Raw genomic sequence first — 56,228 nt, forward strand, 5'->3', positions numbered from 1 at the left:
TTCTCATGAACATCGAACACGAGGCACCGCCGACGCCTCCCAAACTCGTGTACAGGTGCTGTCGGTTCTCGTGAACAAAGCCAATCGCCAGCATCGGCGGATCAAGACGTCCCCCCGCGCGCTCGGCTTGTGCAGTTGCGGCTCGCATCACCGAATCTGCGCACGCGGCGATGAGCGCGCTCGCTCCGCCGCCGCCGTCCTTGCTGAGCAAGAAGAGTGTGTCGGTGGAGGTGACGAACTGCGCCGGCCGGAACTCGGGTACATCCTTGTGCGGTGTCACCCATGCCGCGATCTCTGCGTTGAGCAGGGCGGAGGCGTACTGGCGGGCGGTCTCGTAAATCCCGTCTCTCGTCTCCGGCGGTCCCTCCACGGTCCCCTTGAGCTGGGCGGCGACGGCGGCGAAGTCATGGTCGCGGAGAATGTCGAGCGGGGTGCGGTCGGCCGGAAAGGCGAGCCAGGCCATGATGTCGGTGATCGGCCGCTCGTCGAGCGCCGCGGCCAGGAGCAGTTGGCTCAGGATGTTGCTGCCGGCCTTGGACCAGAAATCGCCCTGCTGGCTCGCGTCGACGCTCGCGGCGAGGAAATGGCCGGCCAGCCTGTTAGCGCCGTCCAGAGTCGTTGCGCTGGCGAGGGGGTTCCACCACATCTCGCACCGCATTCGTACCCAGCGGATCATGGTGAGCTACGGCGAGCCGAGTCACCCGGTCGTCTACACCGTCTCGACCGTGAGGCTCTGACCTGCGCGTATCCCGCTTCAGGCGCGGCCGGTGGCCACGCCCCGGGCGTCCTCGTGCCGGCTCTTCCTGACCCGGGCGTCAGGACCGCGTCGGAGAGTCGGTAGCGTGGTCGGGTGAGCGAGAAGACCCTGCAGCACCGGATCGACGGCCCCGACGACGCCCCCGTACTCGTACTGGGCGCCTCGCTCGGTACCACATGGCATATGTGGGACAGGCAGATCCCCGAGCTGACCCGCCACTGGCGTGTCATCCGTTTCGACCTGCCGGGACACGGCGGCTCGCCCGCCCACGCGGCGACCTCCATCGCCGAGCTGGCCGACCGGCTCGTCGCCACCCTCGACGCCCTGGGCGTGGAGCGCTTCGGCTACGCAGGCTGCAACATCGGCGGGGCCATCGGCACCCAGCTGGCGCTCACCCGCCCGCACCGGGTCACGTCGCTGGCCCTGGTGTCCTCGTCGCCGCGCTACGGCACCGCCGACGCCTGGCGCCAGCGCGGCGTGGTCATCCGCACCAACGGGCTCGACCCGATCGCCCGCACCGCCCCCGAGCACTGGTTCACCCAGGGCTTCGCCGGTGCCCAGCCCGCCATCGTCGAGTGGGCCGTCCAGATGGTGCGGACCACCGACCCCGGCTGCTACATCGCCGCCTGCGAGGCGCTGGCCTCCTACGACGTACGGTCCTCCCTCGGCCGGGTCGGCGTACCCACGCTCGTCGTCGTCGGCTCCGAGGACCAGGTCACCCCGACCACCGACGCCCGTAGCCTGGTCGCCGGCGTACCGGACGCGAGCCTGGCGCTGGTGCCCGGCACCTCCCACCTCGCGCCCGTCGAGCAGCCCTCGGCCGTCACCGAACTCCTCATCCGGCACTTCACCACAGCCTGGCACGACAAGCCGGGCCCCGGCGGCCAGGCCGCGATCGGCGCCGCCGCGCCCAAGCCGCAGATCGCGCCCCCGCCGCCCCCGCAGGCGCCGCCCGCCGCCATAGAGTCCGGCCTCGCCCAGCCCGAGCAGGACCGCGGCGGCACGTACGAAGCGGGCATCAAGATCCGCCGCGAGGTCCTCGGCGACGCCCACGTCGACCGGGTCCAGGCCGCCGCCGACGACTTCACCGGCGACTTCCACGACTTCATCACCCGCTACGCCTGGGGCGAGACCTGGACCCGCCCGGGCCTGGACCGCCGCACCCGCAGCATCATCACGCTCACCGCGCTGGTCGCCCGCGGCCACCACGACGAGTTGGCCCTGCACACCCGCGCGGCCCTCCGCAACGGCCTCACCCCCACGGAGATCAAGGAAGTCCTGCTGCACACCGCCGTCTACTGCGGCGTCCCGGCAGCCAACTCCGCCTTCGCGGTCGCCCAGCGGGTGATACGGGAGGAAACGACACCGGAGGGGTGAGGCGCGCCGGGCGGGCGGGGCGGCTGCGGGCGGGGTGCGTTGCGTGGCCGGTTCTCAGCGCTTGCCGACTCAGGCTTTCGCCGCCCTCGGCGTCTGCGGCTCGGGACGTTTTGCCTCGGCGCCTCCGGGGTTCGCGGTTTCGTCGGCGCGTCCGGGGTTCGCGGTTCCGACGGCGCCTTCGGCTTTTGTCGTTTCCCCTCGCTGCCCTCAGGCTTTCGCCGCACCCCTTTTAGTTTTCCCCGCCGCCCACCCCCCTTCGGGGGGTGGGCGGGTGTAGTGACGCGGGTGCCCACCCCTATCGGGGCGGGGAGGGCCTACCGGGGCGGGTGCCCACCTCTGCCGGGCGGGAGGGCCTACCGAGGCGGGTGCCCACCCCTACCGGGCCGGGAGGGCCTACCGAGGCGGGTGCCCACCCCTACCGGGCCGGGAGGACCTACCGGGGCGGGTGCCCACCTCTGCCGGGCCGGGAGGACCTACCCGGGCAGGTGCCCACCCCTACCGGGGCAGGGAGGACGCACCGGGGCAGGGAGGAAAGGTCGAGGGGGGAAGGGGCAACGGGACGGCCACCGGGACGGCCAAGGCACGTAGCGCCGCCGTCGGCCCACGGCACCCCGAGGTACCCCCACCCACGGCAAGATGGCACGTATGGAACTCACCAAGAAGACCCACGCCTGTGTCCGGCTGGAGAAGGACGGGCAGACGCTCGTCATCGACCCCGGTGTCTTCAGCGAGGAGGACGCGGCCGTCGGTGCGGACGCGATCCTGGTCACCCACGAGCACATGGACCACTTCAACGAGGACCGGCTGCGGGCGGGCATGGAGGCCAATCCGGGCGCCGAGATCTGGACCCTGGCCAGCGTCGCCGAGCAGCTCTCGGCCGCGTTCCCGGGCCGGGTGCACACGGTCGGCGAGGGCGACACCTTCACCGCGGCCGGCTTCGACGTGGAGGTGCACGGTCAGCTGCACGCCGTCATCCACCCCGACATCCCGCGCATCACCAACGTCGGCTATCTGCTCGACGGCGGGGCGGTGTTCCATCCGGGTGACGCGCTCACCGTCCCGGAGGGCCGTACGGTCGACACCCTGCTGCTGCCCGTGCACGCCCCCTGGAACAAGGTGGCCGAGCTCATCGACTATGTCCGGGCGGTCGCGCCCCGGCGGGCCATCGACATCCACGACAGCCTGCTCCAGGACCGCGCCCGTCCGCTCTACGACGCCATGATCGACAAGTTGGGCGGCACGGACCACGGCCGACTCACCCCGGGCACCAGCACCACCGTCGGCTGAGCCCCTGACTGTCAGTGCCTCGCTGTAGGTTTACAGACATGCGCATCGCGACCTGGAACGTCAATTCGATCACCGCCCGCCTCCCGAGGCTGCTGGCCTGGCTGGAGCGCACCGGCACGGACGTGCTGTGCATCCAGGAGACCAAGTGCACGGCCGAGCAGTTCCCGCTCGACGAGCTGCGCGAGCTCGGCTATGAAGCCGCGGTCAACGCCAACGGACGCTGGAACGGCGTGGCTCTGCTGTCCAAGGTGGGGCTGGAGGACGTCGTCATGGGCCTTCCCGGCGGCCCGGACTACGAAGGGGTGCAGGAGCCGCGCGCCGTCTCGGCGACCTGCGGCCCGGCCCGCGTCTGGTCGGTGTACGTCCCCAATGGCCGCGAGGTCGAGCATGCGCACTACACCTACAAGCTGGGCTGGTTCGAGGCGCTGAAGGCGGCGGTCGCCGAGGACGCGGCGGGCGCCCGCCCGTTCGCGGTCCTCGGTGACTACAACGTCGCACCGACGGACGAGGACGTCTGGGACCCGGCCGTCTTCGTGGGCGCCACCCATGTCACGCCCGCCGAGCGTGCCGCCCTGACCGCCCTGCGCGAGGCGGGTCTGACGGACATCGTTCCGCGCCCCCTCAAGTACGACCGTCCGTACACCTACTGGGACTACCGCCAGCTCGCCTTCCCCAAGAACCGCGGGATGCGTATTGATCTGGTCTACGGCAACGAACCGTTCGCCAAGGCCGTCTCGGACGCGTACGTGGACCGCGAGGAGCGCAAGGGCAAGGGCGCCTCGGACCATGCACCGGTCGTGGTGGACCTCGACGTATAGGGATCTCGACGTGCAGGACCTCGGCGTATAGGGATCTCGACGTGCAGGGATCTCGGCGTATAGGGACCTCGGCGTATAGGGATCTCGACGTAGAGGCCGCCACGTCCCGGACCCCTTGGCCCCGGACCTCACCCCAGCCCCCCGGACCTCACCCCAGCCCCCCCGGACCTCACCCCCGCCCCGGCACCAGTGCCCAGAGGTTCACCGACTCGCCGAGCGCGTTCAGGCCCGTGTCGCCGGGGTGGAGATGGTCGCCGCTGTCGTAGGCGGGGAGCATCCGCTGAGGTTGCTGTGGGTCGCGGAGGACGGCGTCGAAGTCCAGGGTGGCGTCGAAGGCGCCGGCGTTGCCGCGTACGAAGGCGTTGACGGCCTGGCGGCGGGCGTCGACGGCCGGGGTGCAGTCGGGGTAGCCCGCACAGGGCCCGACGGTCGCGACCACGACCCGCAGCCCTCGCTCGTGCGCCCGCCGGGCGATGGCCCGCAGACCGGCGATGACCTCCTCGGCCGAGGCGCCCCAGCGCACGTCGTTGATGCCCTCGAAGACCACCACCGTCCGTGCCGACGGCTGCGCCAGCACATCGCGCTCCAGCCGGTGCTGGGCGCTGACCCCGCCGGTGTCCGTGCTGACCCCGTCGCCCTGGTAGCGGTCGGCGACGACGCGGTTCGCCGAGATGCCGTGGTTGAGCACGCCATAGCGGGGCAGCGCGCTCTGCGCCTGGAAGCGGCGGGCCAGCACATCGGGCCAGCGCCGGTTGGCGCCGCGCGTCGACTTCGCCCCGTCGGTGATCGAATCGCCCAGCGCCACGATCGAGCCGGGACCGCCGTCGACATCAACACCCGTCAGGAACGGCCAGATGGCCATCGTCTCCGGGTAGGCTCCGCCCCCGACGTCCCCCGTACGGTCGCCGCTGCCCGCCGCGCTCAGATACGACAGCTGGGTCGCCTCCTGGTGCACCGGCGCTGCCGTCACGGTCCCCGGCAGATGGATGCTCACCAGCAGATCGGTGCCGGCGGGGACGGTGAAGGGCGCCGGATCGCTGAAGGCCTCGGCGCCGGCCGGTATTCGGGTGCCGGTCCGACCCCGCCCGAAGGTCAGCGGGACCGGCCGGCCGTCCGCCGCCGCCCCCGTGCCGCGCACCGCGACGCTGGCCGTCCCTATCTCCACCGGCGCCGCCGCGAAGGTGTTGGCGATCCGTATCCGAGCCCGCGGGCCGCCCGCGCCGCTGTGCACGACCAGCCGCAGCGTACGGTCCGTCCAGGGCCCGACCGCCCGGTAGCCGCCGGTGCTCGCCGCCCAACTCCCGGTCCGGCCGCGCCCGGTGTCCCGCACCGCCACCGCGAACACATGCAGTGCGCCCGCCGTTCCGGACGCCTTGGGCAGCACCACCGCAGCCACTTCCCGGCCGGCCCGCAGCGGTACCGTCACCGCGTACAGCCGTGCCGTCTCCGTCAGCTGTCCGCCCGCGCCGTTGATGTGCGGCAGTGCCACCGCCTTGGTGCTCAGCGGCCCCGACCGCCAGTCGGGCGCGGTGAGTTCGTAGGAGCCGCGCGCTCCGTCCCGGTAGCGCACGGTGCCGTAACCGGAGGCCGTGCCGCCGGTCGCGGCGACCAGAAATGTCATCGCGTCGCCCCGGCCGGGCACCGCCACCGCCTGTCCGTCCGCGACCACATTGTCCGGTGTCCCGGGCGCGGTTTCCGGCCATCGGAGCCGCGCTCCGTCGATCCTGAGGACGCTCCCGGGCGTCCAGCCGGCCGCCGTCAGGTCCTGTGCGGACAGTGAATGGCCCGCGCCGTCGAAGTCGGCCGCGCCGGGTCCGGAGTGGCCACTGACCGCCGTGTTGTCGAAGAGTGTGGCCAAGGGCGACGGCCGGTGCGGGTGTTGCGCCGGGCCGGCCGTCGCGGCCGTCGCCGTGCCGACGGTCGTGGCCGGCAGCGCCGTCGCGGTGAGCAGCAGTGTCAGGGTGGCGCCCCATCGTCGTACGCGCATCGGTCGGTATCCCTCCGGGAGGCGTCAACGGGCAGGTGTGAGCTGCGATCCGGCCGTTCCCGCGAGGGGCGAGGGGCTCCTGCGGATCCAGCGGATCCGATCCGAGCGCCATGAAGGTAGGCAGGCGGACAGGGGGCGTCAAGGGGACGAACGGCGCGCGCTCGCGCCGCGCGCCTGTGGCCCCGACCACAGGTCGGGTGGGACCCTGCACACCATGAACATGTCTTTCCTGGACAAGTGGCGCAAGCGGCAGCATGCGCACCGGTCCGTGCCGCTCGCCGAGTCGGTGCGGGCCGATCCCGAGAGCGTCGTCGAGCTGCTGTCCGAATGCGAGCTGCTACGGGCCCAGGCCGCCACCGCGGGGGTGGAACTGGACGACTCCGTACGCTCGTTGGAGGCGCTGGACCAATTGCAGCCCGTCTGGCGGGACGATCCGGAAGTGCTGCCCTGGCTGGGCAATGACGCGGGCCTCTACCTCGGCACGGTTCTGGTGCGTACGGTACGGGGCGCCGTCTGGCACGTATGGCCGGACGGGCAGCCGGTGGTCCGGCTGGAGTCCGGGCGGGAGATCGATGTGGTCGCGGCGGGCCATGGCTGGGCCGATACCGGTGCGCCCGAACTCTCCCAGGTCTACGCCGAGGTCTCGGAGACCTGACGCCCGCGCAAGGTCAACGAACGGGCCCCGCCCGCCGGGTCCGCGAGACGTTCATCCGTAACCCTTCACCCTGATTTATCTGCCCCTATCTGCGCATACGTGCGTGTCAGTGGAGAAGTGCCCCTTTCGCACCGGTAGGTTGCGGGCTCTCCGCTGTACGGATGAGAGTGGGCAGGTCTGCATATGGCCGGTGATGCGCTGATTGAACTGCGCGGGGTCAACAAGCACTACGGAAAACTGCATGTCCTCCAGGACATCGACCTCACCGTCGGCCGCGGGGAGGTCGTCGTGGTCATCGGGCCCTCCGGGTCCGGCAAGTCCACCCTGTGCCGGGCCATCAACCGCCTGGAGACCGTCGAGTCGGGCATCATCAAGCTGGACGGCAAGCCGCTGCCCGAAGAGGGCCGCGCGCTGGCCCAGTTGCGGGCCGAAGTCGGCATGGTCTTCCAGTCCTTCAACCTCTTCGCCCACAAGACCGTGCTCGCCAACATCATGCTGGCGCCGGTCAAGGTCCGTAAGAAGAAGAAGGACGAGGCAGCACGGCGCGCCCGCGAGCTCCTGGAGCGGGTCGGACTCGCCTCCCAGGCCGACAAATATCCGGCACAGCTCTCCGGCGGCCAGCAGCAGCGCGTCGCCATCGCCCGCGCGCTCGCCATGGACCCCAAGGCACTGCTCTTCGACGAGCCGACCTCCGCCCTCGACCCGGAGATGATCAACGAGGTGCTGGAAGTCATGCGCCAGCTCGCCCGGGACGGGATGACGATGGTCGTGGTCACCCATGAGATGGGCTTCGCCCGCTCGGCGGCCAACCGCGTGGTGTTCATGGCCGACGGCCGGATCGTCGAGGACCGCACCCCCGAGGAGTTCTTCACCGCACCGCGCAGCGAACGGGCGAAGGACTTCCTCTCCAAGATCCTCAAGCACTGAACGGGGGCGCTGCGATGCCGCACAGTCACTCCACGCGCCTGCGCCGCGCCCTCGTGGCCCTCGCGCTCGCCGCGCTCGCGCTGGCCCTCGCGGGCTGCGGCCGGGCCGGCAGCCCGCCCGTCAAGGGCCCCAAGGGCAGTGAACTGCCCCAGTACCCGGTCGCCAAGAACTTCCGGCTGCCCGACTCCCCGACCTGGACGCAGGCCAAGCGCCGCGGCCATCTCGTCATCGGCGTCAAGGAGGACCAGCCCTACCTCGGCGAGAAGGACCCGGCCTCCGGCCTCTACACCGGCTTCGACATCGAGATCGCCAAGATGATGTCGGCCGCCCTCGGCTTCCCGCCCAGCACCATCCAGTTCAAGACGATCGCCTCCGCCAACCGCGAGACCGCCCTGCAGAACGGCCAGATCGACCTCTACGTCGGCACGTACACCATCAACGCCAAACGCAAGAAGCTGGTGGGCTTCGCCGGCCCCTACTACATGGCCGGCCAGTCGCTGCTGGTGCGCACCGACGAGAACGACATCAAGGGGCCGCAGGACCTGGCCGGCAAACGCGTCTGCTCGGCGGCCGGCTCGACCCCGTACCAGCGCATCCAGGCCGAATACCCCAAGGCCGTGCTGGTCGCCTACGACACCTACTCGGTGTGCGTCGACAACCTGCTCACCTACCAGGTCGACGCGGTCACCACCGACGACGCGATCCTGCTCGGCTACGCCGCGAAGGTGCCCGACGAACTGAAGGTGGTCGGCAAGCCGTTCTCCGAGGAGCCGTACGGCATCGGCGTCCCGCGCGGCGACAACGCGCTGCGCCTCGCGCTCGACGACGCCCTCGCCGCGAACGAGAAGAACGGCAACTGGAAGAAGGCGTACGACGCGACCCTCGGCCTGTCCGGAGTGCCCGCACCCGAGCCGCCCCCGATCGACCGCTACCCGGCGACCTGAGTCGCCAAGGAACTGACCGATGAACGTTCTCCTCGACAACCTCTCCCTCTACGGGGAGGGCCTGCTGGGCACCGTCGAACTCACCGTCTACGCCTCGCTGCTCGCGCTCGTCCTCGGCTTCCTCATGGCGGCCTTCCGTGTCGCGCCGGTCGGCTCGCTGCGGGCCCTGGGCACGGCGTGGGTGACGGTGCTGCGCAATACGCCGCTGACCCTGCTGTTCTTCGCGGTGGTGCTGGGCCTGCCGCGCTTCGGTCTCGTACTGCCCTTCAAGCTGTTCGCGATCCTCGCGCTGGGCTGCTACACCTCCGCCTTCATCTGCGAGGCGGTGCGCTCCGGCATCAACACCGTGCCGGTCGGGCAGGGCGAGGCGGCCCGCAGTCTGGGCATGACCTTTCCGCAGACCCTCGGCGACATCGTCCTCCCGCAGGCCTTCCGGTCCGTCATCCCGCCCATCGGCTCCACACTGATCGCGCTCGCCAAGAACTCCGCGATCGCCGGCGCCTTCAGCGTCGTCGAACTGCTCGGCGTCTACAAGCCGCTCAACGAGATGGGCTACAGCATCATCTGGACCTTCGTCTGGATCGCCGTCGGCTATCTGATCGTGACCCTGACCATCAGCGCGATCTTCAACGTGCTGGAGAAGCGCTTCGGAGTCCCCCGATGACCACCGCCCTGTACGACATCCCGGGACCGCGGACCAGGCAGCGGCACCGGCTCTACGGCCTCGGCTCGACGGTCGCGATCCTCGCCCTGGCCGCCTGGATCATCTACCTCCTCTTCGACACCGGCCAGTTCACCGCCGCGAAGTGGACTCCCTTCACCTACAAGGGAATCCAGGAGCTCCTGCTCACCGGGCTGGGCAACACCCTGCGGGCCTTCGGCTTCGCCGCGGTGCTGTCGCTGGCGCTCGGCGGGGCGCTCGCGATCGGCCGGCTCTCCGAACACCGGCCGGTCCGATGGGTGAGCACGCTGATCGTGGAGTTCTTCCGCGCGATGCCCGTGCTGGTCATGATCTTCTTCATCTATGTGGCGTTGCAGGTGGCGCCGCTCCCCGCGCTGGTGGCGGGGCTGACGCTCTACAACGGCTCGGTGCTCGCCGAGGTCTTCCGCAGCGGCATCAACTCCGTCGACCCCGGTCAGCGGGAGGCCGCCTACGCACTGGGTATGAACAAGACCCAGGTCATGACGCATGTTCTGGCGCCGCAGGCGATCCGTGCGATGCTCCCGGCGATCATCAGCCAGCTGGTGGTCACCCTGAAGGACACCTCGCTCGGTTACCTCATCACCTACGAGGAGTTTCTGCACGCCGGCAAGCTGATCGCCTCCAACCTCGACTACGACCTGCCGTTCATCCCCGTCGTCATGATCATCTCGCCGATCTACATCGGGATGTGCATGCTCCTGTCCTGGCTGGCGACCTGGGTCTCCCGGCGCCAGAAGCGCAACATCAAGATCGAGGGCATCGAGGTGGCCGCCCCGGAACCGGGCACGCTGATGCCGGGGGGACCCCGGCCGCAGGCGTGAGAGCCGGGCCCCGCGGCGCCCGGCCCCGGTTCAGCGGATGCGGCGTGCCAGCCAGGGGCTGAGTGCACCGCGGAAGATGAGTTCCTTGTAGGTCTCGTCGCCGGGCAGCGGTACGACCAGCCACCGACCCGGCGGAAAGAACCGCTCCTTGACGTGGGCGAGCCCGCCGTACACCGACCGCAGGAACGCCGGCACCGCATCCCGCGGGACATCGGCGAACTCCACCCCGTCCACGGTGATCCTGGCATCGTCCTCGGGGAACACCTGGACGGTGACCGCGGGCGCCCCGCCCAGCTCCACAAAGGCCTCGTGCGGCAGTGAGCCGTCCGCGTCCCGGACGGTGAACGCTCCGGCCGAGGTGCGGCGGGAGGTTTGATCCGCGCCGATGTCGTCCGTGACGGAGATCTCCAGGTGGTACTCCGCCGCGATCTCACGGATGGCGGTGACGGCCGACTCGGTCGTCGGCAGATGCGAACGCCTCACACCCGCCACTTCCCGTCCCGCATCAACTCCCGGTCCGCCAGCTCGTTCTCCTCGCGCCAGACCAGCACCCGGCGCGGCCGGAACGCGAGGAAGACCCAGGCACCGCGCCCCCGGGGATCCCAGCCGAGCTTCTTGACGAAGGCCTCACCCGCGTCGTCCGGCAGCGCGTCCGACGCGATGACCTCCGCCGTGCTCTCGATGAGCACCACATCCCGGGTGCGCCCCAGCGCGACCCAGCACGCGGCCTGTGCCCTGAGGTTGCGGGCCGTCGGATTGGTCCCCTTGGTGGCCATCACCAGCTGCTCGTCATGCCACACGAACGACAGCGGTACGAGGCAGGGCGGGCCCTCGCCGGATGCCGAGGACACCCATGCATCCTCATCCGTCTCCAGACGCCTGAGCGCATCACGCTTCCGCTGCCCGGCATCGCGTGCCGGTGGATTGCTAACCATGTCCGGAGGCTACCGATCGCGCGCCGCCGCCACCTCGGCCACGAGCTGTACGTCGCAGGTCGTACGACCGGGCGCGGGCCGTTTGGTACCCCGCCGGGTGCACGCCGGTTCCCCCGTCCGGCGGAGAAAGGCAAAGCCGGCTCGCCCGGGGAGATGAGTGATCGTCGGCCCACGGCGCGATGTGCGGGGGCGCCGTCGCGTGGAACCGTTCCCGGTGAGCACGTTGCCCGATGTCCCTGCCAGGAGGCCCCCGCCATGTCAGCCGTCACCGTTCCCCGCGGGCCCGTAGCCGTCGCCGAGACCCCACCGCCGTCCCGCCGGGCCGTCCGGGCCGCCTACGCCTCCGCGTTCTCCGCGACCCTCGGATTCATCCCGCTGCACGCGGTCTGGGCACTGGGCATCCCGCTCTGGGCCGACGAGGACAAGTTCCGGAAGTGGTACGCCGGCGGCGGCGGGCCCTATCTCTTCGTCCTCAGCGCGCTGGCCCTGATGGCCGGCGTCCTGGCGCTGAGCCTGGTCCGGCCGTGGGGGCTGGTGTTCCCGGCGTGGGTGCCGCTCGCACGGGGGCGACGGGTCCCGCGGCGGACACTGACGGCCACGGCTTGCACGGTGTCGGCGTTCCTGCTCCTGTACACCGTCTGGGCCGCTGTGCAGATGGTCGCCCAGTTCGACGACGAGGGCATCTTCAGCTCATGGGTCGTCGTCTACGGGATTCCGCAGTTCCTCGTGTGGGGAATCGGTCTCTTCATCGCCGCGTGGTCCTACCGGGCGCGGACATCCTCGCCGCGCTGACCCGGACCGGGCGGGGCGTCGCCGGACGCCCCGCCCCGCTCGGGTGGGTTACGACGCCTCAGTCGCGCACCGGCACCGACACATACGACGGATCACCGTCCGGCGAGGAGAACGTCAGCCGGGCGCCGGCCGGGTTGTGCTCGATGTAGAGCGGGTCGACGGTGTCCACGACCACCGCGAGCCGGTGCCCGGCCGGCACGTCGTAGGCCGTGGAGAACAGGTCCAGGTCCACGCCGAAGGGCTGACCGGGGGTCTTGCCGTGGAAGGTGAACGGCGCGTGGGTGACCAGCCTGCCGATGCCGAGCGGGCCCACGTCGTAGAGGTAGGCGATGGCGGTGCCGCTCTCGGCGGTGCTGGTCATCGTGGTGTGCAGATGTGTGGTTCCGCGGACCCGCTGCCCGGTCTCGTAGCGCTCGGACTGCCAGACGGCGGCCAGGGAGCGCGGCAGCAGCGGTATCGAGGCCATCGGCGGCAGCCTGAAGAACTGGTCCAGCATGCTGGAGAGGAAGATCAGCCCGCCGTTGGCGCCGGAGTCCCAGTTGGTGTTGATCTGCTTGCTGCCGCCCAGTTCGATCCTGCGGTGCGCCGACGGTACGTCCTTCCAGCTCTTGTAGCCCTCGTAGGCGCCGGTGGAACGGGACTTGAGCAGTACCGGCGACTCGCGGTCGATGCCGTTGTCCGCGCCCTTGAGGTAGTGGTCGAACCACCGCTTGGTGTTGGTCCAGGTGTCGTCGGGCAGCCCGAACAGCCCCAGAGCCTCGGCCGTCGCATGGTCACCGGGCCGGAATTCCAGCCGCTTGGGGCCCTTGAGCTTCTCGTAGAAGTCGGCGTACTGGTTGGGCGGGAACAGCGAATCGCCCCATGCGTTGCCGAGCATGATCGCGGCGCCATTGGCGTTGATCTTGTCGAGATAGGTGGCGGGGGAGCGCTTCTTCCCCCATGCGATCAGGTCGTCTTCCTTGGCGAGGTTCGAGGCGAGGAAGTCCTTGAGGACCGTACGGAGTTCGGGGCTGGGCCGCCCGGTCAGCTCACCCGCGCCACCGAGCATCGCCGCCGCCTGCAGATGCTGGGTACGTCCGCTGTAGATCGAGCCGATGAGGTCGCCCCAACCGCTGAGCGCCGCAACTGCCTTGATCCGCTTGTCGAAAGCGGATGTCAGCAGGCTGATCCCGGCACCGTACGAGACCCCGCCCATGCCGACCTTCTGCGGATCGGCCGGCGTGTTGGCCAGCGCCCAGTCGATGACCTTCGAGGCATCGGCGATGTCCTGCGGACCGGCCGTCTCGATCTGCCCGCCGGACTGCCAGAACCCGCGCGAGTTGTATCCGACGACCACATAGCCCGCTTCGGACAGCTTCTTGGCCTGCGCCATGTACTCGACCTGCGGCATCGCCCAGCTGGTGGGCAGCACGATGACCGGGTACCGCCGGGTGCCGTCCGCACCGGCCGGCGTGAAGACGTTCGCCTTGAGGGTGACTTTGCCGTCGCCCTCGATGTCGACGAACCTGACGGAGGAGGAGGCCGCCGAAGCCGCCGTCGCGGGGGCGGATTCCGGTGCCGCTGCCTCGGCGTGGGCCGGTGCGCCGGTGAGAACCGTGGTGGCGAGCACCGCCGCCGAAACGGTGCCGATCGCGGCGCGCAGAGTCGTGCGGGAGGGCGTCATCTTCTGCTCCAGATCTCGATGCGAGCCGTCGCACGCTGTCCGAGGACAGGAGGGGCGTACGGCGGCCCGATTTGACTGGAGAGTAAGGTCCATCCCTTACCTGAGGTAACCCGTCGGTAGGTTACGGGTGGGTAACGTCGTTGGGTCCAGGGGGAGTCGGCGCGGATGGTGCTGATGGGGTGGGTGTGTATCAAGTTGCCGAACGAGGGAGGGGAAATGGCGCCCGGGACGCCGTTCGACGCGAGTGAGCGCCGGGCGTGGGCGAACAGCGCCGACGCGTACGAGGCGAGTTTCGGCAGGCTCTGCGCCCACCCGATTCCGCGCCTCCTGGATGCCGCCGGGGTGCACGCGGGTACCCGGGTCCTGGACGTCGGAACGGGTACGGGCTCGGTCGCCGTGGCGGCCGGTGCCCGCGGGGCACGGGTGACCGCCGTCGACGCCGACCCCGGAATGGCCCGCCGCGCCGCCCACGCCGCCCCCGACGCCTGTGCCGTCATCGCCGCGCTCCCGCAACTCCCCTTCCCCGACGGGCAGTTCGATGCCGTCGTGGGGAACTTCGTACTCAATCACGTGGGGCGGCCACGAGCGGCCCTCGACGAGCTGCGCCGGGTGACCCGGCGGGGCGGCCGTATCGCGCTGACCCTCTGGGCGGCCCCCGCGGCGCCGGGCCAGGCACTGCTGGGCCGGGCCGTACAGGCGGCCGGTGTGACCCGCCCGCCGGATCTGCCGGCACTGGCCCCCGAGGACGACTTCCCGCGCACCGAAGACGGTCTGCTCGGTCTGCTGCGGGGCGCGGGCCTGGCGGATGCGGCCTGTCTGCCGCTGTCGTGGGACCACCGCACGACACCGCAGGAGTGGTGGCGGGGGCCGGCGGCCGGGGTGGCGACGATCGGCCGGATCGTGATCAGCCAAGGACCGGCCGTGACCGAGCGCATCAGGCGTCAATTCGCCGTACTGGCCGAGGAGTTCACCGACCGGGACGGCTCCTTGGTGCTGCCGCACGCGGCGCTGCTGGCCTCCGGACGGGTGGCCGGGTCCGCGTGATCCGCCATGCCCTTCGGACGTCAGATCGGCGCGGCACCGGGCATGAGCGAGCGGGATCTACGACGCGCACCGAGGCGATGGGCCGGCGGCCGTCAGGAGGGTGAGCGATGCACCTGGAAGGGGGCGAAGCTCTGCGCGACCGGCATGAGTTCCATCGTGTTGATGTTGACATGGGCCGGCTGCGAGGCCGCCCAGTGCACCGAGGCGGCGATATCGTCGGCGCCCAGCGGCCGCATTCCCGCGTAGACGGCCTCGGCCTTCTTCGCGTCGCCCTCGAAACGCACCGTGGAGAATTCCGTTCCTCCGCACATTCCCGGCTCGATGCAGGTCACGCGCACGCCCGTACCGTGCAGATCGCTGCGCAGATTGAGGCTGAACTGATGGACAAAGGCCTTGGTGGCGCCGTAGACATTGCCACCGGGGTACGGATAACTGCCGGCGGTGGAGCCCAGGTTGATCACATGGCCCTGGCCGCGCGCGACCATGCCCGGAAGAATGGCCCTGGTGCAGTGCAGAAGCCCCTTGCAATTGGTGTCGAGCATCTGCTCCCAGTCGTCGAGAGAGGCTGCCTGAGCCGGTTCGAGTCCCAGGGCCAGCCCGGCGTTGTTGATCAGTACGTCGATGGCGGCGAACTCCGGAGGCAGGGTGCGGACGGCCTGTGCCACCGCTTCCCGGTCCCGTACGTCGAGTTCGAGCGCGAGGGCGGCCGGGCCCAGTTCCGCGGCCAGCTCGGCGAGTCTGTCGGCGCGCCGGGCGGCGACGATGACGCGTGCACCGTCCCCGGCGAAGCGCCGCGCGATCGCCGTACCGAATCCGCTGCTCGCACCGGTGATGAACACCGTGTTCCGGCGGGTGGTGGTCGTGGTGGTCGTGGCGTCCTGAGGAGTGGTCATGGTGCTCAGCTTTCCCGTGCGGCCGGCGCCGCCGTTTCTGTCGTTGCTGTGGATTCCGGCACTTCCGGCACTTCCGGAAGTGAATTGAGGAACTTCTCCACTACGGCGTTGAATTCGCTCGCCCGCTCCAGATTCGGCATATGGGCCGCCTGCTCGATGATGGCCAGTTCGGCGTTGGGAATGCGCTCGTAGATGTCACGGGCGTCGCTCACCGGCGTGTATGCGTCCTCCGTGCCGACGACGACCAGTGCCGGTACCGAAATATGCGACAGCAGTTCCGTGTAATCCGGGCGCTCGGCGCGGCCGCGGAGTGCGGCGGCCGCTCCCTCGGGGGCCGTTCCCGTCATCATTCGCAGGACGTGTTCGGCGACATCCGGCTGTGTGGCGATGTTGTGCGGCGAAACCATCTTGGACAGCACCTGGTGCGCATAGCCGTCCATCCCCTCACGGAGGAGACGCTCCGCCATCTCGTATCGCGCGGTCCGGCCCTCCTCGGTCTCCGCCGCGGCGAAGGTGTCGGCGAGCAGAAGTGCGCGAATGCGGTCCGGGAAGAGCCGGTAGAACTCCATGACGATCTGGCCGCCCATGGACAGTCCACCGAGGACGAAACGCTCGATCCCGAGATGGTCGAGCAGGCGGACGATGTCCCGGACGAAGGTCTCCAGCGGGGTCTTGCCCGCAACGACCGTGCTCTGTCCGTAGCCACGGAGATCCGGGGCGATCACCCGTCGCCCGGAGCGGCTGAAGTGCTCGATCTGCGGGCGCCACATCGAGCGATCGAAGGGGTGTCCGTGCACGAGCACCAGCGGCTCGCCGCTGCCCTCGTCCTCGTACCCGACAGTGACGTCCTGGAAAAGCACCGATCCCATGGCAGGCATCCCCTCTGCGGCGACTTGACGCCTCGATGCTATCGAGGGCAATCTCTCGGCACAATGTAAATAATGTACTCGGTGCAATGTGGGAGTGATCGATGGACGACTATCGCGTGATTGCCGATGAACTCGCGGCCGATATCGCTGCCGGCCGGCTCCGCCCCGGTGACCGGCTGCTGCCGCTGCGCCGGTTCGCCCGTAACCGGCGCATCGCAAGTTCGACGGCAGCCCGGGTGTACCGAGAATTGAGCCGACGAGGTCTGACGGTCGGAGAGGTCGGCCGCGGCACCTTCGTCCGCACCGCCGCGCTCTCGGCCGAGCCCGCGCTGGCCGAGCCGGGCGAGGCCCGTATCGACCTGGAGATGAACTTCCCGGTGCTGCCGGAGCACCCCGCTCTCCTCGCCAAGAGCCTTGAGCACCTGCTGCGCCCCGATGCCCTGGCCGCCGCCCTGCGCCCGGTGGGCGCCGTCGGCACCGCCGCTGCCCGGCAGGCCGCGGCCGCGCACCTCGCCCGTGGTGACTGGGCGCCGGACCCCGGGCAACTGCTCTTCGCGGGCAACGGCCGCCAGGCGGTGGCCGCCGCGATCGCCGCACTGGTCCCGGCCGGCGAACGCCTCGGCGTCGAAGCGCTCACCTACCCCGTCGTGAAGGGCATCGCGGCCCGCCTCGGCGTCACCCTGGTCCCGCTGGCCATGGACGAGCACGGTCTGACGGCCGAGGCGCTGCGCACCGCCGCACCGCTGCGCGCCGTCTACCTCCAGCCGGCGCTGCACAATCCGCTGGGCATCACGATGCCCGCCCGACGTCGTGCCGAACTCGCCACAGTGCTACGGGAGTTGGGCATCCCCGCCATCGAGGACGCCATCTACGGATTCCTCCGCAACGACCTGCCGCCGTTCGCGGCTCTCGCGCCGGAGCGCACGGTCGTCGTCGACAGCCTCTCCAAGCGACTCGCGCCCGGCTTGTCCCTGGGCTTTCTCACGGTTCCCGAAGGCACCGCACACGACTTCGCGACGGCCCTGCGATCGGGCACCTGGACGGCCCCCCACTTCGCGCTGGACGCGGCAACCCGCTGGATGGCCGACGGCACCGCGGCGACCATCGAAGCGACGAAGCGCGACGATGCCGCGGCCCGGCAGCGGATCGTCGCCGAAAAGCTCGCCGGCTTCAGCGTCCGGGCCGATCCGCAGGCGTATCACTGCTGGTGGGAACTGCCGGATCCCTGGCGGGCCGACACCTTCGTCGCCGCCGCTGCCCGCCGCGGTATCGCCGTCACTCCGTCGGGAGCGTTCGCCGTCGGACCGGGCCACACGCCCAACGCCGTACGGCTGGCACTCGCGTCCCCGCCCCGTGACGCCCTGGCCGATGCGCTCGGCGTCCTGGCCGAGCTGGCGCAGGGCACACCGGAGGACACCGGGCCGGAGTGAGCGCGGAGTCCCGGCCTTCCGTGCACCGCTCAGGTGCCGCTCATCATCTCCGCGAGTCCGGTACGCAGGTCCTGCACGTTCATCACGGGCTGGAGCGAGACCTTGGCGTTCAGATCCATGAAGAACGATTCGAGGAGGCCCGGCATCTGTGAGGACTGCTGCATGTCGAAGTAGAAGAAGGCGGTGCGGTCGCCGCCTTCGAGCGTGAAGTAGGCCGCCTCGGGCTGCAGGGCGGCGATGGCCGTCTCCATGATCTTCGACAGGGTGCCGTCTTTGATCACTTCATTGCCTGCGTCGGTCGGTATCTGGGCCTTGAGGACCATCCTCATCGGGTTCACCCCTCGCGTGTCCCTGATTGTCCTGTATGAGCCTCTTAGTTCTCAGGGTCTCACGGTACGGGCGCGGGGGTCAGGGGTGCGGGGGACCTCGCCGGGGCTGGTCAGGGGCCGGTCGGGGCCCGGTCAAGAGCCGGTCAAGAGGGCCGTGGGGCGGCCACTGGGAGGGACTTCCTCGCCCGGCGGTACCGGACCCGGCGGAGTGCCGTCACCGAACGGCCGGCCGCCCAACTCCTCGCGGTGGTGCGGCGTCAGCCAGCCGGAGAGGTCCGGTCCGAGGGGGACGATGCCGATCGGGTTGATGCCCGTGTGTACCCGGTAGTAGTGCTGCTTGATGTGGTGGAAGTCGACGGTGTCGCCGAAGCCCGGGGTCTGGTAGAGGTCCTTGGCGTAGGCCCACAGCACGGGGTCCTCGGCCAGCTTGAACTGGTTGCATTTGAAGTGCCCGTGGTAGACGGGATCGAACCGGACCAGCGTCGTGAACAGCCGGATGTCGGCCTCCGTGAGGGTGTCGCCCACGAGGTAGCGCTGGTTCGACAGTCGCTCGGACAGCAGGTCCAGCCGCCGGAACAGATCATGGAAGGCGGCCTCGTACTCGCTCTGCCCGGTGGCGAAACCGGCCCGGTACACACCGTTGTTGACGTCCCGGTAGACGCCGGCCATGACCACATCGATCTCCTCGCGCCAGCGCTCCGGATATAGATCGGGCGCGCCGGGCCGGTGCAGCGCCTTCCATTCCGTCGCGAAGTCCAGGGTGATCTGCTGGAAGTCGTTGGTGACGAGCTTCCCGCTGGGTACGTCGACGACGGCGGGGACGCTGACCCCGCCGGGGTAGCCCTTCTCGCGGGCGTTGTAGGCCTCGCTGAGGTAGCGGATGCCGAGTACGGGGTCGCGGCCGTCCGGATCCAGGGTGAAGCGCCAGCTGCGGTCGTCCTGGAGCGGATCGGGGATGGCGAGCGAGAGCGCGTCTTCCAGGCCGAGCAGCCGTCGTGAGATGACGGCGCGGCTCGCCCAGGGGCAGGCGCGGCTGGCCACCAGCCGGTAGCGGCCGGCCTCGACCGGCCAGCCGTCCCGGCCGTCCGCCGTGATGCGGTCCGCGAAGTGGCTCTTGGAGCGCTTGAAGGGCCGTCTGCCGTACTCGGTGTTGCCTTCCGTCGTACGGGCCGTCGTACCGGCCGTGGTGCCGCCGGTGTCGCTGTCGGTGGGGTGGGGCATCACCGACTCCTTCCGTCTGCGGATGCTCGGAGTCCTCAAGGCGAGCCTTCCCGGACCGGCGCGGGTATCCCCGTGCGTCAGCCGCCCGGCGCACTGCCGGGTGCCGGCATCCGGATCCCTGCCGGGCCCGCATCCGGATCCCGCCGGGCCCGGCATCGGTCCGGTCCCGGCCGCAGCCGGTCCTGCCTCAGCCCAGGTGCGTCAGATCGGGCCGCAGCCGATGCCAGATCGGGTGCCGCAGCCGGCCGGCCGCGGTCCAGCCGGCGAGCGTGATCTCGGCGACGAGCCGGGGTTCGGCCCAGTGGGCGCCCGGTGCGTCCACGGGGTTGATGAAGGGGGAGCGGTCGAGCGGGATCACCCCCAGGTACTGGGCGAGCTCCTGGCGTTCGTGGTCGGACAGGCCCGAGCCGACGGAACCGACGTACCGCAGTCCGGACGGTTCCGCCACGCCCGCCAGGACGGCACCGGGGAGCCCGGTGAGCCCGCCGTGGCCCTCCGTCCAGCCGCCGATGATCACGTCGAGGGTCTGCAGATGCTTCGTCTTGCGCCACTCGGGTGACCGGACGCCCGGCAGATACGCCGAGGTCAGCCGCTTCGCCACCACGCCTTCGAGACCGCCCTGCAACGAGGCCTGCCACGCCTGCTGCCCGTGCCCCTCCACATACGCGGGCGCCGACCAGTTCGGGCCGCGCAGGCCCAGCCCGGACAGGACGGACCGGCGCTCGTAATACGGCGAACCGAGCAGCGATCCGCCCAGGTACATGATGTCGAAGAGGACGAGGTGTGCGGGGTACTCCATGGCCAGACGGGCGGTGCGGCGGGGGTTCAGCACGCCCATCCGGCGCTGCAGCAGCCCGAAATCGGGCCGCCGGCGGGCGTCCAGCACCACCACTTCGCCGTCGAGCACCGCGGGCCGGCCACGAAGTTGCTCGCCGAGGGGTGCCAGCTCCGGGTACGTCGTGGTCGCGTCGTTGCCGGCCCGGGTGATCAGCCGGATCGTGCCGTCACCGGGGGTGTTGACGATGCAGCGCGCGCCGTCCCATTTGGCCTCGAACGCCCAGGCCGCCTCCTCGTGCTCGGCGGGCAGCGGGCCGACCGTGGCCAGCATCGGCCGGATCACGGGGTAGGAGGAGGCCGAGCCGGGCTCGGCGGTCGGGGCCATAGTTCGATGATCGGGCGAGGCGGGGGCCTCCGCAGATCGGAGCCGGGGCCGGATCCGGGGCCGCCGGTCCGGTCATGCGGGCCGGTCCGCGTCCTGACGGACCGTGGTGAGGTCGATGTGCGAGAGGTGCGAGAGGTGACTGTCGCCGTACCCGACACGTCTTACACCTTGCGGAACACCAGCAGATAGCGCCAGAAGAGCAGCCTGCCGATGCGGCAGCCGGGAAGCAGCGCCGCGGCTTCCCGGCGGATCCGGGACAGCGGCACGGTCGGGGGCGCGGTCGGCGCCCGCACCGGGGTGGCACCGGCCGGCCGGAGTTTGTCCGCCAGACCGACCGCGAGTCTGGCCAGCGCATTCACCGGGACGGCGGCCAGGCTCCAGACCAGGTCGAGCGGTGACTTCTCCGGGTAGCAGCCCAGGATGACCAGCACGCCGCCCGGTGCGAGCGCATCGCGCAGCGCGGCGACGGTGTCGAACGGCATGTGGTGGATGCTCGCCAGGCACGAGATGAAGTCGTAGTGCCGAGCGGGTAGTTCGAGCCCGGTGACGTCCGCGTGCTCGAAGCGGGGCGGCCGTCCGCCGCCCGCCGTTTTGGCACGAGCCTCCGCAAGGGCTTCCGCCGACGGATCGACGGCATGCACCTCGATCCCCCGCGCGGCCAGCCGGCGTGCGAACCGGCCGGTCCCGCAGCCGACATCGAGCGCGGCACCGCAGTTCTGTGGCACCTGCCGTAACAGCAGACGGTGATAGTGGTCGTTGTGATCGAACGGCATGGCCCGACTCTCCCACGGGTTCTTTACGATCATTGATGGAGAGATCGTCGAGCGAGGGTATGGGGCTGTTGATGAGTCAGCTGTGGTCGGAGGGTGTCCGGTGAGCCGGGCGGTGTTGGTGACCGGGGCCTCGCGGGGGATCGGCCGGGCGGTGGCCGAGCTGTTCGCCGCGGAGGGGGACCGGGTCGCGCTGCATTACGCGTCGCGGCGGGAGGCGGCCCAGGCCGCGTTCGCGGGGCTGGCGGGGAGCGGGCATGTGCTGGTGCAGGGGGATGTGAGCACCCCGGAGGGCGCGGCGGCGATCGTCGAGGCGGCCGTGGACGGGCTGGGCGGCGTCGATGTGCTCGTCAACAATGCCGCCGCGAATGTGGCGCACCCGTTGGACCGTACGTCGTTCGAGGACTGGCAGAGCGCCTGGCGGCAGGTGGTGGACGTGAATCTGCTGGGGGCGGCGCATATGAGTTACTGCGCGGCGCGGAACATGATCGAGCGGGAGGTCGAGGGGCGGATCATCAATATCGGGTCGCGGGGCGCGTACCGCGGCGAGCCGGATCATCCGGCCTACGGCGCGTCCAAGGCGGCGTTGCACGCGATGGGGCAGTCGCTGGCGGTTCATCTGGCGCCGTACGGGATCGGGGTCGCGTCCGTGGCGCCCGGGTTCGTGGCGACCGAGCGGGTCGCCGGACGCCTCACGGAGGAGGTGCGGGAGCAGAGCCCGTTCGGCCGGGTCGCCTCGCCGCGGGATGTGGCGTCCGCCGTCCGCCATCTCGCCTCGCCGGAGGCGCTCTGGTCCTCCGGGGCGGTGCTGGACGTCAACGGGGCGTCGCATCTGCGGTGAGGACGCGTCGTACCCGTGAGACGCGTGGCACCTGAGAGACGCGTCGTACTTGAGAGATGCGTCGTACCTGTTTGCGGAGACGGGGAAGCCCCGGCCGAACGGGGGAATTCGGCCGGGGCGGCTCGGGGGCGCGGGTGGTGACGGCGGTGGCCGGTGGGGTGGCTGCCGTACGGCGGTGGGGCCGGCTCCCTCGGGGAGGGCCCTCAGGCGCCGTCGTGATGCCGGCACCCGCTTCCAATTGAACGATAAACCATTAGGTGGGGTTTCAGGGCGCCGAGTGACCGGTCTCACCCTTTTGGTACCCGTTTGCCCCGCCGGAGACTTGCGCCACCAAGCAAGCGGTTGCGCCACCAGGCAAGCATCGATGCCGGTCGGGCGGGTGCCGGCCGCCTCGGTCATCGCGGGGCCCTCGTCAGGGCTCGATGCGGATCGGACGGTACCCCTCGTCCAGCAGACGCGGCAGATACCACTCCAGGGCGTCGACGGTCTGCGAGCGCTCGCCGCCCCCGTCGTGCGAGAGCACGATCGCGCCGGGGCGGATCTCGTGCATGACCGTGTCCGCGATGATCTCCGCCCCCGGGCCGGTCCAGTCCTCCGAGTCGATCGCCCAGCCGACGGGGGACATGCCCAGTTCGTTGCAGATGCTCAGCGAGGGGTCGTCCCAGGCGCCGTACGGGGCGCGGGCCAGGTTCGGGGCGGCGCCGAGGACATCCTCGATCAGGCTGCTGGTGCGGCCGAGTTCGCTGCGTACGGCGCCCGGCGGCAGCAGGGGGAGCTGCGGATGGGACCAGGTGTGGTTGGCGACGGCATGGCCCTCGTCGGCGATGTCGCGCAGCAGGCCCGGGAACGCGACGGCGTTCCGGCCGATGACGAAGAAGGTGGCCTGGGCGTCGTGGCGGTGCAGGATCCGCAGGATGTCCGGGGTGTGGTGGGGGTGCGGCCCGTCGTCGAAGGTGAGGAAGATGTCCCGGCTGTCGGTGGACAGCGTGTAGGCGACATCGGGGTGGGGCGGTGAGGCGCCCGGGCCGGAGAGGGCGGTCTCGCCGGCCATCGGGTGCACGCGGTACTCCGGGGCGTTCGCCGTACCGGCGTGATCGGCGGACGGCGGCGGTCCGGCCGCCGCGGGGTGCGGGTCCGTGGGGCGGGCCCGGGCCCGTTGCGCGGGCCGTGTCTCCGGTGCCTCGGTGTCCGCGGCGAACAGGGCGCGGCCGGTGGAGAGCGCGCCCAGCACGACGGCGGCCTGTAGGAACTTCCGCCGGGTATTTGTGCGCTTATCCGATTTCACCTTCCACGTGCTCTCATGCGGTCTTGGGTGAGAGCGGGAGCGACACCGGGGAGGGTGGGTTCCGTACCCGATCGGCTGGCATCGGCGGGGTGCGGCCGGGAGGTTCCCCGGTCCGCGAGCCGCCCCCTCCGTACGCAGCCGGGGCCCGTTCGCCGTTCAGGGGCTGACGGCCAGCACGATGTACGCGGCCAGCAGCGCGAGATGGACGCCGCCCTGCAACGGGGTGGCGCGGCCGGGGATCACCGTCAGGGTGCCGACGATCACGGTCAGCGCGAGCAGCACCATATGGCTGGCGCCGAGGCCCAGGATCAGCGGGCCCGGCAGCCAGACGGTGGCCAGCGCGACCGCCGGGATGGTCAGGCCGATGCTGGCCATCGCCGAGCCGAGGCCGAGGTTCAGGCTCGTCTGCACCCGGTCGCGGCGGGCCGCGCGCAGGGCCGCGATGGTCTCCGGCAGCAGCACCAGCAGCGCGATCACGATGCCGACGACGGACGACGGTAGACCGGCCGCGGCCACACCGGACTCGATGGCCGGCGACACCGCCTTGGCCAGACCGACCACCGCGATCAGCGCCAGGGCCAGCAGCCCCAGGCTGCGCAGCGCGGCCCGCGCCGACGGCGGTTCGGCATGGTCCTCGGTGTCGATCACCTCGCCGGACGAGGTCACCGGCAGGAAGTAGTCCCGGTGCCGGACGGTCTGGGTGGTCACGAACATGCTGTAGAGGATCAGCGCGGCCAGGGCGGCGAAGACCAGCTGCGGGGTGGAGAACTGCGGCCCCGGCGCGGTGGTGGTGAACGTCGGCAGCACCAGGCTCAGCCCGGCCACCGTCGCGACCGTCGCCAGCGCCGCACCCGTGCCCTCGGGGTTGAAGACGGCCACCTTGCGCTTGAGCGAGCCGACCAGCAGACACAGCCCGACAATGCCGTTACAGGTGATCATCACCGCCGCGAAGACGGTGTCCCGGGCCAGCGCGGCGCTCTTGTCGCCGCCGTCGGCCATCAGCGTGACGATCAGCGCCACCTCGATGACGGTCACCGCGACCGCCAGCACCAGCGACCCGAACGGCTCACCCACCCGGTGCGCGATCACCTCCGCGTGATGCACCGCGGCCAGCACCGCCCCGGCCAGAAAACACGACACCAGGGCGACCACGGCGACCGGCAGCGACCGTCCCCACGTCAGGGCCAGCAGCACCACCGCCAGCACCGGCAGCGCACCGGTCCAGTGCGGCGCGGTCGGACGGAGACTGGCGATCATGCCGTCGAGCCTGGCAGATCAGCCGGCCGGCTGCCCGTCGGTACGCCGGTCTCAGGCCGCCGCCCGATGGCCCTTCGGCTCGGCGACGGTCAAGGCGGCCTTGGTGACATCGGCGACCAGTTCGACGACATCGGGCCCGTACGCCTGTGAGTTGACCACCTTCAGCAGCAGACAGAACTGGCCGTCCGCGCCGTGCTTACGGGCCAGCCGGCCCCGGTTGCGGACGAGATGGCGGACCGCGGCCCGGTGGGTGACCGGACGCTGACCGGCCGCCAGGAACACCGGGCGGTCGCCCTCACCGGCCGTCAGCCGGGCCAGCAGGACGTACTCCGCCGCGCCGGGCTCCATCCGGTACGTCGAGCCGCCGATGGTGAAGGTGCCGCGCCCCACGCCGGCGTCGTCGCCCGGGTGCACCGCGACGCCCGGCAGCAGATTGGCCAGATGGGCCGCCAGCCGGCGGTGCGCGGTCGGATCGCCGACGCAGAATTCGGTGCGCGCCCCGAAGCCCTGGAGGCCGGTGTCATGCGGGGCGACCTCGGGGTGCGCACCACAGTTCTCGATCACCGCGGCCAGACCCAGCAGCGCCAGCGCGTCATGGCGCGGGATGCTCCAGTGCGCCGAGGAGCTGTCCCGGTGGGTGACCAGAACGCACTCCGAACCGTCCGGCAGCCCGAAGAAGCTCTGTTCGCGGGTGAGCTTCCGGCGGGCCGCCGCCGATTGCACGGCCCAGCCGGCCGCCAGGCCCACGACGAGGGCCGCGGCCGCCACGGTCAGGAGCAGCAGGGTGTCATCCATGGCCGGGGAGCGTAGCGGCACTCCGGGTGTGTGTTCGAGGGCGGGGCGGGTGGCTGGGACGGCTTGTCCCGGTCCATACGGGCATATCTGATCTCTACGGAAACGGACCCTCCTGGTCCGTATGGAAAGGGACCTGTCTGATCCGTAGGGACACGGCCCCTGCTCGGTGCCGTCATGGGGGCCGGTACCCGAAATGCCCTCTGTCGGCGCGCTGTTCACCCGAGTAGGCTCCGGCCTCTGCCGCCCCTCGCGCACGCCCTTGGAGGAAACACCGGTATGACCAAAGCCCGACGTCTCACCGTCCTGGGAGCGGCCGCCGCGCTGACCGGCTCCCTGGTGGCGGTCCCGGCCGCCGCCCTGTCCGCACCACCGCGGCCGGCCCCCTCGGCCCAGGACAGCGCCGCCACCGCCACCCCGGAGAAGACCCCGGTCGCCGTCGGCTCCGGCGGGGCGGTCTCCAGCGTCGACCCGGATGCCTCGGCCGCCGGTATCTCCGTGCTCAAGAAGGGCGGCAACGCCGTCGACGCGGCGGTCGCCACCGCCGCCGCCCTCGGCGTCACCGAGCCCTACTCCGCCGGCATCGGTGGCGGCGGCTACTTCGTCTACTACGACGCCAAGACCAAGGTCATACGCACCCTCGACGGCCGGGAGACCGCCCCGCGCTCCGCCGGCAAGGACCTCTTCCTGGAGAACGGCAAGCCGATCCCGTTCGACGAAGCCGTCACCAGCGGGCTGGGCGTCGGCACCCCGGGCACCCCCGCCACCTGGGACACCGCCCTGAACAACTGGGGCACCCGGTCCCTGGGCCAGGTCCTGCGCCCCGCCCGGAAGCTGGCCGCGCACGGCTTCACCGTCGATGAGACCTTCCGCCGGCAGACCGCGGACAACGAGGCGCGCTTCCGGGACTTCCCGGCGACCGCCGACCTCTACCTGCCGGGCGGCAAGCTGCCGGTGGTCGGCTCGACGATGAAGAACCCCGATCTGGCCCGTACGTACGGCGAGTTGGCGAAGAAGGGCGTCGGCGCGCTCTACAAGGGCGAGCTGGGCCGGGACATCGTCCGCACGGTCCGCGAGCCGCAAGTGCGCCCCGGATCGACCCGCAAGGTGCGGCCCGGCGATCTGACCGCGGACGACCTGCGGAGCTACCACGCCCTCAGCCAGGCGCCGACCCACACCACCTACCGCGGCCTCGATGTCTACGGCATCGGCCCGTCCTCGTCGGGCGGCACCAGCGTCGCCGAGGCGCTCAACATCCTGGAGAAGAGCGATGTCTCCCGGCTGAGCGAGAAGCAGTATCTGCACCGCTACATCGAGGCCAGCCGGATCGCCTTCGCCGACCGCGGCCGCTGGGTCGGCGACCCGGCGCAGGAGGACGTCCCGACCAAGGGCCTCACCTCGCAGCGGTTCGCCGACGCGCGGGCCTGCCTCATCCACGACAACAAGGCGCTGACCAGCCCGCTCGCGCCCGGCGACCCGCGCCACCCCGAGCGCTGCGCCGCCGCGGACAAGGCCGCCCCGACGACGTACGAGGGGGAGAACACCACCCATCTGACCGTCGCCGACAAGTGGGGCAATGTCGTCGCCTACACCCTGACCATCGAGCAGACCGGCGGCAGCGGCATCGTCGTACCGGGCCGCGGCTTCCTGCTCAACAACGAGCTGACGGACTTCTCCTTCGCCCCGGCCAGCCCGGCAGTGCACGACCCGAACCTGCCGGGCCCCGGCAAGCGGCCGCGCTCGTCCATCTCGCCGACGATCGTGCTGCGCGACGGCCGGCCGGTGGTGGCGCTCGGCTCGCCGGGCGGCGCGACCATCATCACCACCGTGCTGCAGACCCTGCTGAACCATCTCGACCGCGGGATGCCGCTGGTCGACGCCATCGCCGCGCCACGCGCCAGCCAGCGCAACGCGGCGGCCACCGAGCTCGAACCCGGACTGTGGAACAGCCCGGTCCGGGGGCAACTCGAAGCGATCGGACATGCGTTCAAGCAGAATCCGGAGATCGGGGCGGCGACCGGCGTCCAACGGCTGCCGGACGGCCGCTGGCTGGCCGCGGCCGAGAAGGTACGGCGCGGCGGCGGCTCGGCCATGGTGGTCCACCGGTCGTGACGGGCACCCCCTACGGGTGCCGGACGTAACGTCACCGCTACACCGCGGGGCGCTGTGTGCCGTCCGTGTGTCGTCGATGTGCCGCGCCGCGCGGCGTCGTTGATGGTCATGGCCGGGACGATTAGCCTCCTGGGACCGTTCGTTCGAATGGGCGGTCCCAGGGAGGGCACGCAGCGTGAGCGTTGACGAGAGCCAGGACAGTGAGACCGGGGCCCCGGCACGGCACATCGGTGCGGCGGTCGGGGAGTTGGAGGGCCTCGCCGAACAGGCACAGGCACTGGCCGAAGGGCGGGTCACCTCGACCGCGCTGGTACGACGGTCGCTGGAGCGGATCGAGGCCACCCAGGGCACCGTCAACGCCTTTAGGCGGGTCCGGGCCGAGGCGGCGATGGCGGAGGCCGCGAAGGCCGACCGCAGACTGGCCGCCGGGGAGCGGCTGCCGCTGCTCGGGGTGCCGGTCGCGGTGAAGGACGACACCGATGTGGCGGGCGAGCCGACCGCGTTCGGCTGCGCCGGCGAGTTCCCGCCCAAGGAGCGCGACGCCGAGGTCGTCCGGCGGCTGCGCGCGGCCGGCGCGATCATCGTCGGCAAGACCAACGCCTGCGAACTGGGGCAGTGGCCGTTCACCGAAGGACCGGCCTTCGGCAACACCTGCAACCCGTGGAACCTCGCGCACACCCCGGGCGGATCCTCCGGCGGCTCGGCCGCCGCGGTCGCGGCAGGGCTGGTGCCCGCGGCGCTCGGCACCGACGGCGCCGGCTCGGTCCGGATCCCCGCCGCCTGGTCCCATCTCGTCGGCATCAAACCCCAGCGCGGCCGGATCTCCACCTGGCCGGACCCCGAGGCCTTCCAGGGGATCACCGGGATCGGCCCGCTGGCCCGTACGGTCGAGGACGCGGCGCTGCTGCTGGACGTGGCCAGCGGCAACCACGACGGCGATCTGCACCGGCCGCCGGCCATCGCGGCCCGTGAGGCGGCCGGCCGCGACCCGGGGCGGCTGCGGATCGCGCTGTCCTGGAAGCCGGCCCTCACCTTCACCCGCAAGCCGCTGCACCCCGACGTCCGGGCCGCGGTGACCGGGGTGGCCCGCACACTGGTCCGCCTCGGCCACTTCGTCGAAGAGGCGGAGCCGGACTACGGGCTGGTCGGGCTGGCCTTCGTCCCGCGCGCCACGGCCGGGGTGGGGGAGTGGGCGGAGCGGGTCCCCGACCGCTCCCTGCTGGACCGTCGTACGCGGGAGGCCGCGAGGCTGGGGCGGCTGCTCGGCGGGCCCGTACTGCGCCGGGCGCGCGCCGTCGAAAGGCGTCAACAGCGGCGTATCGGCGCGCTGTTCGGCCCCTACGACGTCCTGCTGACGCCGACCACCGCCACCCCGCCGCCGCGCATCGGCACCCTCGCCAAGCTCAGCGGCTGGCGTACGGATCAGGCCATGATCGCCGCCTGCCCGTACGCCTGGCCGTGGAACGTCCTGGGCTGGCCGGGCGTGAGCGTCCCCGCCGGCTTCAGCGCGGACGGCCTGCCGCTGGGCGCCCAGCTGCTCGGCCCGGCCCACGGAGAGCCCCGGCTGATCTCGCTGGCCGCCCAGCTCCAGGACGATCTGCGCTGGCACGAGCGGCGGCCGGCCGGTCATCCGGCGCCGCCCGACATCACCCGCGTCGGTCGAGGAGCTTGAGGATCGCCTCGGTGGTGCCGGTCTCGCCCAGCCGCGGGAAGATCTTCTCCAGGCTGTTGCGGTGCGCCTCCGGGTCGAGGTCGGTCACCGCGTCGGTGGCGATGGTGACGTGATAGCCGTGCTCGTGTGCGGCGCGGGCGCTGGACTCCACGCCGATGCTGGTGGCGATGCCGCCGAGGACGACCTGGGTCACGCCGCGGCGGCGCAGCTCCAGATCCAGGTTCGTCCCGTGGAAGGCGCCCCACTGCTGCTTGGTGACGGTGACGTCGCCGGGCTGCCGGTCGAGCTCGGGCACCAGCTCCGCCCAGTCGGCGGGCGGGGTGGCGCCGCGCATCGCGGACTCCGTACGGCCCGGCGCGCCGCCCGTGACGTTCACCAGGACGACGGGCAGCCCACGCTCGCGGAACGCGGCGGCCAGGTGAGCACCGCGCTCGACGACCTCGGCGGCGGGCAGCGGACTGGTCGGCAGACCGGCGATCCCCTTCTGCAGATCGATCAGGACGAGGGCGGTGTGGGCGTCGAGAGTGGTGACGGGCACGGTGGCCTCCTTGTGAGGTGACAAGAGGTGACAGGGGGACGGCGGCGGGAGAGACGCTCGTACGGTCGGGGTGGTTGATCCGATGGATCGGTGGCCGGTTTCAGCCGTCGGTCCGGGGGGCGCCCGCCCGCAACGTGCGGTCGGCGAGGGTCAGAACGAGCAGCAGCAGGCCGAGCACGACGCCGATCAGGGCGATCTCGTGCAGCCCGGAGTCCGAGGCGCGCTGCCCGTACAGCAGCCCGATGAGGCCGGACGCGGTGATCGCGCCGAGGTACTGGGCGGTGCGCTGGAGCCCGGCGGCCGCACCCACGCCGTCGGCCGGGGCCTGGGCGTAGACGGCGGCCTGATTGCCGGTGGACGCCAGGCCCTGCGGGATGCCGAAGAGCGCCCCGGCACACAGCAGGACGATCAGCGGGCCGGTGCTCTGGAGCAGCAGGAAGACCGCGCTGCCGACGGCGAGACAGGCCGCGGCGACGGTCAGCGGGGCCCGGATGCCCTTGGTCCGGGCGCCGGCGATCGAGCAGAAGGCGGCCGCGCCGGACATCGGCAGCATGATCAGGCCGGCGTGGAAGGACGAGTAGCCGTGCGCCTCCTCCAGCCACTGGCTGAAGCCGTAGAGCACGCAGTAGATGACGAGATACGTCAGTCCGTGCCGGAGATAGGTGAGCACCAGCGCGCGGTTACGGGCGAGCATCCGCAGGTCGATGAAGGGCTCCGGGTGGCGCAGCTGCCACCACACCAGGACGGCGGCGAGCCCGCCGGCCGGCGCGAGCAGCGGCCACCGCGGGTCCGCGAGGCGCAGCAGGAAGAACATCGCGCAGGTCAGCGTCGCGGCGAACAGTGCGATGCCGAGCGGATCGAGGGAGCCGGAGCCGGAGCCCGGCTCGGCGCGCGCGGTGTGCGCAGGCTTCCGGTCGGCCGGGAGCCAGGCGAACGCCCCGATCAGCGCGAGCAGCGCCAGCGGAATGTTGACGGCGAACACCGCGCGCCAGCCCGCGGTCGCGGCGAGCAGCCCGCCGAGCGTGGGGCCGATGGCGGCGCTGCCCAGCGCGGCGAGCGAGAGCCGCCCGAGCACATACCGGGGCGTGGGCCGCCCCACCCGCCGCGACTCGGCGCGCAGCATCGCCATCGCGGCGGGGTACGCGGCCGCGGTGCCGATGCCGAGGACGACCCGGGAGACGATCAGCAGGGTGAAGGTGGGGGCGAGCGCCCCGATGAGGCCGGCGGCGCAGACGGTCAGCGCACCGGCGACGAAGACCCGGCGCGGTCCGGCCCGGTCGGCGAGCCGTCCCATCGACGGCTGGCCCACCGCGCTGGAGAGATACATCGCGGAGATGAGCCAGGCGGTGTCGGCGGCGCCGACGTGGAAGTCCTGGCCGATGGCCACCAGGGCGGTGGCGATCATCGTCGAGTTGATCGGGTTCAGCAGCGATCCGAGCAGCAGCGGCGTCATCAGCCGCCAGCCGAAGGCACGGCCGGCGCCGGTGGCGGCCGGACCGGGAACGGTGGCGGCCGGACCGGGAGCGGAGGCGGTGGGTCCGGCGACGCCCGCCCGGGTTATGGCCGGTTCCGCGGCGGAGGAGTCGCTCATTCCTGCATCAGCTTCCGCATCAGCCCGGCCGCCGTCGCCAGGGTCTGCTGTTCCTCCGGGGTCAGCCGGTCGGCGATGGCCACCGCGAGCCAGTTCTGCTTGGCCCGGCGTGCGGCGGCGAGAATCCGGCGGCCCTCCTCGGTGAGGGAGAAGACGACCTGGCGGCCGTCCGTCGGATGCGGGCTGCGGGCGAGGATGCCGCGCTCCTCCAGCGCGCCGACGGTCAGCCGCATGGACTGCGGACGGACCAGCTCGGCGCGGGCCAGCGCGGCGATGGTGGCCGGCCCGCCGGTGTCGATCCGGGAGATCGCCGAGCGCTGGGTCGGGGTGAGCTCGCCCTCTGACGAGGCGGCGCGCAGATGTCGCATGAGCTGCGAGACGGTCGCGCCGAGATCCGTCGCCAGGCGTTCCTGGTCCTTTTCCGGCATACGCCAAGCGTAAGAGATAGACAGGCAAACTTGCAAGTTTGCCTGTCGTTTCCGTCGCGGGTCCCTGGGCGCGCCACGGGAGAGATGGTCTTGCCACGGTGCGTAGCGAGGCTTACGGTCACCTCCACACGCGTAGATCGCGCCGTTGATCCCGCGTGGGCTGCAGGCAGACGCATCGACAAAGGAGCAGCTCATGGCCGATGTTGTGCGTGCCGCACTGGTTCAGGCGACCTGGACCGGCGACACCGAATCGATGATCGCGAAGCACGAGGAGTACGCCAGAGCGGCGGCCGCGCAGGGCGCGAAGGTGATCGGCTTCCAGGAGGTCTTCAACGCTCCGTACTTCTGCCAGGTCCAGGAGCCGGAGCACTACCGCTGGGCCGAGCCGGTGCCGGACGGGCCGACCGTACGGCGGATGCAGGACCTCGCCCGGGAGACCGGCATGGTGATCGTGGTGCCGGTCTTCGAGATCGAGCAGCCCGGCTTCTACTACAACACCGCGGCCGTCATCGACGCCGACGGCACGGTCCTCGGCACCTACCGCAAGCACCACATTCCACAGGTCAAGGGCTTCTGGGAGAAGTACTACTTCAAGCCGGGGAACGCCGGCTGGCCGGTCTTCGACACCGCCGTCGGCAAGATCGGCGTCTATATCTGCTACGACCGCCACTTCCCGGAGGGCTGGCGGCAGTTGGGCCTCAACGGCGCCCAGCTGGTCTACAACCCCTCCGCCACCTCCCGCGGTCTGTCCGCCCATCTGTGGCAGCTGGAGCAGCCCGCCGCCGCCGTCGCCAACGAGTACTTCATCGCGGCGATCAACAGGGTCGGCGTCGAGGAGTACGGCGACAACGACTTCTACGGCACCAGCTACTTCGTCGACCCCCGCGGCCAGTTCGTCGGGGAGCTCGCCAGCGACTCAAAGGAGGAACTGGTCATCCGCGACCTCGACTTCGGGCTGATCGACGAGGTGCGCCAGCAGTGGGCGTTCTACCGGGACCGCCGCCCCGACGCATACGAGGGGCTGGTGCGGCCGTGACCCAGACCCCCCATGACGCGGCGGACCTGCACGCCCGCCATCAGGCCGTCCTGCCCTCCTGGCTCAGCCTCTATTACGACCGGCCCATCGAACTCACCCACGGTGAGGGCCGCCATGTCTGGGACGCCGAGGGAAACCGCTATCTCGACTTCTTCGGCGGCATCCTCACCACCATGACGGCGCATGCGCTGCCCGAGGTGACCAAGGCCGTCGGCGAACAGGCCGGCCGCATCATCCACACCTCGACGCTCTATCTCTCCCGCCCCATGGTCGACCTGGCGGAGCGGATCGTGGCGCTCTCCGGCATCCCCGACGCCCGGGTCTTCTTCACCACCTCCGGTACGGAGGCCAATGACGCGGCCCTGCTGCTGGCCACCACGCACCGACGCTCCAACCAGATCCTGGCGATGCGCAACAGCTACCACGGCCGGTCCTTCTCCACGGTCGGCATCACCGGCAACCAGAGCTGGTCGCCGACCAGCCTCTCGCCGTTGCAGACGCTCTATGTGCACGGCGGGGTGCGCAGCCGCGGCCCGTACGCCGAGCTGAGCGACCGCGCCTACATCGCGGCCTGTGTCGCCGACCTGGAGGACATGCTCCAGCAGACCGCGGGCGGCGTCGCCGCGCTGATCGCCGAACCGATCCAGGGCGTCGGCGGGTTCACCATGCCGCCGGACGGCCTGTACGCCGCGTTCCGCGAGGTGCTCGCCCGGCACGGCATCCTGTGGATCAGCGACGAGGTGCAGACCGGCTGGGGCCGCACCGGCGACCACTTCTGGGGCTGGCAGGCACACGCCGACAACGGCCCGCCGGACCTGCTCACCTTCGCCAAGGGCATCGGCAACGGGATGTCCATCGGCGGGGTGGTGGCCCGCGCCGAGGTGATGAACTCGCTCTCCGCGAACTCCATCTCCACCTTCGGCGGCAGCCCGGTCACCATGGCCGCCGGCCTGGCCAACCTCAACTATCTCCTCGAACACGACCTCCAGGGCAACTCCCGGCGGGTCGGCGGGCTGCTCATCGAGCGGCTGCGGGCGGTCACGGCCGGCCTCGAAGTCGTACGGGAAGTGCGCGGCCGCGGCCTGATGATCGGCATCGAACTGGTCCGCCCCGGCACCGACGAGCCCTCGCCGGAGGCCGCGTCGCTGGTCGTGGAGGCGGCCCGGGAGCGCGGCCTGCTGCTGGGCAAGGGCGGCCTGGGCGGCGCCTCGCTCCGCATCGCGCCCCCGATGACGCTGACCGTCGCCGAGGCGGAACAGGGCGCCGATCTGCTGGCCGATGCGCTGCACTCGGCGCAGCGGCTCCTGGGCGGGACGTAGCCGGCGGACTCACCACGGGCGGGGCGGCTCCGCGGTGCCCCGTCCGTTCCCCGGCAGTGAGGGCAACTCCCCCTCGTACGAGGAGCGTTGAGGGGCGCTTCAGGGTGGACTCCCGAACGTGGGGGGTGGGAGCGGGAGCGAACGTCGGATGTGCTTCGGGTCTTCGTCAGGGGCTCTCCGCCGCCGACGCGCGCACCGTGTCGGCGACCAGCGTGAAGAACCGGGTGTGGGCGCGCCGGCTGCACGGGGCCTCCGGGTTCCACGGCAGCAGCCGGGCGCGGGCCTCCAGTGCCCGCCAGTGCTCGTCGGCCCGGAGCTCCTCGGGCCGGGCGGCATTGGCCCGTACGTCCATGAGCACGATGTCCGGAGCCATCGCCGCGGCCTCCGCCCAGCCGACCGTCGACCAGTTCGCACCGGATCCGGCCGCCGGCTCCACCAGTCCGACGCCGTGCTCGGCCAGTGCCCGCAGATCCGGCCAGGCGCCGGGCCGGGCCAGATGCACCCGCTCCGGTCCGCCGGGTGACAGCGCCACCACCCGCGGCCGCACCGCCCCGCCGGTCGCCTGCCGCAGGGCGTCCTCCGCCGCGTCCAACTCCCGTGCCGAGCTCAGGGGTTCGCCCCGGCCCAGCGATCCGGCGAGCGCCGCGAACCGTTCGCGCACCTCGGCCAGGCTCCGGCCGGGGCCCACCGCGACGGTGGCGACCGGGACATGCGCCTCCAGCTCCAGGGCGGTCTTCTGCTCCAGCCCGTAGACCTGCTCGCCGTCATAGGTCACGGCCACCACGAGGTCCGGTTCCGCCTCCAGCACGGTGTCCGGGTGCAGCGAGCCACCCGAACCGAGGTACGGGATCTCCGTGAGCGGCAGCTCGCCGCTCTTGGCGGGGTCGGGGGCGGCGCCGTCGTGCTGGGACCCGAAGAGCCCCACGGGACGTATGCCGTGATCCCACAGCGTCGCCCCCGCCTGTATGTACGCGACGATCCGTACCGGCCGGTCCCCGGCCACCGCCAGGCGTCCCCGGTCGTCGGAGAACTCCCACGGTGTGCTGTGTTCCATGACCTGTCGCCTTTCTGCGTCGTCCGTCATGACGTTCTGCCGCTTGCGAGGATTGCCCGCCGGCGTCGGCGGATATCTGCCCATCGCGCCACCCCCGCACCCCTCCGGGGCGGGCCCCGCCGGTGCCGGCCGGCCCGCGCGTTGAACCGGCCGGATGATCGTCGTCGCAACACGAATGCCCCCGCTGATTAACGGTCACGGTATTGCCACGGTGGGTGACATGCTTCTACGGTGTCTCCTTCTCGACCGGAATCTACGGGTGTAGACCAGTGGTGACGTGGCGTCAGGCAGGGAGTTGAGATCGTGAGCCGTACGGTCGTCCGGGGCGGACTGGTCATCACCGCCGCCGATGAGATGCACGCCGATGTCCTGGTCGAGGACGGCCGGGTCGCCGCCCTCGCCGCGCACGGCAGCCCCTCGGCGGACAGCTGGGGCGGGTCCGCCGACCACACCATCGACGCCACCGGCAAATACGTCATCCCGGGCGGTGTCGACGCCCACACCCACCTGGACTTCCCCTTCGGCGGGACGTTCTCCTCCGACAACTTCGAGACCGGCACCCGCGCCGCGGCCTGGGGCGGCACCACCACCCTCGTCGACTTCGCGGTCCAGTCCCGCGGCAAGTCGCTGCGGGCGGGCCTGGACACCTGGCACGCCAAGTCCGACGCCCAGTGCGCCATCGACTACGCGTTCCACATGATCCTCTCGGATGTCAACGAGCACACCCTCAAGGAGATGGACCTCCTGGTCGCGGAGGGTGTCACCTCCTTCAAGCTGTTCACCGCCTACCCCGGGGTCTTCTACAGCGACGACGGACAGATCCTGCGCGCGATGCAACGCTCCGCCGACAACGGCGGGCTGGTGATGATGCACGCCGAGAACGGCATCGCCATCGACGTCCTCGTCGAACAGGCGCTGGCCGAGGGCCGGACCGATCCGCGCTACCACGGCGAGGTCCGCCATGTCCTCCTGGAGGCCGAGGCCACCCATCGCACCATCCAGCTGGCCCGGGTCGCCGGCGCACCGCTCTACGTCGTCCATGTCTCCGCCGAGGAAGCCGTCGCCGAGATCGCCCAGGCCCGCGACAAGGGGCTCAATGTCTTCGGCGAGACCTGTCCGCAGTATCTGTTCCTGTCCACCGACAACCTCGCCGAGCCGGACTTCGAGGGCGCCAAGTACGTCTGCTCCACACCGCTGCGGCCCCGCGAGCACCAGGCGGCGCTCTGGCGCGGACTGCGCACCAACGACCTCCAGGTCGTCTCCACCGACCACTGCCCCTTCTGCTTCCAGGGGCAGAAGGAGCTCGGCCGCGGCGACTTCTCCAAGATCCCCAACGGGATGCCCGGCATCGAGAACCGGATGGACCTCCTCCACCAGGGCGTTGTGGAGGGCCGGATCAGCCGCCGGCGCTGGATCGAGATCGCCTGCGCCTCCCCGGCCCGGATGTTCGGCCTCTACCCGAAGAAGGGCACCATCGCCCCCGGTGCCGACGCCGACCTCGTCGTCTACGACCCCACGGCCGAGCAGACGGTCTCCGCCGAGACCCACCACATGAACGTCGACTACTCGGCGTACGAGGGCAAACGGCTCACCGGGCAGGTCGAAACGGTGCTCTCGCGCGGCGAACTCGTCATCGACCGGCGGAAGTTCACCGGACGTGCGGGCCATGGCCAGTACATCCCGCGTGGCACATGTCAGTACCTCATTTAAGGAGCGCCGCTGTGGACTTCGGAGTTGTCCTGCAGGCCGACCCGCCCGCTTCCGCCGTCGTGTCCCTGATGCGCCGCGCCGAACGCAACGGCTTCCGCTACGGCTGGACCTTCGACTCGGCCGTCCTGTGGCAGGAACCGTTCGTCATCTACAGCCGCATCCTGGAACACACCGACCGGCTGATCGTCGGCCCGATGGTCACCAACCCCTCCACCCGCACCCCCGAAGTCACCGCCTCCACCTTCGCCACCCTCAACGAGATGTACGGCAACCGCACCGTCTGCGGCATCGGCCGCGGCGACTCCGCGATGCGGGTGGCCGGGCGGCCGCCCAACACCCTGGCCCGGCTCGGCGAGGCGATCGGCACCATCCGCGACCTGGCCGAGGGCCGCGAGGCGGACCTCGGCGGCGGCCACCGGGTCCGGATCCCCTGGATCAAGGGCGGCGAACTGCCGGTCTGGATGGCCGCCTACGGGCCCAAGGCCCTCGCCATGGCGGGCCGGCTGGCCGACGGCTTCATCCTCCAGCTCGCCGACCCCTTCCTCACCGAGTGGATGATCAAGGCGGTACGGCAGGCGGCGGTGGACGCCGGACGCGACCCGGCCGAGGTCACGATCTGCGTCGCCGCCCCCGCCTATGTGGGCGACGACCTCGGCCACGCCCGCGAGCAGTGCCGCTGGTTCGGCGGCATGGTCGGCAACCACGTCGCCGATCTCGTCACCCGCTACGGCGAGCACTCCGGCATGGTGCCGGACGAGCTCACCGACTACATCAAGGCCCGCAAGGGCTACGACTACTCCCACCACGGCCGGGCCGACAACCCGGACACCGCCTTCGTACCGGACTCCATCGTCGACCGCTTCTGTCTGCTGGGCCCGGCCGCCGCGCACCTCGACCGGCTGCACCAGCTCAAGGCGCTGGGCGTGGACCAGTTCGCGCTCTACGCCATGCACGACGCCAAGGAATCCACCATCGACGCCTACGGAGCAGAGATCATTCCCGCGTTCGCCGACTGAACGGGCCCTGGTACGGGGCCGGTTGTCGCCCACGCAGCTGTGCGGCAACCGGCGGCCGGCGGCCCGCCCCCGGACGAAAGGTCCCCGCATGCCCGCGACCTCCCCCTCCGTGCCGCCGGAACTCCCCATAACACCACCAGGGCAGCGCACCGCCCCGGACGGCCGCATCGAACCGGCACCGGGCGCGATCGCACCGCACGGCCGGTACGTCAACGCCGATCTGCGCCCCGTACCCCTGGCCGAACGCCGCTGGACCACCTACAACTTCACCGCCCTGTGGATCGGCATGGCCCACAACATCCCCTCCTGGACGCTGGCTTCGGGCCTGGTCGCCCTCGGCATGGACTGGAAACAGGCGGTCCTCACCATCGCCCTGGCGAACCTCGTGGTCCTCGTCCCGATGCTGCTCACCGGGCACGCCGGCCCCAAGTACGGCATCCCCTTCCCCGTCCTGGCCCGGGCCTCCTTCGGGCTGCGCGGCGCGAACCTGCCCGCGCTGGTGCGCGCCGCCGTGGCCTGCTGCTGGTTCGGCATCCAGACCTGGATCGGCGGCCAGGGCATCTACATCCTGCTCGGCAAGATCTTCGGCGGCGACTGGGCCGGGGCCGCGTCCATCGGCGGCTACCCCTGGACCCTCTGGCTCTGCTTCCTCGCCTTCTGGGCCGCCGAACTGGCCATCATCCACCGCGGAATGCAGACCCTGCGCCGCTTCGAGAACTGGGCCGCGCCCTTCGTCCTGGTCGGCGCGGTGGCGCTGCTCGTCTGGATGGCCGTCAAGGCGGGCGGGTTCGGTCCGCTGCTGGACCAGCCGAGCACGCTGGGCTGGGGCCCCGACTTCTGGCCCGTCTTCTTCCCGTCCCTGATGGGGATGATCGGCTTCTGGGCGACGTTGTCCCTGAACATCCCCGACTTCACCCGGTTCGGGGCCGGCCAGCGGGCGCAGGTCTGGGGGCAGACCCTGGGGCTGCCGACCACGATGACGGCGTTCGCGCTGCTCTCCGTGCTCGTCACCTCCGGCTCGCAGGCCGTGTACGGGGCGCCGATCTGGGACCCGGTCGCACTGGCCGGCAAGTCCGACAATGTCTTCGGTCTGCTCTTCGCCCTGGTCACCGTGCTGATCGCGACGATCTCGGTCAATATCGCCGCCAACGTGGTCTCGCCCGCCTACGACCTGGCCCATCTGGCACCGAAGTTCATCAACTTCCGTACGGGCGCGCTGATCACGGGCGTGGTCGGCGTGATCATCCTGCCGTGGAAGCTCACCGCCACACCCGAGCTCTACATCTTCACCTGGCTCGGTGTGGTCGGCGGACTGCTCGGCACGGTCGCCGGCATCCTCATCGCCGACTACTGGATCATCCGCCGCACCGTCCTCGACCTCGCCGATCTCTACCGTCCCGGCGGCCGCTACTGGTACACGGCCGGCTGGAACTGGCGAGCCGTCCTCTCCTTCGTCGTCGGCGGACTGCTGGCGGTGGGCGGCTCGTATTCGCAGCCCGGAAAGGGCCCCTTCCCCGCCGACGGTCTGATCCCGTTCCTCAAGCCACTCGCCGACTACGGCTGGGCGGTGGGCCTCGGCACCGCACTGACGCTCTACGCGGCGCTGATGGCTACGGCACCCGGCCGAGCCACTCCGCCGAACTGAACTTGCCCGCCGCCAGCTCCTGCGCCCGCGCCAGCTCCGCGTCCGAGACCACGCCGTCCGCCCCGCCGTAGCGCGCCCGGAACGACGCGATCATCCGCTCGATGACCTCGGCGCGGGGCAGCCCGGTCTGCCGCCGCAGCGGATCCACCCGCTTCTCGGCGCTGGCGATGCCCTTGTCCGACACCTTCTCCCGGCCGATCCGCAGCACCTCGACCATCTTTGCCGCATCGATGTCGTACGACATCGTCACGTGATGCAGCACGGCCCCGCCCGCCCGTCGCCCACCACCGCCCCGAGCCGAAACGCTGCGCGTTGCCCCTTCCGGAATTGAGACAACGCGCTTCTGCGCCGCCCCCGCAACCTTCCCGGCATCCGTCGCGATGTCATTGAGCGGCTTGTACCAGGCCTTGATCCCCATATCGCCCAGCGCCGCCAGCACCCAGTCGTCCAGATACGCATAGCTCTCGGCGAAGGTGAGCCCCTGCACCAGGGACTGCGGCACACACAGCGAATAGGTGATGGTGTTGCCCGGCTCGACGAACATCGCCCCGCCACCGCTGATCCGCCGTACCACCGTCACACCATGGCGCTCGGCACCCCGCTCGTCGACCTCGTTACGCAGCGACTGAAAGCTGCCGATGATCACCGCCGGCCGGTCCCACTCCCACACCCGCAGGGTCGGTGGCCGCCGACCCGCCGCGACCTCCTGCGTCAGCACCTCGTCCAACGCCATGTGCAGCGCGGGCGGCTGCGGCCCCTCATGAATGATCTGCCAGTCGAAGTCGGTCCACTCCGCGGCGTCCACCACGGCCCGCCGGACCGCGACCCCCACCGCCTCGCTGCTGAACCCGAACAGCACCGCGCCGGCCGGCAGCGCCGCATCGATCCGCGCCGCCAGCCCCCGCGCATCGGTGTCCGCCGGCGCACCCTCCAACGCCCCGTTGATCGCATCCAGCGCCTCGTCCGGCTCCAGGAAGAAGTCCCCGGCGACCCGGACCCCGCGCAGCGTTCCGTCCGTCACCTCCAGATCGACGACCACGAGCTTGCCGCCCGGGACCTTGTACTCACCGTGGTGCACGGTGTTCTCCTCTCCCCGAGGTCTCCCCGAGTCCGCGCCTCACCCACCCGCCGTCAGCTTCTCCAACAGCCGGGGCAGCGCACTGCCGATCGGCTCGCGGATCACCTCGGCGGCAAGCGTGTCGTACGGCGTCGGCTCGGCATTGACGATGATCAGCCGTGCGCCGTGCTCGGCGGCCACCCCCGCGAGCGAGGCGGCCGGCTGCACCTGCAACGTCGTGCCCACGGCCAGGAAGATCTCGGCGGCCTTCGCCACGCCCAGCGCCGTACCGAGCACCTGCGGATCCAGCCGCTCCCCGAACATCACCGTCGCCGACTTCAGGATCCCGCCGCACACCAGACACGCGGGATCGGGCTCGCCCGCGGCCACCCGCGCCAGCGCCTCCTGCATCGACGACCGGGCATGGCAGCGGGTACAGGTCACCGCCCGCACGGTGCCGTGCAGCTCCAGCACCTTGCGCTCGGGCATCCCCGCGAGCTGATGCAGCCCGTCCACGTTCTGTGTGATCACCCGCACCGGCGTCCCGGACCGCTCCAGCCGGACCACCGCCTCGTGCGCGGCATTGGGCCGCGCCCGGAAGGCGGGGCTCTCCTGCCGCATCCGCCACGAGCGCCGCCGGATCTCCGGATCGCCCATGTACGCGTCGTAGGTGACGAGCTTCTCCGCCTCCGGGTCCCGCCGCCACAGCCCGTTCGGTCCGCGGTAGTCGGGGATCCCGGAGTCGGTGGAGATTCCCGCTCCGGTGAGGATCGCGACGAGGGGGCGGCGGGGAGGCTGGTCGGGGGACACGTCGGTGCCGGTCATGGGGCGAGCGTACGCAGAACGCAGGCCGGCCGTCCCGTCAGTTTTCGGTGTCGGGCCGCCAGCCGGGCGCGTGCCGGCGGGCGAGTTCGTCCCAGGCGGTCGCGCCGCCGGGCAGGGGCCAGGACCAGGTCGCTGCCCGGGCGGTCACCAACTCGTGCAGCTGCTGTCCGAGTCGGCCGCTCGCCGCCCGGGAGCGGAGTGCGGCGAGCGGGTCGCCCGCGGCGTGCTCGTCTGCCAACTGGGCGGCGCGGTGCTCGTATTCGCTGATCAGCGGCTGGGCGTAGCGCGTGGCCCACTGGTCCGGTAGTTCACGGGCGAGGGCCAGGACGGCGGGTCGGCCGTTCTCGGCGAGCGCGGCCGCCAGGCGGTCATGGCCGTCCAGCACCAGGAAGGTGTCGAGGCCGCCGACCCACCAGAGGAGAACCGGCGGAAGGACGCCCTCGCGGTACTGGCGGCGGTAGGCCTTCACCCGCGCCGCGTCGGGTGCGGACAGCGGGCGCAGGGGCAGGATGTCGCGGGCGTCCTCCACGGGATCGCCGTAGCCGAACCAGGTGATGTGGCCGATGGGCGGGTCGTGCTGCGGCAGCCGTGCCCAGTTCGCCGCGACGTCCCATCGCCGGGGCAGACCGGGCGTCAGCTGCCAATCGCCGCCGTGCAGGGGCCCGTTGAGGCTGGTGTGCAGCTCGCTCGCGAAGTGCTGGGCCCAGCCGGCGAACCAGGCGTCGGTGTCGTCCGGGTGCGTTTCCCGGCGCGCCCGGGCGGCATCGGCGCGGAGCGGGGGCAGCGGCGAGTCGTACCGGCCCGTGCGGACGTAGTGCACCCCGCGGAGCGTCGCGCGCTGCCGCGCCAGCAGTACGACCTGCTCCCCCTGGAAGAGCACCAGCCGCCGCCCGTCCGCGACGTCGACCCGCAACGACGGGCGGTCCGGTCCGTCGACGGCCAGCGCCAGCCCGTCCCAGCGGACGCCGGTGGCGGAGCGGGGGAGGGGGGTTTGCTGCATGGGCATGGTGAGAGGGTACGTCCGAGATCCGGGACACCCTTCTGCCGGTCTCCTGTATACGAATTACCGGCCTCCTGTATACGAAATACGTGCCAACTCCGGCCCGGCGATGTCCGGAAAGCCAACGACGATCGAGGAGCCCACACTCGTGTTCACCACCCGTCCGACCCTTCAGGGCACCTTCGGCATGGCCTCCACCACGCACTGGCTGGCGTCCCAGTCCGCGATGGCGGTCCTGGAGGACGGCGGCAACGCCTATGACGCGGCCGTCGCAGCCGGGTTCGTGCTGCATGTCGTCGAGCCGCATCTGAACGGGCCGGCGGGCGAGGTGCCGATCATCCTGGCGCCCGCGGACGGGCCCGTGCGGGTGCTGTGCGGCCAGGGCCCGGCACCGGCCGGCGCGAGCGTGGCGCACTACACCTCGCTCGGCCTCGACCTGGTCCCCGGCACCGGGCCGCTCGCCGCCGCCGTCCCCGGCGCCTTCGACGCCTGGATGCGGCTGCTGCGCGACCACGGCAGCAGGTCACTCGCCGAGGTGCTGCGGTACGCCATCGGCTACGCCGAGCACGGCCACCCCGCCGTCGAGCGGATCGGCGAGACCGTCGAGACGGTGCGTGAACTCTTCGAGACGGAGTGGACGTCCTCCGCCGAGATCTACCTCCCGGGCGGCAGGTCCGTCGCCCCTGGCGGTCTGCTCAGGAACCGGCCGCTGGCGGCCACCTGGCGCCGGCTGATCGCCGAGGCGGAGGCCGCGTCAGCCGGCCGCGAGGCGCAGATCGAGGCGGCCCGCCGGATCTGGCGCGAGGGCTTCATCGGCGAGGCGCTCGCCGAATTCGCGGCCCGCCCGGCCATGGACACCTCCGGCGAACGCCACCCGGGCACCCTCACCGGCGACGATCTGGCCGCCTTCTCCGCCACGTACGAGGAACCGGTCACCTACGACTGGCACGGTTGGACCGTCGCCAAGGCGGGCGGCTGGTCCCAGGGCCCCGCCTTCCTCCAGCAACTCGCCCTGCTGCCCGAGGAGTTGCCCGCATACGGCAGCCCCGAGTACGTCCATCTGCTCATCGAGGGCTGCAAGCTGGCGATGGCCGACCGCGAGGCCTGGTACGGCGACGCCGACGAGGTCCCGCTCGACACCCTCCTCGGCGACGGGTACAACGCCGCCCGCCGGACCCTCATCGGTGAGCAGGCCTCCTACGAGCTGCGGCCCGGCAGCCCGGACGGCCGCACCCCGCGGCTGAGCAAGCATGCGACGGCGGTCGCGGCCGGCGAGGAGGGCTTCGACGCCATGGGCATCGCCGGCAGTGGTGCGGGCGAGCCCACCGTCGCGCGGTTGCCCGCGGTGGCCGCGCCGGAGACCGACCACAACGGTGCCACCCGGGGCGACACCTGCCATATCGACGTCGTCGACCGCTGGGGCAACCTGGTCTCCGCCACCCCCTCCGGCGGCTGGCTGCAGTCCAACCCCGTCGTCCCGTCCCTCGGCTTCCCGCTCGGCACCCGGCTCCAGATGGCCTGGCTGGAGGAGGGCCTGCCCAACTCCCTCACCCCGGGGCGCCGCCCCCGCACCACTCTCACCCCGTCCCTCGCGCTGCGCGACGGGGTCCCGGTGATGGCCTTCGGCACACCGGGCGGCGATCAGCAGGACCAGTGGCAGGTCCACTTCTTCCTCGCCGTGGCGCTGCGCCCGCCGGTCCGTGGCGGGCTCGACCTTCAGGGCGCCGTCGACGCGCCGAACTGGCACAACGACTCCTTCCCCGGATCCTTCTTCCCGCGCGGGATGCGGCCGGGGAGCGTGACCGTGGAGTCCCGGATCGGCGACGGGGTGATCGACGGGCTGCGCCGGCGTGGGCATCACGTCACGGTGGGTGACGCCTGGTCCGAGGGCCGGCTGTGCGCCGTGGTCCGGGATCCGGAGACCGGGGTGCTGTCCGCGGCGGCGAATCCGCGGGGGATGCAGGGGTACGCGGTCGGGCGCTGACCGGTCCGGCACGGCGGGACCGCGGGCCGCGCCACCCCCGCCGTGCCCACCGCGGCATCCGGAGTTCACCTGGAGTCCAGGTGTCGTGTCAGTGGCTCATGGTTCGATGGATACATGCTCGAAGCACTTCGTACCCAAGATTCGGGAGATACCGCGATTATCTCGACCACCCCGATTGCCCCGGAGGACGCCGCCGCGGCCGCCGCCCCCGGTGCCGAGGCCGTCGACGCCCCGGGACTCGACCTCTCGTCGCTGGACCTGGCCGCCGTCGAGGCCGCCGTGCGCCGCGCCGCGGCCGACGAGATCATGCCGCGCTTCCGGCAGCTCGCCGCCGAGGACATCGTCGAGAAGAACGGGCCGCACGACCTCGTCACGGTCGCCGACCGGCTCGCCGAGGAGCACCTCACCGCCGCGCTCACGGCCCTGCTGCCCGGCTCCCGGGTGGTCGGCGAAGAGGCGGTGCACGCCGACCCCACCGTGCTCGACGCGCTGCACGGCGACGCACCCGTCTGGATCGTCGACCCGGTCGACGGCACCCGCCAGTTCGTGCACGGCGACCCCGGCTTCGCCACGCTCGTCGCGCTCGCCCACCGCGGCGAGGTGCTGGCCTCCTGGACGTACGCCCCCGCGCTCGGCCTGATGGCCATCGCCCGCCGCGGCGCCGGCGCCGAGCTGAACGGCGTACCGCTGCACACCGGCACCCCGGACCCGGACGCCGTCCTCGACGTCGCCACCTCCCACTACGACTTCACCGACGACGACCAGAAGCGGGTGCTGGCCGCCCTGGAGACCGGCGGTATCGCCCCGCGCCCCTGTGGCTCGGCGGGCCTGGAGTATCTGCACATCGCCCGCGGCGAGATCGACGCCACGGCCTTCAGCTGGGAGAACGCCTGGGACCACGCCGCGGGTCTGCTGCTGGTCCATGAGGCGGGCGGTGCGAGCGGCACGGTCGCCGGGCAGCCGTTCCGTATCGAAGGCGGCAATGCGCTGCCCTTCACGGCGGCGCGGGACGCCGAAACGGCGCGGCGTATCCTCGGACTGCTGGCGGCCGCCAACTGACCCTCGACGACGAGGGTCGGACGTGAGGGGAGTGGCGCAGGTGCCGACGATGCTCGATGCCGTGGTGATCGGGGCGGGGCCCAACGGCTTGACGGCGGCCGTCGAACTGGCCCGCCGTGGCATGTCCGTGGAGGTCTTCGAGGCCCGCGACACCATCGGCGGCGGCGCCCGCACCGAGGAGCTGACCCTCCCCGGTTTCCGCCACGACCCCTGCTCGGCGGTGCACCCCACCGGCGTGGGCTCGCCCGCCTTCGCCAGAATGCCGCTGGAGCGGTACGGCCTCGAATGGCTGCACCCCGACCTCCCCATGGCGCATCCGTTCCCGGACGGCACGGCCGCCGTGCTCGCCCACTCCGTCGGCGAGACCGCGATGTCCTTCGGACCGCGCGACGCCGGCGCGTACCGCAGGCTGGTCGCGCCGTTCATCGGCAGGTGGGAGGCGATGGCCCGCGATTTCCTGCGCACCCAGTGGCTCGGCCCGCCCCACGACCCGCTGACCTACGCCCGCTTCGGCCTGGTCGCGATGCAGCCGGTCACCCTCCTCAGCCGCCGCTTCCAGGACGAGAAGGCCCGCGGCCTGATGGCCGGGCTCGCGGCGCATGCCATCGCCCCGCTCGGCGGCATCGGCACCTCCGGCATCGCCCTGATGTTCGCGCTCGCCGCGCACGCCAAGGGCTGGCCGGTGGCGCGCGGTGGCTCCCAGGCCATCTCCGACGCGCTCGCCGGCCTGCTGCGCGCCCATGGCGGAGTGGTGCACACCGATTTCGAGGTCAAGCGGCTGGACGACCTGCCGCCGGCCCGTGCGTATGTCTTCGATACGTCACCGACCGCGCTGGCCCGGATCGCGGGCCTGGGCCACGCCTACCGCGATGTGAAGTACGGCCCCGGCGTCTTCAAGATCGATTACGCGCTGTCCGGCCCGGTGCCCTGGACGGCCGAGGCCGCGCACCGCGCCGGCACCGTCCACATCGGCCCCACCAGCGGCGAGATCGCCGCCGCGCTGAACGCCGCCACCCACGGCCGGGACCCGTCCGTCCCCTTCCTGATCACCGCTCAGCCCAGCCTGATCGACCCCACCCGCGCCCCCGAGGGCAAGCACACCTTCTGGGCGTACGGCCATGTCCCCAACGGCTGGGAGGGTGACGCCACCGACGTCGTCGAGCGGCAGATCGAGCGGTTCGCCCCCGGCTTCCGCGATCTGGTCCTGGCCCGCGCGGTCGCCGGTCCGCCGCAAATCGCCGCCCGTAACGCCAACTACGTCGGCGGCGACACCGCCACCGGCTCCGCGGCCGGCCTGCGCCTGCTCATCCGCCCCAAGCTCGCCCGCATCCCCTACGAAACCGCCCACCCCGCCGTCTTCCTCTGCTCCCAGGCCACCCCGCCCGGCCCCGGCGTCCACGGCATGTCCGGCCATTACGCCGCCAAGGCGGTCTGGCGCCGACTCCGCGCGCACCGCCGCTGACCACACGCACCGCCGTCAACCACACGCACCACCGCTAAATCAACTGGCCGCACCACCGGACCCTGCTTACGCTCAGGGAACATGAGCACCTCCCGCCCCACCCTCACCCTCGTCCAGGGCGACATCACCGAACAGACCGTGGACGCCGTGGTCAACGCCGCCAACTCCTCGCTCCTCGGCGGCGGGGGAGTGGACGGGGCGATCCACCGCCGCGGCGGCCCGGAAATCCTGGCAGAGTGCCGCTCCCTGCGTGCCGCGCAGTACGGCCGCGGCCTGCCCACCGGCCAGGCCGTCGCCACCACCGCGGGCCGGCTGCCCGCGCGCTGGGTCATTCACACCGTCGGGCCCGTGTACTCCGAGAGCGAGGACCGCAGCGCCCTGCTGGCCTCCTGCTACCGCGAATCCCTGCGCATCGCCGACGAACTGGGCGCGCGAACGGTCGCCTTCCCGGCCATCTCCACCGGCGTCTACCGCTGGCCCATGGAGGATGCCGCCCGTATCGCCATCGAGACGGTGCGCTCTGCGGACACGGCCGTGGACGAGGTGCGGTTCGTCCTCTTCGACGAGCGGGCGTACGCGGCGTTCGCCCAAGCGAGCTGACCGCAGCGCGGCCGGGCTGGTTCCCTGCCTTCCCTGCCTTTGCGGCCGTCATTTGAACCGGGCGTCGGGGCTGTGGAAGAACTTGAAGATGGTCAGGACCGCGATCACCTGCACCAGGACGTAGGCGACTTGCGTGGAGAAGCTGCGGATCTGGTAGATCGACAGCAGCTGTCCGACGCGGTTGGGCCAAAAGCGCCGTTCGGAGCGGAACGTGTGGACGTCCATGGCGAGGCTGGTCAGGGTCAGGATCAGCAGCATCAGGGAGCCGCCGACGGCGACATTGCCGGTTTCCTGATCGGTGATGAGGTTGCCGAGGAGGCCCAGGCCGATCAGCAGGGCGTAGGCGACCACCAGGCCCAGAGCGCGGGCCGGGCCACGGCGGCCGGGCAACAGGCGCCACAGTGCCCCCAATACCAGTCCGGCGCCTGCCCAGACGAGCTCCCACCTGATGAACGACCACACCACGTCGGGTACTCCGAAGATGTACAGCCCTCGGCGCATCCATGCGAATCGTTGTGAGTAGTCCATCCAGACCATCAGAATGCTGCCCGGCAGGCCGAATGCGGCCGCCAGAGCGGCGGCGCGGCGCGCGTTGTCCCACCATTCGGCGTGTGGTCCCCAACTGAGGGCGACGTCGACGACGGTGACCTGGACCGGCAGCCAGGGCCGTGGAGCGCCGCCCTCTCCGGTCACCGGCCGCCAGCGGTGCAGCCGGCTCAGTTCCCTTTCCACCGCGTGCCGGCTGAGTGGGCCTTCGCCGCCTCCGTGCTCCATGCTGCGCAGGGCGGCGGTCAGTTCACGGTAGCGGCGCGCGCGTGCGATCAAGTCGCTGCGCTCGGCTTCGGTGATCGATTCGCACAGTTGCGGGGAGCCTTCGCCTCCCTCGAAGTGCTGGGTCAGTACCGCCCGGCGCCGGCCGACGGCCAGCAGCCCGTAGAGCGCGGCGATGTCGAGGGCGAGCCAGAGGACGGCGAAGGCCTGGCTGCCGGCGTAGGAGTTCTGGCGCCAGGCGACCACGACGGCGAAGAACACGGCGAGCAGGAGGCGGTCCAGCCGAGTCAGGCTCGCATACGACACGGTGGGTGTCAGGTCTCTGGCCCGTAGCAGAGCGACGATCGCAAGGCCGGTCAGTACCCATGCATGGGCGTAGTACCAGAGCGGGATCTGGTAGGCGACGGACGCCAGGTTCAGGCTCAGGGAGGCCACGTGATCGACGTGGTAGGCGGGCGTGGTGCGGTCGCTCAGCCAGCTGACGCGCTGCCACGTGTACTCGCTTGCCCATACCGACCATCCCAGGAGCAGGATGGTGACGGCGGCGAGTGCGGGACCGAACCGGCGCAGCCGCCAGGGGGCCGCCGTCGGTCTGAGTCCGCCTTCTTGGGCGAGCATCCAGGCCCACAGCGCGAAGCCGGCCAGCCACAGCCACTCCGTGGCCGCGGCCAGCGCCACCAGCACGGAGAAGCCGGCGTCGGTCACGCCGATGCGCGTGGCCAGTTGCGGGGGAAGCCCGAACAGGGACGGCATCGCGGCTACCAGCCCCGCGGCCGCGGCCACGAGTGAGGCGGCCAGCAGTACGGACTTCCTCGGGCGGGCGCAGACGACCAGGAGCCAGCCTGCCAGGATGCCGATCAGCACCTGCCAGCGGAGGTTGTAGTCCAGCCAGCCGGGTGTGGGGTGCGTGACCGCCTCGGCAGTCTTCTGCATCCCTTTGTACAGCAGCAGGACCATCAGGCCGAGGGCGGCTTTGAGCAGGCCCCACCGCCACAGGGCGGTGCTGCTGCTCTTTTCCAGCTCGGTGAGCTGGGAGTCGGCGGGCTGACGGCGGGCACGCAGGGTGGCTTTGAGCAGGCCCCACCACCACAGGGCGGTGCTGCTGCTCCTTTCCAGCTCGGTGAGCTGGCGGCCGGCGGGCTGACGGCGGGCACACAGGGCGGCCAGTACGATGGCGATCGAGGTCGCCATCCACCAGGTGGTCACCCCGGCGGCGTTGACGACCAGCAACGGTTCGGTGCCCTTGGCTGTGGCCGCCCAGGCCCGTTGCCAGGGGGGAAGCACCTGCACCGTGACCATGGGCTCTCGCGCGGCGGGCCTTCGGAGCCCGGTCCACACCAGGTGCCCGTTTTTGGCCGTCGAGGGCCTGGGGCTGACCTTGGAGGCGCCCAGTCCTCCCAGATCGATCTCCACCCTGTTCCAGTGGGCGCCTCTGAGCGCCTGCGGCGGGACGAGCTTCAGGGCCCAGTTCCCGTGGTGGACGTCCATTACCCACGGGCCGACATCGAAGTGCCCGCCGGAGTTGAACTGGAACAGCGTCTCGTAGCGGACCTCGACCCAGGACGCCACCGCCATGACCCGTGGGTTGTGCGTGCGCCACTCCTCGGGGCGCTTCATGGACTGCCGTTCCCGAAGCAGGCAGCGCATCGCACGCCGGTAGAGCTCGGAGTTCTCGCTCAGCAGCAGGTCATCGGCGTACGGCCAGCTGGTCGGTACCCGGACCGTCATTACGCCGATGGCCTCGGGGACGGTGCGGTCATGGTTCCTCAGGCGCAGCTCGACGTCCGTGCGGGCCGCGGTCAGCTGCGCGGCGTGGCAGTCATCGGCCGACGAGGCGCCGACCGCGTCCGACCGGGCGGGCCACCCGCCCCAGCACACCAACCCGACGAGCAGCACAGCGGCACAGCGCAGCCCCAGGCCCCGCAGGCCGCGGCTGCCGGACCCCCCTGTCTGCCGCGCCCGTCTCACCCGCGCGCCACCTGTCACGGCACCGCGGGCGCCTGCTCCGCCCGCGCACCCCGGCCTCCGCGACGCGGGCCGCAGCGCACTCTCACGGCGCCGCACCGGTGCTTGTCGGGCATCCGCTGATATGGGTGCACTGCAGAATCACCTGGCACACCAGGCTCTCGGCCTCTTCGCCGTCACCGCTGCCGCCGGTCTTGACGAAGCGCCACTGGGAAGGCTGGGTGTGGTCCGTCGTTGCGGCCTTTTCGACGTGGATGCGCAGCGTGCGTGCCGCGAGATCATGGGTTTCGACCAGGACCTCGTCGGAGGAGACGGGGAAGTGGTCGTGCAGCAGACACAGGCCGAAGCGGTCGAGGTTTCCGTGCCTTTCCAGCACGGCCACCAACTCACGGACGAACTGACTGTCCTGAGGGCTCAGCCCCTCGGCTTCCTCGAAGCGGGGAAGCTCCCGGCCGGGAGTGATCGTGCGGTTTCCCATGGCTCTGTCCTTGACCTCGTATGTATGTGGCCTTCGTGGCGCAAATATGCGGACAAACACGCGCAATCCGGCGTAACGTCCGGGACTGGCCGGTCGGCCGCACGTACGGCGCCGGGGCCCGATGGCGTCATACCGCCGACCGGTCACGGACAACGGCGTCATCCCGGCCTCCCTGAGTACGGCGGAACGGCCGCGCGGCATCCGAGTGAGTGCGGTCCCCGGACGACTGACGCCCCGTCATGGCCGGCCGGCACTATGACGCTGTGGTCGAGATGAATGCGTCAACGGTCCCTGAGCGCCCCGTAATCGAGCCCTATCCGCCGATCGAGCCCTACGACACCGGCATGCTCGATGTCGGCGACGGCAACCTCGTCCACTGGGAGGTCTGCGGCAACCCGGAAGGGAAGCCCGCGCTGGTCGTGCACGGTGGGCCGGGATCCGGATGCACCGCCGGGGCGCGCCGGTACTTCGACCCCGAGCGCTATCGGGTGGTCCTCTTCGACCAGCGCGGCTGCGGCCGCAGCGCCCCGCACGCCAGCGATCCGGCCACCGATATGCGGCACAACACCACGGACCATCTGCTCGCGGACATGGAGCAGTTGCGCACGCACCTGGGCATCGAGCGCTGGCTGCTGTTCGGCGGATCGTGGGGTTCGACGCTGATCCTGGCGTACGCGGAACGCCACCCCGGGCGGGTGACGGAGATCGTCATCCCCAGCGTCACCACGACCCGGCGTTCGGAGATCGACTGGCTCTACCGCGGCGTCGGCCGGTTCTTTCCCGAGGAGTGGGACCGCTTTCTCGCCGGCGCCCCCGGGGTGGGCCGGGACGGCGACATCGTCGGGGCGTATGCCCGCCTGATGGAGGACCCCGACCCGGCGGTACGCGAGAGGGCCACCGCCGACTGGTGCGCCTGGGAGGACGCGGTGCTCTCCCTGGAGCCGTACGGGAGCTCCAACCCGTACGGTGACCGGCCCTCGAAGGCCCGGCTGGGCCTGGTGCGGATCTGCTCGCGCTACTTCTCGCACGGCGCATGGCTGGAGGAGGGCGCCCTGCTGCGCGACGCCGGCCGGCTGGCGGGCATCCCCGGGGTGCTCATCCACGGCCGGCAGGACATGGGAGGGCCGCTGCACACCGCCTGGGAGCTGGCCCGCGCCTGGCCCGACGCCCGGCTGATCGTCATTCCTGGCGCGGGGCACAAGGGGAGCGCCGCGACGCGTGCGGAGGTGCTCGGTGCGCTCGACCGGTTCGCCGGGAAGTGAGCAGGTGTGACCCGCGCCGTCCCTGGTGGCCCGACGTTGATGTCGGATTCTCGCCAGCCGGGACCCGCCGGCTGAGGAATCCTTGAGGCCATGCACACCGACACCGAGCGCTGTCTGCGCGCCGTGCAGTCCAAGGACGCCCGCTTCGACGGCTGGTTCTACACGGCGGTGCTCACGACCCGTATCTACTGCCGGCCCAGCTGCCCCGTGGTGCCGCCCAAGCCCGAGAACATGCGCTTCTACCCGAGCGCGGCCGCCGCCCAGCAGGCCGGATTCCGGGCCTGCAAGCGGTGCCGCCCGGATGCCAGCCCCGGCTCCCCGCAGTGGGACGAGCGGGCCGATCTGGTCGCCCGTGCCATGCGGCTGGTCGCGGACGGCATCGTCGACCGCGAGGGCGTCCCCGGCCTCGCGGCGCGCCTCGGCTACAGCACCCGGCAGATCGAGCGCCAGCTGCTGGCCGAGCTGGGCGCGGGGCCGCTCGCCCTGGCCCGCGCCCAGCGCGCGCAGACCGCCCGGCTGCTCGTGGAGACCACCGCACTGCCGATGGCCGATGTCGCCTTCGCCGCCGGGTTCGCCAGCATCCGTACGTTCAACGAGACGGTACGGGAGGTCTTCGCGCTCTCCCCGACCGAACTGCGGCAGCGCGCCAGGCCCGGCCCGCGCGCTGTGGTGCCCGGCGCGCTCGCGCTGCGGCTGCCCTTCCGGCAGCCGCTGAACCCCGACAACCTCTTCGGGCACCTCGCCGCCACCGCGGTCCCCGGTGTCGAGGAGTGGCGTGACGGCGCCTACCGCCGCACCCTGAGCCTCCCGTACGGGCACGGCATCGTCGCCCTGGCGCCCCGCCCCGACCACATCGACTGCCGGCTCGCCCTCACCGATCTGCGCGATCTGGCCGGCGCCATCGCCCGCTGCCGCCGGATGCTCGACCTCGACGCGGACCCGGAAGCCGTCGACGGGCTGCTCCGCGAGGACCCGCGGCTGGCACCGCTCGTCGACAAGGCACCCGGCCGTCGTGTCCCCCGTACCGTCGACGCCGATGAATTCGCGGTCCGCGCCGTCCTCGGCCAGCAGGTCTCCACCGCGGCCGCCCGCACCCACGCCGGACGGCTGGTCCATGCGCACGGCGAGCGGGTCGACGACCCGGGCGGCGGCCTCAGCCACCTCTTCCCGTCCGCCGCCGCGCTCGCCGAACTGGACCCGGAGTCGCTGGCGATGCCCCGTACCCGCCGGGCCACGCTCACCGGCGTCATCGCCGCCCTCGGCTCCGGCGCGCTGCAACTGGGCGTCGGCAGCGACCGGGACGAGGCCCGCGCGCAGCTCTCGGCACTGCCGGGGGTCGGCCCCTGGACCGTCGAATGCATCGCCATGCGCGCACTCGGCGACCCGGACGCCTTCACCCCGACCGACCTCGGTCTGCGCCGCGCGGCCGCCGGGCTCGGCCTGCCGCACACCCCGGCGGCCCTGATCCGGCACTCCGCGATCTGGCGCCCCTGGCGCGCCTACGCCGTCCAGTACCTCTGGGCGACCGACGACCACCCCATCAACCATCTCCCGACGAACTGAGTCCGCAGCCATGACCGTGCACGCACCCGCGCCCGGCGCGCCCCTCACCCACACCGTCCTGGACGACACCCCGGTGGGCCCGCTCACCCTCGTCGCCGCCGGCGATGCCCTCACCGGGCTCTACATGACCGACCAGCGCCACCGCCCGCCCCAGGAGACCTTCGGCGACCCGGCGAACCCCGACGAGCCGCCGTTCGCCGCGACCATCGCCCAGCTCCGGGCCTATTTCCGCGGCGAGTTGACCACCTTCGACCTGCCGCTCGCGCTGCGCGGCACGCCCTTCCAGCGCCGCGTCTGGGCGGCGCTGTGCACGATCCCCTACGGCGAGACGCTCTCGTACGGGCAGCTCGCCGAACAGCTCGGCGCCCCGTCCGCGGCCCGCGCGGTCGGGTTGGCCAACGGGCGCAACCCGGTCGGCATCATCGTGCCCTGCCACCGCGTCGTCGGCGCCGACGGCAGCCTCACCGGCTACGGCGGCGGCCTCGACCGCAAGCGCCGGCTGCTCGCCTTCGAGCGGACGGATCACGCCCTGTTCCCGGCGGAGGCCTGCGGCTGACGGGAGCCGGCGACCGAGGCGTGCCGACGGCTGAGGAGGGCCGGCAGTTGGGGAGGGCCGGTAGTTGAGGAGAGCCGGCGGCTACGGCGTGGCCGTGGTGGGCCCGCCCCGCGGCGTCAGGCCGTCCAGCAGCGCCCGTGCGGTCTCCGCCGCGAACTCCTCCTCGCCCTCGGGCCGCAGCGCACCGGCCGGCGCCTCGGTGCCGAAGAACAGATCGAGGAAGGCACGGTGGAAGCAGGCCCCGATCAGCAGGGTGGCCGCCGCGTGCGGGTCGATGCCGGTCGAGACCCGGCCCAGCTTCTGCTCGGCCGTCAGATACGCGGCCAGATGCTGGGTGGCGTTCTGCGGTCCGGCGGTGCCCAGCTCGTCCAGCTTGCGGCGGTGCGTCGCCAGCAGCTCCGGGCTGGCGAAGAGTGACGCGGCGATCGGGAAGGAGCGGCGGTAGAAGCGGACGGCGGCCAGCGCCACGTCCTTGAGGTGCACGGCCGGACCGCGATCGTCGCCCGCCCTGCGCGGCAGCTGCTCCATCGCGTCCGAGAACCGGGGTGCACGCTCGTGCAGCACCCGGACGAAGATCTCTTCCTTGTTGCGGAAGTGCTTGTAGAGCGCCGCTTCCGAGCACCCCGCCTCCCGGGCGATCTGCTTGGTCGTCGTACGCGTCAGGCCCACGGTCGTCATCAGCGCGGCGGCGGCGTCGAGGATGCGGGAGCGCGTCAGGGCGCCTCCGGTCAGGGGAGCGGCGGCGTCTGGGGTCATGGCGGGAGCTTACCTTGACAGGTGAGTGAACACTTACCCACACTGGCGGGTAAGTGTTCACTCACCCTTTGCTCACCCCCCTTACCCACCCTTGGGAGAGGCCATGAAACTCACCGTCCTCGGTGCGTCGGGCGGCGTCGGCCGACAGCTCGTCACGCAGGCCCTGGCCGACGGGCACGAGGTGACCGCCGCGCTGCGCAGCCCGCAGAAGCTGACCGTGCGGCACGAGCGTCTGACCGTGGCCCGCGCGGACGCGCTCGACGCCGCCTCCGTCAAGACGGTGATCGACGGCGCCGACGCGGTGCTCTCCGGCATCGGCCAGGCCGGCCGGCACGACCCGCTGCGGCCCGCCTCCACCTCGGCCCGCGCGGTGGTCGAGGCGATGACCGCGACCGGCGTACGGCGCCTCGTCGTGGTCAGCGCGGCCCCGCTCAACCGCACCGGCGCCGGCCAGTCGTTCCTCACCCGCCGGGTGTTCGGCCCTCTCCTGTGGGCGGTCCTCAAGGAGCTCTACACCGACCTGGAGCGGATGGAGGCCGTACTGCGTGACAGCGACCTCGACTGGACGGCTGTCCGCCCGCCCCGCCTGCTCGACAAGCCCGGCGAGGGCCGCTACCGCCACGCCGTCGAGGCCGGCCCGGCCGGCGCCAGCCTCGCCCGCGCCGATGTGGCCCGCGCCATGCTCGATTTCGTCGACGACCCGCAGACCTACGGCCATGCGGTGGGCATCAGCCGCTGACACCGCCGCACCATGCCGGCGGCTCTGGCGACGGGCCTCAGAGTGGACCCGCTCTAGGCCGGGCTCTCCGCGTCGACCACGCCCCGTACCTCCGCCACCAGGCGCTCCGCCTCCGTCAGCGAGTGCCGCAACTCCTCTTCCGTACGCCCGAGTTCGCCGAGCAGGGAGAGGGCGCGCGCCTCGAAGCCGGGCGGTGTGTGGGGCATGGCGGCGGCCGCCGCGAGGGCGCCCTTCTCGTTGAGGCACCAGGTGCCGTGGTGCGCGTGCAGGGCCTGGACGAGGTTGCCGACGGCCCGGGACAGGCACAGGGCCGCATGCAGTACGTCCCGGGCGGTGTATGACTTGCCCGCCATCGCCACCGAGAACCCCGCGTCCCAGACCGCGGCGCCGGCCAGCGCCTTCCGCAGCGCCTCCGGATAGGCCCGGGCCTCGTCCTTGAGGCGGGCCAGCTCCCCGTCGGTGTCGGCGAGC

Annotated in this window: 51 protein-coding genes and 1 pseudogene (1 of these 52 running past the window's edge); 27 read left to right on the forward strand and 25 right to left on the reverse strand. The window is 71.5% G+C overall.

Annotation, left to right across the window (positions count from 1 at the left end):
• Positions 1 to 82: 82 nt before the first annotated feature.
• Positions 83 to 646: pseudogene (locus DY245_RS00600) on the reverse strand (type IV secretory system conjugative DNA transfer family protein); the annotation flags it as partial.
• A 204-nt stretch (positions 647 to 850) separates the two neighbouring features.
• Here DY245_RS00600 and pcaDC point away from each other — a divergent pair.
• The 3 genes from pcaDC to DY245_RS00615 all read left to right on the forward strand — a co-directional run bounded on the left by pcaDC (position 851) and on the right by DY245_RS00615 (position 4,239).
• The gene (gene pcaDC / locus DY245_RS00605) at positions 851 to 2,134 is read left to right on the forward strand and encodes a bifunctional 3-oxoadipate enol-lactonase/4-carboxymuconolactone decarboxylase PcaDC (RefSeq protein WP_128502374.1); all 1,284 of its coding nucleotides are present in this window, start codon (positions 851 to 853) and stop codon (positions 2,132 to 2,134) included.
• 645 nt (positions 2,135 to 2,779) lie between these two features.
• A complete protein-coding gene (locus tag DY245_RS00610; protein WP_128502375.1) occupies positions 2,780 to 3,421 on the forward strand; it encodes an MBL fold metallo-hydrolase in 642 nt (213 codons plus the stop codon).
• Between the two features lie 38 nt (positions 3,422 to 3,459).
• The gene (locus DY245_RS00615) at positions 3,460 to 4,239 is read left to right on the forward strand and encodes an exodeoxyribonuclease III (RefSeq protein WP_128502376.1); all 780 of its coding nucleotides are present in this window, start codon (positions 3,460 to 3,462) and stop codon (positions 4,237 to 4,239) included.
• A gap of 169 nt (positions 4,240 to 4,408) precedes the next feature.
• Here DY245_RS00615 and DY245_RS00620 read toward each other — a convergent pair whose 3' ends face one another.
• Positions 4,409 to 6,226 carry an SGNH/GDSL hydrolase family protein gene (locus tag DY245_RS00620; protein WP_128502377.1) on the reverse strand — a complete coding sequence of 606 codons (1,818 nt, stop codon included), beginning with the start codon at positions 6,224 to 6,226 and terminating at the stop codon, positions 4,409 to 4,411.
• A 214-nt stretch (positions 6,227 to 6,440) separates the two neighbouring features.
• Here DY245_RS00620 and DY245_RS00625 point away from each other — a divergent pair, with 214 nt between their 5' ends.
• The 5 genes from DY245_RS00625 (at position 6,441) to DY245_RS00645 (ending at position 10,276) form a co-directional block, all read left to right on the forward strand.
• The gene (locus DY245_RS00625; RefSeq protein WP_128502378.1) at positions 6,441 to 6,881 is read left to right on the forward strand and encodes a DUF6278 family protein; all 441 of its coding nucleotides are present in this window, start codon (positions 6,441 to 6,443) and stop codon (positions 6,879 to 6,881) included.
• 183 nt (positions 6,882 to 7,064) lie between these two features.
• Positions 7,065 to 7,808 carry an amino acid ABC transporter ATP-binding protein gene (locus DY245_RS00630; RefSeq protein ID WP_128502379.1) on the forward strand — a complete coding sequence of 248 codons (744 nt, stop codon included), beginning with the start codon at positions 7,065 to 7,067 and terminating at the stop codon, positions 7,806 to 7,808.
• Positions 7,809 to 7,822: 14 nt separating this feature from the next.
• Positions 7,823 to 8,752, forward strand: coding sequence for a glutamate ABC transporter substrate-binding protein (locus DY245_RS00635; RefSeq protein WP_128502380.1), 930 nt, complete (start codon positions 7,823 to 7,825; stop codon positions 8,750 to 8,752).
• A 19-nt stretch (positions 8,753 to 8,771) separates the two neighbouring features.
• The gene (locus DY245_RS00640) at positions 8,772 to 9,416 is read left to right on the forward strand and encodes an amino acid ABC transporter permease (protein ID WP_128502381.1); all 645 of its coding nucleotides are present in this window, start codon (positions 8,772 to 8,774) and stop codon (positions 9,414 to 9,416) included.
• Entirely contained in the window at positions 9,413 to 10,276 is an 864-nt protein-coding gene (locus tag DY245_RS00645; RefSeq protein WP_128502382.1) for an amino acid ABC transporter permease, read from the forward strand. The genes DY245_RS00640 and DY245_RS00645 overlap by 4 nt, the downstream gene beginning before the upstream one ends.
• Positions 10,277 to 10,306: 30 nt before the next feature.
• On the opposite strand, the gene DY245_RS00650 is transcribed toward DY245_RS00645, so the two are convergent.
• Positions 10,307 to 10,759 carry a hypothetical protein gene (locus tag DY245_RS00650; RefSeq protein ID WP_128502383.1) on the reverse strand — a complete coding sequence of 151 codons (453 nt, stop codon included), beginning with the start codon at positions 10,757 to 10,759 and terminating at the stop codon, positions 10,307 to 10,309.
• On the reverse strand, positions 10,756 to 11,127 hold the full coding sequence (locus tag DY245_RS00655) for a pyridoxamine 5'-phosphate oxidase family protein (RefSeq protein WP_425329330.1): 372 nt from the start codon (positions 11,125 to 11,127) through the stop codon (positions 10,756 to 10,758). Before DY245_RS00655 ends, DY245_RS00650 begins: the two co-directional genes overlap by 4 nt.
• A 339-nt stretch (positions 11,128 to 11,466) precedes the next feature.
• On the opposite strand from DY245_RS00655, the gene DY245_RS00660 reads away from it, so the two are divergent.
• Positions 11,467 to 12,003 (forward strand): hypothetical protein, encoded by a 537-nt coding sequence (locus DY245_RS00660; protein WP_128502385.1) that lies wholly within the window; start codon positions 11,467 to 11,469, stop codon positions 12,001 to 12,003.
• Positions 12,004 to 12,061: 58 nt separating this feature from the next.
• Here the strand turns inward: DY245_RS00660 and DY245_RS00665 are convergent, their stop codons facing one another.
• A complete protein-coding gene (locus tag DY245_RS00665) occupies positions 12,062 to 13,666 on the reverse strand; it encodes an alpha/beta fold hydrolase (protein ID WP_128502386.1) in 1,605 nt (534 codons plus the stop codon).
• 216 nt (positions 13,667 to 13,882) lie between these two features.
• Between DY245_RS00665 and DY245_RS00670 the strand changes: the two genes are divergently transcribed.
• Positions 13,883 to 14,710: a class I SAM-dependent methyltransferase gene (locus DY245_RS00670; RefSeq protein WP_128502387.1), complete on the forward strand. Its 828-nt coding sequence runs from the start codon at positions 13,883 to 13,885 to the stop codon at positions 14,708 to 14,710.
• A 92-nt stretch (positions 14,711 to 14,802) separates the two neighbouring features.
• Here DY245_RS00670 and DY245_RS00675 read toward each other — a convergent pair whose 3' ends face one another.
• The gene (locus DY245_RS00675; RefSeq protein WP_128502388.1) at positions 14,803 to 15,603 is read right to left on the reverse strand and encodes an SDR family oxidoreductase; all 801 of its coding nucleotides are present in this window, start codon (positions 15,601 to 15,603) and stop codon (positions 14,803 to 14,805) included.
• 5 nt (positions 15,604 to 15,608) lie between these two features.
• Complete coding sequence (locus DY245_RS00680; protein ID WP_128502389.1) at positions 15,609 to 16,472, reverse strand: alpha/beta fold hydrolase; 864 nt, start codon at positions 16,470 to 16,472, stop codon at positions 15,609 to 15,611.
• 101 nt (positions 16,473 to 16,573) lie between these two features.
• Between DY245_RS00680 and DY245_RS00685 the strand changes: the two genes are divergently transcribed.
• On the forward strand, positions 16,574 to 17,902 hold the full coding sequence (locus DY245_RS00685; RefSeq protein ID WP_128502390.1) for an aminotransferase-like domain-containing protein: 1,329 nt from the start codon (positions 16,574 to 16,576) through the stop codon (positions 17,900 to 17,902).
• Positions 17,903 to 17,931: 29 nt separating this feature from the next.
• Here DY245_RS00685 and DY245_RS00690 read toward each other — a convergent pair whose 3' ends face one another.
• From DY245_RS00690 to DY245_RS00705, 4 genes are all read right to left on the reverse strand, one after another.
• Positions 17,932 to 18,231, reverse strand: a complete 300-nt coding sequence (locus DY245_RS00690) for a hypothetical protein (RefSeq protein WP_128502391.1) — start codon at positions 18,229 to 18,231, stop codon at positions 17,932 to 17,934.
• 132 nt (positions 18,232 to 18,363) lie between these two features.
• Complete coding sequence (locus DY245_RS00695; RefSeq protein WP_128502392.1) at positions 18,364 to 19,452, reverse strand: glutathione S-transferase family protein; 1,089 nt, start codon at positions 19,450 to 19,452, stop codon at positions 18,364 to 18,366.
• Between the two features lie 187 nt (positions 19,453 to 19,639).
• A complete protein-coding gene (gene ligD, locus DY245_RS00700; protein WP_128502393.1) occupies positions 19,640 to 20,614 on the reverse strand; it encodes a non-homologous end-joining DNA ligase in 975 nt (324 codons plus the stop codon).
• 161 nt (positions 20,615 to 20,775) lie between these two features.
• Positions 20,776 to 21,420 carry a class I SAM-dependent methyltransferase gene (locus DY245_RS00705; protein ID WP_128502394.1) on the reverse strand — a complete coding sequence of 215 codons (645 nt, stop codon included), beginning with the start codon at positions 21,418 to 21,420 and terminating at the stop codon, positions 20,776 to 20,778.
• Positions 21,421 to 21,487: 67 nt separating this feature from the next.
• Between DY245_RS00705 and DY245_RS00710 the strand changes: the two genes are divergently transcribed.
• Positions 21,488 to 22,225, forward strand: a complete 738-nt coding sequence (locus DY245_RS00710) for an SDR family NAD(P)-dependent oxidoreductase (protein ID WP_128502395.1) — start codon at positions 21,488 to 21,490, stop codon at positions 22,223 to 22,225.
• Between the two features lie 412 nt (positions 22,226 to 22,637).
• On the opposite strand, the gene DY245_RS00715 is transcribed toward DY245_RS00710, so the two are convergent.
• From DY245_RS00715 to DY245_RS00725, 3 genes are all read right to left on the reverse strand, one after another.
• Positions 22,638 to 23,510, reverse strand: a complete 873-nt coding sequence (locus DY245_RS00715) for a polysaccharide deacetylase family protein (protein ID WP_128502396.1) — start codon at positions 23,508 to 23,510, stop codon at positions 22,638 to 22,640.
• Between the two features lie 156 nt (positions 23,511 to 23,666).
• On the reverse strand, positions 23,667 to 24,767 hold the full coding sequence (locus DY245_RS00720) for a calcium:cation antiporter (RefSeq protein ID WP_128502397.1): 1,101 nt from the start codon (positions 24,765 to 24,767) through the stop codon (positions 23,667 to 23,669).
• A 51-nt stretch (positions 24,768 to 24,818) separates the two neighbouring features.
• Positions 24,819 to 25,562: a hypothetical protein gene (locus DY245_RS00725; RefSeq protein ID WP_128502398.1), complete on the reverse strand. Its 744-nt coding sequence runs from the start codon at positions 25,560 to 25,562 to the stop codon at positions 24,819 to 24,821.
• 276 nt (positions 25,563 to 25,838) lie between these two features.
• On the opposite strand from DY245_RS00725, the gene ggt reads away from it, so the two are divergent.
• Together ggt and DY245_RS00735 are read left to right on the forward strand one after the other, a co-directional pair.
• Positions 25,839 to 27,671 carry a gamma-glutamyltransferase gene (ggt, locus tag DY245_RS00730; protein WP_128502399.1) on the forward strand — a complete coding sequence of 611 codons (1,833 nt, stop codon included), beginning with the start codon at positions 25,839 to 25,841 and terminating at the stop codon, positions 27,669 to 27,671.
• 175 nt (positions 27,672 to 27,846) lie between these two features.
• Positions 27,847 to 29,343 (forward strand): amidase, encoded by a 1,497-nt coding sequence (locus tag DY245_RS00735; RefSeq protein ID WP_128502400.1) that lies wholly within the window; start codon positions 27,847 to 27,849, stop codon positions 29,341 to 29,343.
• Here DY245_RS00735 and DY245_RS00740 read toward each other — a convergent pair.
• The 3 genes from DY245_RS00740 to DY245_RS00750 form a co-directional block, all read right to left on the reverse strand.
• Positions 29,318 to 29,881 carry an isochorismatase family protein gene (locus tag DY245_RS00740; RefSeq protein ID WP_128502401.1) on the reverse strand — a complete coding sequence of 188 codons (564 nt, stop codon included), beginning with the start codon at positions 29,879 to 29,881 and terminating at the stop codon, positions 29,318 to 29,320. The two genes, DY245_RS00735 and DY245_RS00740, sit on opposite strands and share 26 nt — an antisense overlap.
• A gap of 100 nt (positions 29,882 to 29,981) precedes the next feature.
• Entirely contained in the window at positions 29,982 to 31,472 is a 1,491-nt protein-coding gene (locus DY245_RS00745) for an MFS transporter (protein WP_128502402.1), read from the reverse strand.
• Positions 31,469 to 31,900 (reverse strand): MarR family winged helix-turn-helix transcriptional regulator, encoded by a 432-nt coding sequence (locus DY245_RS00750; protein ID WP_128502403.1) that lies wholly within the window; start codon positions 31,898 to 31,900, stop codon positions 31,469 to 31,471. The genes DY245_RS00745 and DY245_RS00750 overlap by 4 nt, the downstream gene beginning before the upstream one ends.
• 193 nt (positions 31,901 to 32,093) lie before the next feature.
• On the opposite strand from DY245_RS00750, the gene DY245_RS00755 reads away from it, so the two are divergent.
• Together DY245_RS00755 and DY245_RS00760 are read left to right on the forward strand one after the other, a co-directional pair.
• On the forward strand, positions 32,094 to 32,936 hold the full coding sequence (locus DY245_RS00755) for a nitrilase-related carbon-nitrogen hydrolase (RefSeq protein WP_128502404.1): 843 nt from the start codon (positions 32,094 to 32,096) through the stop codon (positions 32,934 to 32,936).
• Entirely contained in the window at positions 32,933 to 34,255 is a 1,323-nt protein-coding gene (locus tag DY245_RS00760) for an aspartate aminotransferase family protein (protein WP_128502405.1), read from the forward strand. The genes DY245_RS00755 and DY245_RS00760 overlap by 4 nt, the downstream gene beginning before the upstream one ends.
• 166 nt (positions 34,256 to 34,421) lie before the next feature.
• Here DY245_RS00760 and DY245_RS00765 read toward each other — a convergent pair whose 3' ends face one another.
• The gene (locus DY245_RS00765) at positions 34,422 to 35,309 is read right to left on the reverse strand and encodes an ABC transporter substrate-binding protein (protein WP_128502406.1); all 888 of its coding nucleotides are present in this window, start codon (positions 35,307 to 35,309) and stop codon (positions 34,422 to 34,424) included.
• Between the two features lie 303 nt (positions 35,310 to 35,612).
• On the opposite strand from DY245_RS00765, the gene hydA reads away from it, so the two are divergent.
• The 3 genes from hydA to DY245_RS00780 all read left to right on the forward strand — a co-directional run bounded on the left by hydA (position 35,613) and on the right by DY245_RS00780 (position 39,680).
• Complete coding sequence (gene hydA, locus DY245_RS00770; protein ID WP_397879906.1) at positions 35,613 to 37,019, forward strand: dihydropyrimidinase; 1,407 nt, start codon at positions 35,613 to 35,615, stop codon at positions 37,017 to 37,019.
• 11 nt (positions 37,020 to 37,030) lie between these two features.
• Positions 37,031 to 38,035 (forward strand): TIGR03842 family LLM class F420-dependent oxidoreductase, encoded by a 1,005-nt coding sequence (locus DY245_RS00775; RefSeq protein ID WP_128502408.1) that lies wholly within the window; start codon positions 37,031 to 37,033, stop codon positions 38,033 to 38,035.
• Between the two features lie 88 nt (positions 38,036 to 38,123).
• The gene (locus tag DY245_RS00780) at positions 38,124 to 39,680 is read left to right on the forward strand and encodes an NCS1 family nucleobase:cation symporter-1 (protein ID WP_128502409.1); all 1,557 of its coding nucleotides are present in this window, start codon (positions 38,124 to 38,126) and stop codon (positions 39,678 to 39,680) included.
• On the opposite strand, the gene lplB is transcribed toward DY245_RS00780, so the two are convergent.
• Genes lplB through DY245_RS00795 form a run of 3 tightly spaced genes read right to left on the reverse strand, consistent with a single transcriptional unit; the run spans position 39,646 to position 42,568 of the window.
• Positions 39,646 to 40,758, reverse strand: coding sequence for a lipoate-protein ligase small subunit (lplB, locus tag DY245_RS00785; protein ID WP_128502410.1), 1,113 nt, complete (start codon positions 40,756 to 40,758; stop codon positions 39,646 to 39,648). The two genes, DY245_RS00780 and lplB, sit on opposite strands and share 35 nt — an antisense overlap.
• A 39-nt stretch (positions 40,759 to 40,797) precedes the next feature.
• Entirely contained in the window at positions 40,798 to 41,562 is a 765-nt protein-coding gene (locus DY245_RS00790; protein WP_128502411.1) for an SIR2 family NAD-dependent protein deacylase, read from the reverse strand.
• 37 nt (positions 41,563 to 41,599) lie between these two features.
• Positions 41,600 to 42,568 (reverse strand): hypothetical protein, encoded by a 969-nt coding sequence (locus tag DY245_RS00795; RefSeq protein WP_128502412.1) that lies wholly within the window; start codon positions 42,566 to 42,568, stop codon positions 41,600 to 41,602.
• A 142-nt stretch (positions 42,569 to 42,710) separates the two neighbouring features.
• Here DY245_RS00795 and DY245_RS00800 point away from each other — a divergent pair, with 142 nt between their 5' ends.
• From DY245_RS00800 to DY245_RS00815, 4 genes are all read left to right on the forward strand, one after another.
• On the forward strand, positions 42,711 to 44,546 hold the full coding sequence (locus DY245_RS00800; RefSeq protein WP_128502413.1) for a gamma-glutamyltransferase family protein: 1,836 nt from the start codon (positions 42,711 to 42,713) through the stop codon (positions 44,544 to 44,546).
• 114 nt (positions 44,547 to 44,660) lie between these two features.
• Positions 44,661 to 45,605, forward strand: a complete 945-nt coding sequence (locus tag DY245_RS00805) for an inositol monophosphatase family protein (RefSeq protein WP_128502414.1) — start codon at positions 44,661 to 44,663, stop codon at positions 45,603 to 45,605.
• 40 nt (positions 45,606 to 45,645) lie between these two features.
• Positions 45,646 to 47,067 (forward strand): phytoene desaturase family protein, encoded by a 1,422-nt coding sequence (locus DY245_RS00810; protein ID WP_128502415.1) that lies wholly within the window; start codon positions 45,646 to 45,648, stop codon positions 47,065 to 47,067.
• 81 nt (positions 47,068 to 47,148) lie between these two features.
• Positions 47,149 to 47,667 (forward strand): O-acetyl-ADP-ribose deacetylase, encoded by a 519-nt coding sequence (locus DY245_RS00815; RefSeq protein WP_128502416.1) that lies wholly within the window; start codon positions 47,149 to 47,151, stop codon positions 47,665 to 47,667.
• Between the two features lie 48 nt (positions 47,668 to 47,715).
• On the opposite strand, the gene DY245_RS00820 is transcribed toward DY245_RS00815, so the two are convergent.
• Together DY245_RS00820 and DY245_RS00825 are read right to left on the reverse strand one after the other, a co-directional pair.
• Positions 47,716 to 50,406 carry a DUF6185 family protein gene (locus DY245_RS00820; RefSeq protein WP_128502417.1) on the reverse strand — a complete coding sequence of 897 codons (2,691 nt, stop codon included), beginning with the start codon at positions 50,404 to 50,406 and terminating at the stop codon, positions 47,716 to 47,718.
• An 82-nt stretch (positions 50,407 to 50,488) separates the two neighbouring features.
• Positions 50,489 to 50,881 (reverse strand): hypothetical protein, encoded by a 393-nt coding sequence (locus tag DY245_RS00825; RefSeq protein ID WP_244942744.1) that lies wholly within the window; start codon positions 50,879 to 50,881, stop codon positions 50,489 to 50,491.
• A gap of 272 nt (positions 50,882 to 51,153) precedes the next feature.
• On the opposite strand from DY245_RS00825, the gene pip reads away from it, so the two are divergent.
• The 3 genes from pip to DY245_RS00840 all read left to right on the forward strand — a co-directional run bounded on the left by pip (position 51,154) and on the right by DY245_RS00840 (position 54,262).
• On the forward strand, positions 51,154 to 52,143 hold the full coding sequence (gene pip / locus DY245_RS00830; RefSeq protein ID WP_128502432.1) for a prolyl aminopeptidase: 990 nt from the start codon (positions 51,154 to 51,156) through the stop codon (positions 52,141 to 52,143).
• Positions 52,144 to 52,233: 90 nt separating this feature from the next.
• Positions 52,234 to 53,706, forward strand: coding sequence for a DNA-3-methyladenine glycosylase 2 (locus DY245_RS00835; RefSeq protein ID WP_128502418.1), 1,473 nt, complete (start codon positions 52,234 to 52,236; stop codon positions 53,704 to 53,706).
• A 10-nt stretch (positions 53,707 to 53,716) separates the two neighbouring features.
• On the forward strand, positions 53,717 to 54,262 hold the full coding sequence (locus DY245_RS00840; protein ID WP_128502419.1) for a methylated-DNA--[protein]-cysteine S-methyltransferase: 546 nt from the start codon (positions 53,717 to 53,719) through the stop codon (positions 54,260 to 54,262).
• 81 nt (positions 54,263 to 54,343) lie between these two features.
• On the opposite strand, the gene DY245_RS00845 is transcribed toward DY245_RS00840, so the two are convergent.
• Positions 54,344 to 55,018, reverse strand: coding sequence for a TetR/AcrR family transcriptional regulator (locus DY245_RS00845; RefSeq protein ID WP_128502420.1), 675 nt, complete (start codon positions 55,016 to 55,018; stop codon positions 54,344 to 54,346).
• Positions 55,019 to 55,121: 103 nt separating this feature from the next.
• Between DY245_RS00845 and DY245_RS00850 the strand changes: the two genes are divergently transcribed.
• Positions 55,122 to 55,757 carry an NAD(P)-dependent oxidoreductase gene (locus DY245_RS00850; RefSeq protein WP_128502421.1) on the forward strand — a complete coding sequence of 212 codons (636 nt, stop codon included), beginning with the start codon at positions 55,122 to 55,124 and terminating at the stop codon, positions 55,755 to 55,757.
• Between the two features lie 53 nt (positions 55,758 to 55,810).
• On the opposite strand, the gene DY245_RS00855 is transcribed toward DY245_RS00850, so the two are convergent.
• Positions 55,811 to 56,228 carry the final stretch of a nucleotidyltransferase domain-containing protein gene (locus DY245_RS00855; RefSeq protein WP_128502422.1) on the reverse strand. It continues 422 nt past the right edge of the window, so the window shows 418 of its 840 coding nt (coding positions 423-840); its start codon lies beyond the right edge, outside the window; the stop codon is at positions 55,811 to 55,813.

Source organism: Streptomyces inhibens, from assembly GCF_003389455.1.
GTDB lineage: Bacteria > Actinomycetota > Actinomycetes > Streptomycetales > Streptomycetaceae > Streptomyces > Streptomyces inhibens.

Excerpts from the sequence above, each read along its gene's own strand:
- DY245_RS00610 (WP_128502375.1), top strand. The coding sequence starts at position 2,780 with ATGGAACTCACCAAGAAGACCCACGCCTGTGTCCGGCTGGAGAAGGAC.
- DY245_RS00615 (WP_128502376.1), top strand. The coding sequence starts at position 3,460 with ATGCGCATCGCGACCTGGAACGTCAATTCGATCACCGCCCGCCTCCCG.
- DY245_RS00620 (WP_128502377.1), bottom strand. The coding sequence starts at position 6,226 with ATGCGCGTACGACGATGGGGCGCCACCCTGACACTGCTGCTCACCGCG.
- DY245_RS00625 (WP_128502378.1), top strand. The coding sequence starts at position 6,441 with ATGAACATGTCTTTCCTGGACAAGTGGCGCAAGCGGCAGCATGCGCAC.
- DY245_RS00630 (WP_128502379.1), top strand. The coding sequence starts at position 7,065 with ATGGCCGGTGATGCGCTGATTGAACTGCGCGGGGTCAACAAGCACTAC.
- DY245_RS00635 (WP_128502380.1), top strand. The coding sequence starts at position 7,823 with ATGCCGCACAGTCACTCCACGCGCCTGCGCCGCGCCCTCGTGGCCCTC.
- DY245_RS00640 (WP_128502381.1), top strand. The coding sequence starts at position 8,772 with ATGAACGTTCTCCTCGACAACCTCTCCCTCTACGGGGAGGGCCTGCTG.
- DY245_RS00645 (WP_128502382.1), top strand. The coding sequence starts at position 9,413 with ATGACCACCGCCCTGTACGACATCCCGGGACCGCGGACCAGGCAGCGG.
- DY245_RS00660 (WP_128502385.1), top strand. The coding sequence starts at position 11,467 with ATGTCAGCCGTCACCGTTCCCCGCGGGCCCGTAGCCGTCGCCGAGACC.
- DY245_RS00665 (WP_128502386.1), bottom strand. The coding sequence starts at position 13,666 with ATGACGCCCTCCCGCACGACTCTGCGCGCCGCGATCGGCACCGTTTCG.
- DY245_RS00670 (WP_128502387.1), top strand. The coding sequence starts at position 13,883 with ATGGCGCCCGGGACGCCGTTCGACGCGAGTGAGCGCCGGGCGTGGGCG.
- DY245_RS00675 (WP_128502388.1), bottom strand. The coding sequence starts at position 15,603 with ATGACCACTCCTCAGGACGCCACGACCACCACGACCACCACCCGCCGG.
- DY245_RS00680 (WP_128502389.1), bottom strand. The coding sequence starts at position 16,472 with ATGGGATCGGTGCTTTTCCAGGACGTCACTGTCGGGTACGAGGACGAG.
- DY245_RS00685 (WP_128502390.1), top strand. The coding sequence starts at position 16,574 with ATGGACGACTATCGCGTGATTGCCGATGAACTCGCGGCCGATATCGCT.
- DY245_RS00690 (WP_128502391.1), bottom strand. The coding sequence starts at position 18,231 with ATGAGGATGGTCCTCAAGGCCCAGATACCGACCGACGCAGGCAATGAA.
- DY245_RS00695 (WP_128502392.1), bottom strand. The coding sequence starts at position 19,452 with ATGCCCCACCCCACCGACAGCGACACCGGCGGCACCACGGCCGGTACG.
- ligD (WP_128502393.1), bottom strand. The coding sequence starts at position 20,614 with ATGGCCCCGACCGCCGAGCCCGGCTCGGCCTCCTCCTACCCCGTGATC.
- DY245_RS00705 (WP_128502394.1), bottom strand. The coding sequence starts at position 21,420 with ATGATCGTAAAGAACCCGTGGGAGAGTCGGGCCATGCCGTTCGATCAC.
- DY245_RS00720 (WP_128502397.1), bottom strand. The coding sequence starts at position 24,767 with ATGATCGCCAGTCTCCGTCCGACCGCGCCGCACTGGACCGGTGCGCTG.
- DY245_RS00725 (WP_128502398.1), bottom strand. The coding sequence starts at position 25,562 with ATGGATGACACCCTGCTGCTCCTGACCGTGGCGGCCGCGGCCCTCGTC.
- ggt (WP_128502399.1), top strand. The coding sequence starts at position 25,839 with ATGACCAAAGCCCGACGTCTCACCGTCCTGGGAGCGGCCGCCGCGCTG.
- DY245_RS00745 (WP_128502402.1), bottom strand. The coding sequence starts at position 31,472 with ATGAGCGACTCCTCCGCCGCGGAACCGGCCATAACCCGGGCGGGCGTC.
- DY245_RS00750 (WP_128502403.1), bottom strand. The coding sequence starts at position 31,900 with ATGCCGGAAAAGGACCAGGAACGCCTGGCGACGGATCTCGGCGCGACC.
- DY245_RS00755 (WP_128502404.1), top strand. The coding sequence starts at position 32,094 with ATGGCCGATGTTGTGCGTGCCGCACTGGTTCAGGCGACCTGGACCGGC.
- DY245_RS00765 (WP_128502406.1), bottom strand. The coding sequence starts at position 35,309 with ATGGAACACAGCACACCGTGGGAGTTCTCCGACGACCGGGGACGCCTG.
- DY245_RS00780 (WP_128502409.1), top strand. The coding sequence starts at position 38,124 with ATGCCCGCGACCTCCCCCTCCGTGCCGCCGGAACTCCCCATAACACCA.
- DY245_RS00790 (WP_128502411.1), bottom strand. The coding sequence starts at position 41,562 with ATGACCGGCACCGACGTGTCCCCCGACCAGCCTCCCCGCCGCCCCCTC.
- DY245_RS00795 (WP_128502412.1), bottom strand. The coding sequence starts at position 42,568 with ATGCCCATGCAGCAAACCCCCCTCCCCCGCTCCGCCACCGGCGTCCGC.
- DY245_RS00805 (WP_128502414.1), top strand. The coding sequence starts at position 44,661 with ATGCTCGAAGCACTTCGTACCCAAGATTCGGGAGATACCGCGATTATC.
- DY245_RS00815 (WP_128502416.1), top strand. The coding sequence starts at position 47,149 with ATGAGCACCTCCCGCCCCACCCTCACCCTCGTCCAGGGCGACATCACC.
- DY245_RS00825 (WP_244942744.1), bottom strand. The coding sequence starts at position 50,881 with ATGGGAAACCGCACGATCACTCCCGGCCGGGAGCTTCCCCGCTTCGAG.
- pip (WP_128502432.1), top strand. The coding sequence starts at position 51,154 with ATGAATGCGTCAACGGTCCCTGAGCGCCCCGTAATCGAGCCCTATCCG.
- DY245_RS00835 (WP_128502418.1), top strand. The coding sequence starts at position 52,234 with ATGCACACCGACACCGAGCGCTGTCTGCGCGCCGTGCAGTCCAAGGAC.
- DY245_RS00840 (WP_128502419.1), top strand. The coding sequence starts at position 53,717 with ATGACCGTGCACGCACCCGCGCCCGGCGCGCCCCTCACCCACACCGTC.
- DY245_RS00845 (WP_128502420.1), bottom strand. The coding sequence starts at position 55,018 with ATGACCCCAGACGCCGCCGCTCCCCTGACCGGAGGCGCCCTGACGCGC.
- DY245_RS00850 (WP_128502421.1), top strand. The coding sequence starts at position 55,122 with ATGAAACTCACCGTCCTCGGTGCGTCGGGCGGCGTCGGCCGACAGCTC.